This is a genomic window from Streptomyces cavernae (genome assembly GCF_004023625.1).
GTDB lineage: Bacteria > Actinomycetota > Actinomycetes > Streptomycetales > Streptomycetaceae > Streptomyces > Streptomyces cavernae.
Genome location: NZ_RPDJ01000006.1, coordinates 230687 through 288093, shown reverse-complemented (window position 1 = coordinate 288093; position 57407 = coordinate 230687). Strand labels below are relative to the sequence as shown.

The following is a 57407-nucleotide window of genomic DNA, read 5'->3' as shown; positions in this document are numbered from 1 at the left end:
AACCTGTGGCCTCATCCTTATCAGGGATGCGCTCTAACCAACTGAGCTATAGCCCCGCCGCGCTCTGCGGTGTAGTCCCGCGCGCTGACCTCTGAAGATTAGCGCACGACGCGGCCAGTCCCAAAATCGATAGTTCCAGGGCCGCTCGGTTCCCGTTCAGAGGCACCGGCGGCCCTGGTCCTTCGGCCTTGAGGGGCCGTCCCGGCCGTCCCCGAAGCGGTTCGGAGCGGTTCGGGAGGCGCTGCAGAGGTGCTTCAGAGGTGCTCAGACGTGGTCCCGGAGTATCCCGGTGGTTCCGGATAGTCCGGGAGCGCTCTGAAGCCGTTCCACGGGGTCCCAGGAGCGAGTTACCGCAGGACCTCCGCAGGACCCTTTACTCGTCTTCCGCGAGCGTCAGCTCCACGCCGCCCACGAAGCCGGCGGAGAGGTTGTAGATGAAGGCGCCGAGCGTCGCCAGCGCGGTGGCGAGGACGACGTCGATGACCGCGATGATCGAGGTGAAGATGAGCACGCGCGGCAACGACAGGAACGACTGCAGGTCGAAACCGTTGGACTCGTTCGAGCCGGTCGCCTCGGAGATCGTGCCGCCGACGGTCGAGAAGACGCCCATCGCGTCCATGACCATCCACAGCACCGCGGCCGCGACAATCGTGCAGATGCCGAGCGCGATGGAGAGCAGGAAGCTCACCTTCATGACCGACCACGGATCGGCCTTGGCCACACGGAGCCGCGCCTTGCGTGTACGAGGCGTCGTGCTCGCCCCCGTGCGGGGCTTGCGAACCGCTCCGGGGCCCGGGGACGGCTGGTACGCCTGCGGCGGGTGGTACGGCTGTGAGGGCCCCTGCTGAGGCTGTCTCTCACCCGGCAGCGCCGAGCCCGGCGCAGCGGGGGCAGCTGGGGGAGCGGGGGCAGCTGGGGGAGCGGGCGGCGCGCCCGGCGCCGGAGCCGGCCCGGCAGCGTACTGCTGCGCCTGCGGGCTTCTGCTGTCGGTCACGGTTCCCCTCTGGGATTCCTTGGAGTCCGAGGCGTCCCCGTGGGTCGCGTCGGTGGCGGGGCCACGGCCGCCGTCGGTCTCGGTACCGGTACCGCTCGTTCCGGCGCCCGTGGCTCCACTCACGATGACTCACTCCTCGCTACTCGACCGGGGGTCGAGTGCCCTCATCCGTGCCGTCGACCGGTTCGCCGGCGATCGGCTCGTCGACGTCACCGTCGACTTCCTCCGCCTCACGACCGGCCTCGGCGTTACGAGCGATACCGACCACGGCATCGCGCTTGCCCAGGTTGATCAGTTGGACGCCCATGGTGTCACGGCCCGTCTCCCTGACCTCGTTGACCCGCGTACGAATCACGCCGCCGGACAGCGTGATGGCGAGGATCTCGTCGGTCTCCTCCACCACCAACGCGCCGACGAGAGAACCGCGATCCTCCACGATCTTGGCGGCCTTGATACCGAGGCCGCCACGTCCCTGGACGCGGTACTCGTCGACGGCGGTCCGCTTCGCGTACCCGCCGTCCGTGGCAGTGAACACGAACGTACCGGGTCGAACAACATTCATCGAGAGCAGTTGGTCGCCCTCGCGGAAACTCATGCCCTTGACACCCGAGGTGGCACGGCCCATGGGACGCAACGCCTCATCGGTGGCAGTGAACCTGATCGACTGTGCCTTCTTGCTGATCAGCAGCAGATCGTCCTCTGCTGAAACGAGTTCGGCACCGATCAGTTCGTCGTCCGAACCGTCCTCCGTCTCACGGAGGTTGATCGCGATGACACCGCCGGAGCGCGGCGAATCGTAATCCTTCAAAGACGTCTTCTTCACGAGGCCGCCCTTGGTGGCGAGCACCAGGTAGGGCGCGACTTCGTAGTTGCGGATCGCGAGGATCTCGGCGATCGTCTCGTCCGGCTGGAAGGCCAGGAGGTTCGCGACGTGCTGGCCGCGCGCGTCCCGTCCGGCGTCGGGGAGTTCGTACGCCTTCGCGCGGTAGACGCGGCCCTTGTTGGTGAAGAACAGCAGCCAATGGTGCGTCGTCGACACGAAGAAGTGGTCGACGATGTCGTCTTCCTTGAGCTTCGTGCCGCGAACGCCCTTGCCGCCGCGCTTCTGGGCCCGGTAGTCGTCGGTCTTGGTGCGCTTGACGTAGCCGCCGCGGCTGACCGTGACGACGATGTCCTCCTCGGCGATCAGGTCCTCCATGGACATGTCGCCGTCGAAGGGCACCAGCTGGGTGCGCCGGTCGTCGCCGAACTTCTCGACGATCGCGGTGAGTTCCTCGCTGATGATGCCACGCTGGCGGACCGGCGAGGCGAGGATCTCGTTGTACTCGGTGATCTTTGCCTGGAGTTCGTCGTGCTCCTGGACGATCTTCTGGCGCTCCAGGGCGGCGAGCCTGCGCAGCTGCATCTCGAGGATGGCGTTCGCCTGGATCTCGTCGATCGTCAGGAGGCCCATCAGGCCCTCGCGTGCGATCTCCACCGTGTCACTGCGCCGGATGAGGGCGATGACCTCGTCGATGGCGTCCAGGGCCTTCAGCAGACCGCGCAGGATGTGCGCCCGCTCCTCGGCCTTGCGCAGCCGGAAGCGCGTACGGCGGACGATGACCTCGATCTGGTGCGCCACCCAATGGCGGATGAACGCGTCCAGCGACAGCGTGCGCGGCACGCCGTCCACCAGCGCCAGCATGTTGGCGCCGAAGTTCGTCTGCAGGTCTGTGTGCTTGTAGAGGTTGTTCAGGACGACCTTGGCAACCGCGTCCCTCTTGAGCACGATCACGAGCCGCTGGCCGGTGCGGGACGACGTCTCGTCACGGACGTCCGCGATGCCGCCGATCTTGCCGTCCTTGACCAGGTCGGCGATCTTCTGCGCAAGGTTGTCCGGGTTGACCTGGTAGGGGAGTTCGGTGACCACCAGGCACTGGCGGTTCTGGATCTCCTCCACCTCGACGACCGCGCGCATGGTAATCGAGCCGCGGCCGGTGCGGTAGGCCTCCTCGATGCCCTTGCGGCCCACCACCAGGGCGCCGGTCGGGAAGTCGGGGCCCTTGATGCGCTCGATCAGGGCGTCCAGGAGCTCCTCGTGCGAGGCCTCCGGGTTGTCCAGATACCACTGGGCGCCGGCCGCGACCTCGCGGAGGTTGTGCGGCGGGATGTTGGTGGCCATGCCGACCGCGATGCCCGCCGAACCGTTGATCAGCAGGTTCGGGAAGCGGGACGGCAGGACGGTCGGCTCCTGGGAGCGGCCGTCGTAGTTGTCCGTGAAGTCGACGGTCTCCTCGTCGATGTCACGGACCATCTCCATCGACAACGGCGCCATCTTGCACTCGGTGTAGCGCATGGCCGCCGCCGGGTCGTTGCCGGGCGAGCCGAAGTTGCCGTTGGAGTCGACCAGCGGCATCCGCATCGACCACGGCTGCGCGAGGCGGACCAGTGCGTCGTAGATCGAGGAGTCGCCGTGCGGGTGGTAGTTGCCCATGACGTCGCCGACGACACGGGCGCACTTGTAGAAGCCCCGCTCGGGCCGGTAGCCGCCGTCGTACATCGCGTACAGGACGCGACGGTGCACGGGCTTGAGGCCGTCCCGTACGTCGGGCAGCGCGCGCGAGACGATGACGGACATCGCGTAGTCGAGATACGAGCGCTGCATCTCCGTCTCGAGCCCGACGGGCTCGATTCGCAGGGTGTCGCCCTCGTCCGCGGGTGTGGTGGGGGTGTTCTCGTCGGCCATTGCCGGTGGAGATCCTTTCTGCTGCGGTCAGCTGAGGCCGACTCAGATGTCGAGGAAGCGGACGTCCTTGGCGTTGCGCTGGATGAACTGGCGGCGCGCTTCGACGTCCTCGCCCATCAGCACGGAGAACAGGTCGTCCGCCTGCGCGGCGTCGTCGAGCGTGACCTGGCCGAGGACGCGGTGGTCGACGTCCATCGTCGTGATGCGCAGCTCCTCGGCGTTCATCTCGCCGAGACCCTTGAAGCGCTGGACCGAGTCGTCCCTGATCCGCTTGCCGTTCTGCCGGCCGAGCTCGATCAGCGCGTCGCGCTCCCGGTCCGAGTACGCGTACTGGAAGTCGTCCCGACCCCACTTGATCTTGTACAGCGGCGGGCGGGACAGGAAGACGTGCCCGGCCTCGACCAGCGGCCGCAGGAAGCGGAAGAGGAACGTCAGCAGCAGGGTGTTGATGTGCTGACCGTCGACGTCGGCGTCCGCCATCAGAATGATCTTGTGATAGCGGAGCTTCTCGATGTCGAAGTCCTCGTGGACTCCGGTACCGAAGGCCGAGATCAGAGCCTGGATCTCCTGGTTCTGCAGGATCTTGTCGATCCGCGCCTTCTCGACGTTGAGGATCTTGCCCCGGATCGGAAGGATCGCCTGGTACTCCGGGTTGCGGCCGGACTTGGCCGAGCCACCTGCCGAGTCACCCTCGACGATGAAGATCTCGCACTTGGTCGGGTCGTTCGACTGGCAGTCGCTGAGCTTGCCGGGCAGCGACGCTGTCTCCAGCAGGCCCTTGCGGCGGGTGAGGTCGCGCGCCTTGCGGGCCGCCACGCGCGCGGTGGCCGCCTGGATGGACTTGCGGATGATGTCCGCGGCCTCGTTCGGGTTGCGGTCCAGCCAGTCGGTGAGGTGCTCGTGGACGACCTTCTGGACGAAGGTCTTCGCCTCGGTGTTGCCCAGCTTGGTCTTGGTCTGGCCCTCGAACTGGGGCTCGCCCAGCTTGACCGAGATGATCGCGGTCAGACCCTCGCGGATGTCGTCACCGGTGAGGTTGTCGTCCTTGTCGCGCAGCAGCTTCTTGTCCCGCGCGTAGCGGTTGATCAGACCCGTCAGCGCGGCCCGGAAGCCCTCTTCGTGGGTGCCGCCCTCATGCGTGTGGATGGTGTTGGCGAACGAGTAGACGCCCTCGGTGTAGCCGTTGTTCCACTGCATGGCGACTTCGAGGGAGAGGAGCCTGTCCTTGTCCTCGGCATCGATGTCGATCACGGAGGGGTGCACCACGTCTCCCTTGCGGGAGTTGAGGTACTTCACGAAGTCGACGATGCCGCCCTCGTAGTGATATGTGACGGTTTTCACCTCGGCGACGTCGTCCGCGCCGGCCTCGTCCGCACCGGACGTCGCCTTCGCCGACTCACGCTCGTCGGTGAGCTTGATCGTCAGACCCTTGTTGAGGAACGCCATCTCCTGGAAGCGCCGCGAGAGCGTCTCGAAGGAGTAGTCGGTCGTCTCGAAGATGTCCGGGTCGGCCCAGAAGGTGACCGACGTGCCGGAGTCCGTGACGGGCTCGTGCTTGGCGAGCGGGGCCGTCGGGACGCCCACCTTGTAGTCCTGGGTCCAGCGGTAGCCGTCCCTCTTGATCTCCACGGAGACCTTGGTCGACAGGGCGTTCACGACGGAGACGCCGACGCCGTGCAGACCGCCGGAGACCGCGTAGCCGCCGCCGCCGAACTTGCCGCCCGCGTGCAGCACGGTCAGCACGACCTCGACGGCGGGCTTCTTCTCCACGGGGTGCATGTCCACCGGGATGCCACGGCCGTTGTCGACGACGCGTACGCCGCCGTCGGCGAGGATCGTGACGTCGATCGTGTCGGCGTGCCCGGCCAGCGCCTCGTCGACTGAGTTGTCGACCACCTCGTACACGAGGTGGTGCAGTCCGCGCTCACCGGTCGAGCCGATGTACATGCCGGGTCGCTTGCGGACCGCGTCCAGACCCTCGAGGACGGTGATGGCGCTGGCGTCGTACGACGAGGACGGGGCCTCGGCGTTGTCGCCGGCGTCGGTGGACGGGATGTTCTCGTTGGGGTTGCCGGAATCGGCCACGAAGCGCCCTTTCTGGCACAGCACAAGCCAGGCTCCCGGCGGGTGACCGGAGCGGCTGCAGCATGTTGCGTCGGTAAGCCTTGATCAGCGTTGCACAGTGTTTCCGTGACTGGTCCCGCACAGGAGCGGGATTGTCTTCCAGTCTACCGGTAGCGCCGACAGTGGTGGGGGTTTGCCGGTACCTGAGTCCGCATGTGCCGCCCTGAACCGGTCTCGAAGGACTCCCCATATGCGGGGCGGGGCTCCAAGAGGCTCACGGAGGCACTCAGCGCTTCGAGGTGTCAACTCCCGGCAACCGCCCTGGGAGCTCAGCCGTAGGTGTCCCCGGGACCCGTGCTGCCGGGGGCGCGAAGCGGGCCGAAGCGGTGCGAGGGGCCGCCGGGACCCTGGACCTTGATCAGTCGCACCGCTCCGTGCCCGAGGTCCTCGTTCAGGCGTGCGACCAGCCGCGGAGCCAGCAGCCGCAGGTTCGTCGCCCACACCGTGGAGTCGCAGCGCACCGTCAGGACCCGCTCGTCCTCGTCGTAGCGCTCCGGCACGCAGTGCTTGGCCAGGTCGTCACCGACGATCTGCGGCCAGCGGCCCATCACCCCGCCGACGGCCGCCGGCGTCTCCCAGCCGCGCTCCGTGATGAGCCGGTTGATCGCGGCTCCGAGCGCCATCGGGTCCCGTCCGTCGGCACGCGCGCCGGAGCGCAGACCGCCGCGCCGCGCCTGCTTCTTCTGCCGCGTCGCGTCCCCACGCGCGCGTGCCGCCTCCTTGGCCGCCCTCAGTGCCACGCGCGCGAGGTCCACGCCAGAGGGCTCGGGGGTCTTCCCGGCGGGTTTTCCGGCCGGCTTCCCGGAGCGCCCTTCGGATCCGGGCTCTTCGATGGTCATGCGCGCTCCACTGTGCCGTCCGACACGGTGTACCGCGTCCCCGTCAGGACGTGCGGTACGTCGTCGTCCACCGCCGCGGTCACCAGGACCTGCTCACCCGGCGCGACCAGCTCCGCCAGGCGCTCCCTGCGGCGGGTGTCCAGCTCGGCGAAGACGTCGTCGAGGACGAGGACCGGTTCGTTGCACTCGGCCCTCAGCAGGTCGTACGAGGCCAGCCGCAGCGCCAGCGCGTACGACCAGGACTCGCCGTGTGACGCATATCCCTTCGCGGGCAGTTGGCCGAGCTTGAGCAGCAGTTCGTCCCGGTGCGGGCCCACCAGGGTCACGCCGCGCTCGATCTCCTGCTTGCGGGCCTCGGCGAGGGCGGCCATCAGCTGTTCGAAGAGGTCATCACGCATGTGGGCCTCGCCCGGTGCGGAGGGCCGGTACTCCAGCGCGATCGGTCCGCCGCCGGGGGCCAGCTGCTCGTACGCCTTGTCGGCCAGCGGCTGGAGCGTGGCGATCAGGTCGAGGCGCTGGGCGAGCAGTTCGGCGCCCGTGCGGGCGAGGTGCTGGTCCCACACGTCCAGCGTGGACAGGTCCATGGAGCGTCCACCGTGGCGGCGGGCCAGCGCCGCCGATTTGAGGAGCGTGTTGCGCTGTTTGAGAACGCGCTCGTAGTCGGAACGCACACCCGCCATGCGCGGAGCGCGCGCCGTGATCAGCTCGTCCAGGAAGCGCCGGCGCTCTCCGGGGTCACCCTTGACCAGGGCGAGGTCCTCGGGCGCGAACAGCACGCTGCTCACTATGCCCAGCACATCACGCGGTCTGACCTGCGAGGATCGGTTGATCCGGGCACGGTTGGCGCGCCCCGGGTTCAGCTCCAGCTCGACCAGTTGCCGACGCTCGCCCTGCTGGACCTGAGCCCGGATGATCGCGCGCTCGGCGCCCATGCGAACGAGCGGCGCGTCCGAGGAGACCCGGTGGCTGCCGAGGGTGGCGAGGTAGCCGACCGCCTCGACGAGATTGGTCTTGCCCTGCCCGTTGGGACCGACGAAGGCGGTGACGCCCGGGTCGAGCGGAACTTCGACCCGGGCGTACGAGCGGAAGTCGGCCAGCGACAAATGCGTGACGTGCATGGTCGTTCGCCGACCTCCCCCAACGTGATGCTTCGCTTCCCCGGCCTGTCCACGGCCTGTGGAAAACCGGGCCGTTCCCGAGGATGCCAGGGCGTTAACCCCAGGCTGTGGATTACTTCCGCCAGGCCTTCCCGGACTTCCGGGCCTTCCCTGGCTTTCCGTCTATCGCCTGCTCGACCTACTCGGCCTTCTCGACCGCGTGGCCGCCGAACTGGTTGCGCAATGCCGCAATCATCTTCATCTGAGGCGAATCGTCCTGTCGCGACGAGAACCGCGCGAAGAGCGACGCGGTGATCGCGGGCAGCGGGACGGCGTTGTCGATGGCGGCTTCCACGGTCCAGCGGCCTTCGCCGGAGTCCTGTGCGTAGCCGCGCAGCTTCTCCAGGTGCTCGTCCTCGTCGAGGGCGTTGACCGCGAGGTCGAGCAGCCAGGAACGGATCACGGTGCCTTCCTGCCAGGAGCGGAAGACCTCGCGTACGTCGGTGACCGAGTCCACCTTCTCCAGGAGTTCCCAGCCCTCGGCGTAGGCCTGCATCATCGCGTACTCGATGCCGTTGTGGACCATCTTCGCGAAGTGCCCGGCGCCGACCTTGCCGGCGTGCACCGCGCCGCGGTCGCCCTCGGGCTTCAGCGCGTCGAAGATCGGCTGGACCTTGGCGACGTTCTCGGCGTCACCGCCGTACATCAGCGCATAGCCGTTCTGCAGGCCCCAGACGCCGCCTGAGACCCCGCAGTCCACGAAGCCGATGCCCTTGGCCGCGAGTTCCTCGGCGTGCTTCTCGTCGTCCGTCCAGCGGGAGTTGCCGCCGTCCACGACTACGTCGCCGGGCTGGAGGAGCTCGGCCAGTTCGTCGATCGTCGACTGGGTCGGCGCACCGGCCGGGACCATCACCCACACCACGCGCGGACCCTTGAGCTTGCCCACAAGTTCCTCGAGGCTGTGGACATCGGCGAGATCCGGGTTGCGGTCGTATCCGATGACGGTGTGACCAGCGCGGCGTATCCGCTCGCGCATGTTGCCGCCCATCTTGCCGAGGCCGATGAGACCGAGCTCCATCAGTGTGTTCCTTCGCTGACGACGTGGTGTGGAAGCACTTTCGTACCCGCGACCGAGCCTAAACCGGGGGGTACCTCCCACGCCTTTCGGGCAGTGGGGGAGCTTGTGCACACCTGTGGGCATACGCGCTCATACGTATGCCCCGTCGGCGTCTCCCGGGTGCGCCGTGTGCCGGGCTCAGCCCGACAGACGCACCGGCATGATCAGGTACTTGTACGCCTCGTCGGCCTCGGCGTCCACGGCGGGCTTGCCGCTCAGCAGCGCGGGCTTGGTGGACGTCGTGAACGAGAGCTGGGCCACCGGGGAGTCGATGGCGCTCAGGCCGTCGAGCAGGAACGTCGGGTTGAACGCGATCGAGATGTCGTCGCCCTCCAGCTGTGCGTCGACCCTTTCCACAGCCTGTGCGTCGTCGCTGGATCCGGCCTCCAGGGTGAGCACGCCCTGCTCGAAGCTGAGCCGCACCGGGGTGTTGCGCTCGGCCACCAGGGCCACGCGCTTGACGGCCTCCACGAACGGGGCGGTCTCGATGACGGCCACGGAGTTGAATTCCGTCGGGAACAGCGTCCGGTACTTCGGGAGGTCGCCCTCCAGCAGCCGGGTCGTCGTACGGCGGCCGGCGCCCTCGAAGCCGATCAGGCCCTCACCGGCACCCGAGCCGGACAGAGCGAGGATCACGCTGTCGCCGCTGGTGAGTGCCTTGGCGGTGTCCAGGAGCGTCTTGGCGGGGACCAGGGCGACCGCGGACGCCTCCGGATTCTCCGGCTTCCACAGGAACTCGCGGACCGCGAAGCGATACCGGTCGGTGGAGGCCAGCGTGACCGTGTCGCCCTCGATCTCGATGCGCACACCGGTGAGGACGGGCAGGGTGTCGTCGCGGCCCGCGGCGATGGCGACCTGGGCGGCGGCCGCGGCGAAGACCTCGCCGGGGACCGTGCCCGTGGCGTTCGGCATCTGCGGCAGCGCCGGGTACTCCTCCACAGGCAGGGTGTGGAGTGTGAACCGCGAGGAACCGCAGACCACGGTCGCCCGTACACCGTCTGTGGAAATCTCCACCGGCCGGTTGGGGAGGGCACGGGAGATGTCCGCCAGGAGGCGGCCGGAGACGAGGACGGTGCCCTCTTCCTCGATCTCCGCCTCCACCGAGACCCTCGCCGAGACCTCGTAGTCGAAGCTGGACAGGCTCAGCGCGCCGTCCTCCGCCTTCAGCAGAAGGCCGGCGAGCACAGGCGCCGGCGGACGGGCCGGAAGGCTGCGTGCCGCCCAGGCCACTGCCTCCGCGAGTACGTCGCGTTCCACCCGGATCTTCACCGTTGCCGCCTCCGTCTGTTGCCGGCGCTCTCGCCCTACTGGTCTTCCTCGTCTGACTCGGTGTCGCTCGCCCCGGTGGGGGAAGGACGCCGGGGACCAGTCTGACGCACGGCACTGACAGTCGGTGCCCCTCGGGGTCAAGTCGTGCCGAGCGGCAGATGAGCCGCCGAGCGCGAGTTGTGCACAGCCCCCGCTTCCAAACGATTCCCGAGCTTTCTCTAGGTGGGAGTAGTAGTAGGGCCTGTGGATACCGTGGATAACCACGAATGCGCAGGTCAAGCCCCGTTTTTTGTCCACTGGCCCTGTGGGCGGAGACGGTGGACAACCGGGGTCGTCTGTGGAGAAAGAAAAGTTCTGCACACCCGATGCACAGGCTCGGGGCACTTCTCCCCAACTGCGTCCCCAGTTTTACCCACGTTCTGCACAGGCCAATCCGGCGGCTTGATGTGACGCCTTTCACTCGACACGGTGAGAGGCGGTCCAGCCTTGCCGAACAGTGGACAGGGATGTGGAAAGACGCCTGATCGCTGGGGACAACGGGCTTCGGCCTGTGGGATACCGGTGGACAACTTGGTGAACGCCCTGTGGACCGCCGCGTCGTCCACAGTCTGTGGAGAGTGTTCGTCCACGAATCCACAGGCGCTTGACCTGGCTCGATGGACGACGACCGCACAGCCTGTGGACAGTGACTGGGACAACTTTGCGGTCCCCAGGGTGTGGACGTGAAAAAGTCGCCGAATCTGTGGAGAGAGGCCGTAACCAGGGCCTTAATCGAACAGCGCGGGACGCGGTGGTGGACAGGTGTGCCATAGGAACCATGGGCGCCCGCCCGCCCCAAGGTGCTCCGGCGGGCGTTGCGGCACCTCTCATCGTGGGATCCGTGGCCGACGAACCCGCGATTCGGGCATGCCCGTTCGCTACGCCCGCTGCCCCGGCTCTCCCCTGGCGGCGTGGCCTCCGGCTCTCGCCCCGGCTGCCGGCCCTTGCCCCGGCGGCGCGAGATCGCGGCTCTCGCCCCGGAGGCCGGTCACGGACGCATGGGGCAGTCGACGGACGCACGACGCGACAACAAGGGCGCCCCAGGACCTATGTCCCTGGAGCGCCCTGAGGAAGGCGTCGGCGTCAGGCCCGCGCGTCAGACCTTCGCGCCGAGCCTTCGAGTCAGCCGTTCTTGATGCGGTTGGTCAGTTCGGTGACCTGGTTGTAGATGGAGCGGCGCTCGGCCATCAGCGCGCGGATCTTCCGGTCCGCGTGCATCACCGTCGTGTGGTCCCTGCCACCGAACTGCGCACCGATCTTCGGCAGCGAGAGGTCCGTCAGCTCACGGCACAGATACATGGCGATCTGGCGGGCCGTCACCAGCGCGCGCCCGCGCGAGGTTCCGCAAAGATCCTCCACCGTCAGGCCGAAGTAGTCGGCGGTCGCCGCCATGATCGCGGTCGCCGTGATCTCCGGGGCCGCGTCCTCGCCGCCGGGGATGAGGTCCTTGAGGACGATCTCCGTCAGGCCGAGGTCCACGGGCTGGCGATTGAGTGAGGCGAAGGCCGTCACCCGGATCAACGCGCCCTCCAGCTCCCGGATGTTGCGCGAGATTCGGGACGCGATGAACTCCAGCACCTCGGGAGGTGCGTTGAGCTGTTCCTGCACCGCCTTCTTGCGCAGGATCGCGATCCGGGTCTCGAGCTCTGGTGGCTGAACGTCGGTGATCAGGCCCCACTCGAAGCGGTTGCGCAGCCGGTCCTCGAGCGTCACCAGCTGTTTGGGCGGCCGGTCACTGGAAAGCACGATCTGCTTGTTCGCGTTGTGCAATGTGTTGAACGTGTGGAAGAACTCCTCCTGCGTCGACTCCTTGTCCGCCAGGAACTGGATGTCGTCGACGAGAAGAATGTCCATCTCGCGGTACCGCTTGCGGAAACTGTCGCCCTTGCCGTCGCGGATGGAGTTGATGAACTCGTTGGTGAACTCCTCGGAGCTCACGTACCGCACACGCGTGCCCGGGTACAGGCTGCGCGCGTAGTGCCCGATCGCGTGCAGCAGGTGGGTCTTTCCCAACCCCGACTCCCCGTAGATGAACAGGGGGTTGTACGCCTTCGCGGGTGCCTCCGCGACGGCGACCGCCGCGGCGTGTGCGAAGCGGTTGGAGGCGCCGATCACGAAGGTGTCGAAGAGGTACTTCGGGTTGAGGCGCGGGGTCGGCTCGCCCGGGCCGGTGGCCGGCGCGGGCTGTGCGGCCAGTGGTCCGGGCGCGCCGCTGGACACGGGAAGTGCCGAACCGACCGGGCCGCCGCGGTGGACGTGGCCGTTGCCGACGGGCGGCTCGCGGTGGTCTGGTCGCTGGTCGTAGTCTGGTCGCTGGTCATAGTCAGGGCGCTGGTCATAGTCAGGGCGCTGGTCGTAGTCGGACCGCTGGTCGTAATCGGGGCGCGGCTGCTCGTACGGAGAGCGATCCATTGACTGCTGGCGGTAGTCGTGCGGCGGGTGCGTCCCGTAGGGGTCCCGGTCGGGGAAGCCGAGCCGCTGCTGCTGCCAGCCGTAGTCGTCCTGAACCGGGCGGGGCCAGGCGCCCGGCTCGGGGCGCTGATAGTCCGGATACGCGGGGCGGGCGGTCGGGAGCTGGTCCGCCCGGCCATCCGGTGCGGTCCGCGGGGGCGGCAGTTGGTCGCCGTGCCCGCCCGGGGCGCGGTCATCGGCACGGTGGCGCCCGTAACCACCCTCGTACGGCTCACGGCCCGGGCCGTCGTAGAGGTCGGGGCGTTCGGGGGCGGGGCCGGGTGCCTTGTCATAGGGAGCGCGGGACGGCTCGACGTCGTCGTAGCGGTCCTCGTAGCGGTCCTCATAGCGCGACTGCTGCACGGGAGGCGGCGGGGGCTCGCCGGCGGAGTCGTCGACGGTGATCGCGATGCGGATCGGACGGCCGCACTCACGGCTGAGCGTTTCGCTCACGACCGGCGCGAGCCGTCCTTCGAGCACGCCTTTAGCGAATTCGTTCGGAACGGCGAGGAGGGCCGTGTCCGCGACGAGAGCCAGCGGCTGGCACCGCCTGATCCAGTGCTCGTCCTTGACCTCGACGCCCTGACCCCGGCCCTCGCCGAGGAGTTGCTCCAGTACTCGTGGCCACACTGCGGCAAGATCGGCAGGTACGTCAGCCACAGGGCACGCTCTCTCACAGGTCCCACGAACGGGTGGTTCCGGGACGAATCGGGATGTAAATCGAGTGGGACAGGGAGCAGGGAACGACTCGGAGTCCAGTCACGGTAGTCAGGGCGGCCGCTGCGGTTCAAGTTGTTGTCCCCAGGCTGTGGATAGTGTCTCTCGGTGACCGTTGGTTTGACCGGATGGCGTAGCCCCGCGTACCGTAACCAGGTCGAGTTGTCGATGGCTGCTGCCGCCTGCCTCCGATGGGCATAGATCACGTACCAGTGATCGGGAAGCGGTGCACTCGGGCGTAATACGAGCTACTCGTGGGCGCACGGTGACAGCCAGGACGGCACCCCGCAACTACACGATTCTTCTGGAGCCCCCGAGTGAGCAAGCGCACCTTCCAGCCGAACAACCGTCGTCGCGCCAAGACCCACGGCTTCCGGCTGCGGATGCGCACCCGTGCCGGCCGCGCGATCCTCGCGTCCCGCCGCAGCAAGGGTCGCGCCCGCCTGTCCGCCTGATCGCACAGGTCATGACGTCGTGCTGCCCACCGAGAACCGGCTGAGGCGGCGCGAGGACTTCGCGACCGCGGTACGCCGAGGACGCCGGGCCGGACGCCCGCTTCTCGTCGTCCACCTACGCAGCGGTGTCACAGACCCGCACGCGCCCGGGGAGAGCGCTCCCCCGACGCGTGCGGGTTTCGTCGTGAGCAAGGCCGTGGGCGGAGCGGTAGTCCGTAACAAGGTGAAGCGCAGGCTTCGCCATCTGATGCGGGACCGGGTCGCCCTGTTCCCCACCGGTAGCCTGGTAGTCGTACGAGCGCTGCCCGGCGCGGGGGACGCCGACCACGCACAACTGGCCCGAGACCTGGATGCCGCCCTGGAGCGGCTGCTGGGAGGGGGCGCACGATGAAGTACCCGTTGCTCGCGCTGATCAAGCTGTACCAGTGGACCATCAGCCCGCTGCTCGGTCCGGTTTGCAAGTACTACCCGTCGTGCTCCCACTACGGCTACCAGGCCATCGACCGGCACGGTGCGATCAAGGGAACGGCGCTCACCGCCTGGCGGATCCTGCGGTGCAACCCATGGTCGCTCGGCGGTGTGGACCATGTCCCGCCGCGCAAGCGCCCGCGGTGGCACGAGATGCTGCGTGACGCCTGGCGCACACGCAAGGGCGGGCCCTCCGCCGACGGCGCGGCCACCGAGGGGCAGAATCCTGTGAGCCCGGCCGCCGAGACCCCGTCCCATGCCCAAGGAGCATGATTAGTGGACACGATTGCCAGTCTTTTCAGCTTCATCACGACACCCGTCTCGTGGGTCATCGTGCAGTTCCACTCGCTGTACGGTGCGATCTTCGGTCCCGATACGGGCTGGGCCTGGGGCCTGTCCATCGTGTCCCTTGTGATCCTGATCCGCATCTGCCTGATCCCGCTCTTCGTGAAGCAGATCAAGGCGACGCGGGCCATGCAGACGCTCCAGCCCGAGATGAAGAAGATCCAGGAGCGCTACAAGAACGACAAACAGCGTCAGTCCGAAGAGATGATGAAGCTGTACAAGGAGACGGGCACCAACCCGCTCTCCTCGTGCCTTCCCATCCTGGCGCAGTCGCCGTTCTTCTTCGCCCTGTACCACGTGCTCAACAGCATCGCGTCGAACGACACCGTCGGCGTGATCAATGAGCGACTGCTGGAGAGCGCTCAGAAGGCGCATATCTTCGGTGCTCCGCTGGCGGCGAAGTTCACGGACAGCGCCGAGAAGGTCGCTCAGCTCGATGCCTCGGTGACCGATGTCCGGATCGTCACCGCGGTCATGATCATCCTGATGTCGGCGTCGCAGTTCTACACGCAGCGTCAGCTGATGACGAAGAACGTCGACACCACGGTGAAGACGCCCTTCATGCAGCAGCAGAAGATGCTGATGTACATCTTCCCGATCATGTTCGCCGTCTTCGGTATCAACTTCCCGGTCGGTGTCCTCGTCTACTGGCTGACCACCAACGTGTGGACCATGGGCCAGCAGATGTACGTCATCCACAACAACCCCACCCCGGGCAGCAAGGCCCAGGCCGCCTACCTGGAGCGCCTGCAGAAGCACGTCACGAGCCACGGCAAGACCCGCGGCCGCCGCGAGCGCGCCATCGTCAAGACGATCGTCGCCAAGGGCCGGGACCGCAACGAGTTCGAGCGCAAGTTCATCAACGGCCTGGGGAAGGCGGGCCTGGCGGCCCAGAGCGATGGCACCGTGGTGAAGAGCGAGATCACGGAGGTCGCCGAGACCGCGGACGGTACCGCGGCTACCGGTGCGTCCCCCAAGCGACAGCAGCCCAAGCGCCAGACCAAGGCACAGCGTCAGTCCGGTCCCAAGGCCGCCGGTGAGTCGAAGACCTCCCTTGCCAAGGAGGACGAGCCGCAGGATGCCAGGCCCGCCTCCAAGCCGGCCGGCGGTGGCGCCAAGCCCGGCTCCGGTACCCGCAGCAAAGCCCAGTCCGGACAGCGCAAGGGTCCGCAGCGGCCCAAGCACCCGTCCAAGAAGTAAGAAGGAGTCCATCCCGTGACGGAAGGCACCACCTCCGCCGCTGCTGAGGGTGGCGACACCCTGACCCGCCTTGAGCAGGAGGGTGAGATCGCGGCGGACTACCTCGAGGGTCTGCTGGACATCGCCGACCTCGACGGCGACATCGACATGGACGTCGAGGCCGATCGCGCCGCAGTATCGATCGTCAGCGACACGGGCGGCCGCGATCTGCAGAAGCTGGTCGGCCGCGACGGTGAGGTGCTGGAGGCGCTCCAGGAGCTCACCCGGCTCGCCGTGCACCGCGAGACCGGGGACCGCAGTCGGCTGATGCTGGACATCGCGGGCTACCGTGCCAAGAAGCGTGAGGAGCTCTCCGAGCTGGGCGCCAAGGCCGCTGCCGAGGTCAAGGCCTCCGGCGAGCCGGTGAAGATGAAGCCGATGACGCCCTTCGAGCGCAAGGTCGTCCACGACGCGGTCAAGGCCGCAGGCCTGCGTAGCGAGTCCGAGGGCGAGGAGCCTCAGCGCTTCGTCGTCGTGCTGCCCGCCTGATCGGCCTCCGGTTCTCCGCGGCCCCGTCTGTTCGCAGGCGGGGCCGAATTTTGTCAGCCTGGTAGTCCCTGATGACGGCTGATGGCCCCTAATTGGTCCCTGGTGGTCCAGGACGTCAGCGCACGGCGCGCTGATGCGGTACGGAAGGACGGTCCCCCGTGACGGAGGCAGCGGAGCTTCCCCCTGCGCCCGAACAGGCCCGGTCGGTGTTCGGTGATCGCTTCGCGGACGCGGTCCGTTACGCGGAGCTCCTGGCGGAGGCCGGAGTGCAGCGCGGCCTCATCGGTCCGCGCGAAGTGCCCCGCCTGTGGGAGCGGCATCTGTTGAACTGCGCGGTGCTCTCCGAGGTCGTGTCGGAAGGCGTGACGGTGTGCGATGTCGGCTCCGGTGCCGGACTGCCCGGTATCCCGCTGGCCCTCGTCCGCCCGGACCTCAAGATCACGCTCCTGGAACCATTGCTGCGGCGTACGAACTTCCTCTCCGAGGTTGTCGAGCTACTGGGCCTCGACCATGTCACCGTCGTACGTGGGCGTGCCGAGGAGGTTCTCGGCCAGCTGACCCCGGTCCATGTGGTGACGGCGCGAGCCGTGGCGCCCCTGGACCGACTGGCCGCCTGGGGTGTTCCGTTGCTGCGGCCGTATGGGGAGATGCTTGCGCTCAAGGGCGACACCGCGGAGGAAGAGGTCAAGAACGCCGGTGCGGCGCTGAGCAAGCTCGGCGCGGTTGATGTCTCGGTTCTGCATGTCGGCGAGGGCGTTGTAGACCCGCTCTCCACAGTGGTGCGGGTTGAGGTCGGCGAGAGCCCGGGCGGAGTGCGTTTCGCGGCCAAGCGGGCGAAGGCGGCCCGGGCCGGTCGAGCGCGACGTCGTCGTTGAGTGCCCTGTAGTCGGGTCGTACTCCACACAAGCTGTCAAAACTACGCATCTCGGAGTGTCGCGCGGGTGCGGCCGAGGCCCCTAGGCATCGTGTTTCACGTGAAACGTCGCTCACTCCTGCACGGCATCATCAGCCGCGGTCGCGCCGCGGCCGCAACCCGCGACCGTCGTCCTTTCAGGGCCCAGGAAGAGGATCGTCGCCCTCTTCGTTCACTCGAAGAGGGAGCGGAGTTGTCCACAGAGGTGGATTTCTCCACAGAACAACAGGCCTCACTGGTTCGCGACCCCGAAGGCATGGGAGGCTCTGTTCATTGCGAGCCTGAAGTCGAGGAGAGTGAATCCTTGCGGTCCGACGCCAACCTCGCGGGACCGATGACCGATCCGGTCCCCGGTCCCCGTACCGAGTCGATGGGGGACGATGTTTCACGTGAAACACCGCCCCCGATGGACGACACTCCCATCGGTCGTGCTGCCCAATTGGCGGTGGAGGCTTTGGGGCGCGCCGGCGAGGGCCTCCCGCGGCCCGAGCAGACCCGGGTCATGGTCGTCGCCAACCAGAAGGGTGGTGTCGGCAAGACCACGACAACAGTCAACCTTGCCGCCTCGCTCGCCCTGCACGGCGGACGCGTCCTGGTGATCGATCTCGACCCGCAGGGCAACGCATCCACTGCACTGGGCATCGATCACCACGCCGAAGTTCCTTCGATCTACGACGTATTGGTCGAGAGCAAGCCCCTGTCGGAGGTCGTTCAGCCGGTTCCTGATGTCGAGGGCCTCTTCTGTGCCCCGGCCACGATCGATCTCGCCGGCGCTGAGATCGAGCTGGTTTCTCTCGTTGCGCGGGAGAGCCGACTGCAGAGAGCGATTCAGACGTACGAGCAGCCGCTGGACTACATCCTCATCGACTGCCCGCCGTCGCTCGGTCTGCTGACGGTCAATGCTCTGGTGGCTGGTGCCGAGGTCCTGATTCCGATCCAGTGTGAGTACTACGCACTGGAGGGGCTGGGGCAGCTGCTCCGCAATGTCGATCTGGTGCGGGGGCACCTCAACCCCGGCCTCCATGTATCGACCATCCTGCTCACCATGTACGACGGCCGGACTCGTCTTGCGTCCCAGGTCGCCGAAGAGGTGCGCAACCATTTCGGCGAGGAGGTGCTCCGGACCAGCATTCCTCGTTCGGTCCGTATCTCCGAGGCGCCGAGCTACGGGCAGACGGTGCTGACCTACGACCCCGGGTCGAGCGGTGCCCTCTCCTATCTTGAGGCCGCGCGAGAAATCGCTCTGCGCGGTGTAGGTATCCACTACGACGCGCAGCACGCCCATCTGGGCGCACAGAACGATCAGAGCATGGTGGAGGGGATCCAGTGAGTGAGCGACGACGAGGGCTGGGCCGTGGCCTCGGCGCCCTGATCCCCGCGGCGCCGACGGGGGAGAAGGCGGCGCCGCCGACGGCCGGTGGCGCTGCCACTTCGCCGACGGCTGTTCCGGTCCTTACGTCGGAGCGCGGGGTGGCCGCGGCGAGGGTGGCCACACTGCCGCAGGCGAATGTTTCACATGAAACCGAGGATGCGGCCTATGGAGCCGGTGAAGGGCTGCAGAGCCCGGCCGGAGCCCACTTCGCTGAGCTCCCTCTGGATTTCATCAGTCCCAACCCTCGCCAGCCGCGTGAGGTGTTCGATGAGGACGCCCTTGCGGAGTTGGTCACCTCCATCAAGGAAGTGGGCCTTCTTCAGCCCGTCGTCGTGCGGCAGTTGGGCCCCTCCCGCTATGAGCTCATCATGGGCGAGCGGCGGTGGCGGGCCTGCCGTGAGGCGGGGCTCGAGGCGATTCCGGCGATCGTGCGTGCCACCGAGGACGAGAAGCTCCTCTTGGACGCGCTCCTGGAGAACCTGCACCGAGCCCAGCTGAACCCGCTGGAGGAGGCTGCTGCCTATGACCAGCTCCTCAAGGACTTCAACTGCACGCACGACCAGTTGGCGGACCGGATCGGCCGCTCCCGGCCGCAGGTCTCCAATACCCTTCGTCTGCTGAAGCTCTCTCCTGCGGTCCAGCGTCGGGTGGCGGCCGGAGTTCTGTCCGCGGGACATGCCCGGGCGCTGCTCTCCGTCGATGACTCGGAGGAGCAGGACCGGCTGGCCCACCGCATTGTTGCCGAGGGGCTCTCGGTGCGGGCCGTCGAGGAGATCGTGACCCTCATGGGCTCCCGCCCACAGAGCGCGCCGCGCTCCAAGGGGCCGCGTGCTGGCGCTCGGCTCTCCCCGGCGTTGAGTGAGCTGGCGACCCGGCTTTCGGACCGGTTCGAGACCCGGGTGAAGGTCGACCTCGGCCAGAAGAAGGGCAAGATCGTCGTCGAGTTCGCCTCGATGGAAGACCTGGAACGTATTCTCGGCACGCTTGCCCCCGGCGAGGGGCCGGTCCTTCAGAAGGGATCTGCCGAGGAGAACTCCGAGGAGAACTCCGGCGAGAGCGAAGCCTGATCTCGGCCTACCGCCCCGCAGCGGTCCGACGGCCGGCAAAGCGGGTCGTGTCCGGTGTGTACCGGAACACGGCCTGCTCTTTGCTTTCAGTCGGTATCGATGCAATCGCTTGGTGGATACGATGCGTTCGGGTATGGCGCATTCACCTGGCGGCACCTTCTCGGGGAGGCGAAGGCCATGCGAACGGTGAGCCGCAGTGGACTGGTAACCGCCGGTCTGGGCCTCGGGGCGGTCGGCGGATTTGTCGGCAGTCTGCTCAGGGAACGGAGCACTCTGACAGCCGCCCGCCATGCTGCGGGCGAAGGAAGCGAGGAACAGCCTTCATGGGGCGTCGGCTCGTACCGCTCACGCTGGACAACCTTACGGACCTTCCCAAGCGCTGTCGCGCGTGTGTCTTCTGGGAGTTGGACCCAGTCAGCGGAGAAGCCGCGGTAAAGGCAGGCACACCCGACCTGGAGAAGGAGGCGTGGATCTCCGCCGTTCTCCTGGAGTGGGGATCCTGCGGGCGGGTCGTCTATGTCGATGAGGTGCCCGTGGGCTTTGTGCTCTACGCACCCCCCGCTTATGTCCCCCGCTCCACGGCCTTTCCCACGAGCCCCGTGTCGCCGGATGCAGTGCAGCTGATGACCGCCTTCATTCTGCCGGGCTATCAAGGGCAGGGGTTGGGGCGTGTGATGGTGCAGACGGTTGCCAAGGATCTGCTGCGCCGGGGCTTCAAAGCGATCGAGGCCTTCGGGGACGCGCGCTGGAAGGAGCCGGCGTGTCTCCTTCCCGCCGACCATCTGCTGGCGGTGGGATTCAAGACGGTCCGGCCGCACCCCACGCATCCACGACTGAGGCTGGAGTTGCGGACGACGCTGTCATGGAAGGAAGACGTCGAGTTGGCGCTCGACAGATTGCTGGGAGCCGTCCAGAAGGAACCCGCACTGCGACCGCTGTAGGTTCTGCGCTCTATACACGAATGGGCCAGCCCCACCGGGCTGGCCCATTCGTGTTTCACGTGAAACATCGCCGCCGTTGTGCGGCGCACGTGCCGACTAGTCGGCGATGAAGTCCTCAAGGTCCCGGACGATCGCAGCCTTCGGCTTGGCACCGACGATGGTCTTGGCGACCTCGCCATCCTGGTAGACGTTCAGAGTCGGGATGGACATGACGCCGTACTTCGCGGCAATACCGGGGTTTTCGTCGATGTTCAGCTTGACGACCTCGATCTTGTCGCCGTACTCGGCGGCGATCGCCTCGAGGGACGGCGCGATCTGGCGGCACGGTCCGCACCAGGCGGCCCAGAAGTCCACCAGTACGGGCTTCTCGCTCTTGAGGACGTCCTGCTCGAAGGAGTCGTCGGTCACATTCTTCAGAGTGCCGGCCACGGCGGGCTCCTTAATTCGGTCGTGCGATGAGAGAGGGGCGGAAGGGTTCAGACAGTGGTCTTCTCGGGCTCGGCGGCCTCGGTGTCGGCGAGAGCGGCGAGGTAGCGCTCGGCGTCGAGAGCCGCGGAGCAGCCGGTGCCGGCCGCGGTGATCGCCTGGCGGTAGGTGTGGTCGACGACGTCACCGGCACCGAAGACACCGGTCAGGTTCGTCCGTGTCGAGGGCGCCTCCACCCTCAGGTAGCCCTCGTCGTCCAGCTCGAGCTGACCCTTGAAGAGCTCCGTGCGGGGGTCGTGGCCGATCGCGATGAACAGGCCTGTCACCGGCAGCTCGGAGGTCTCGCCCGTCTTCACGTTGCGCAGCTTCAGACCGGAGAGCTTCTGGTCGCCCTGAATCTCGGCGACCTCGCTGTCCCAGATGAACTTGATCTTCGGGTCGGCGAAGGCGCGGTCCTGCATCGCCTTGGAGGCGCGCAGCGTGTCGCGGCGGTGGACGATCGTCACCGACTTGGCGAACCGGGAGAGGAAGGTGGCCTCCTCCATCGCGGTGTCACCGCCGCCGATCACGGCGATGTCCTGCTCCCGGAAGAAGAAGCCGTCACAGGTAGCACACCAGGAGACGCCACGTCCGGAGAGCTTGTCCTCGTTGGGCAGGCCGAGCTTGCGGTGCTGGGAGCCGGTGGTGACGATGACGGCCTTCGCCTGGTGTACCGTGCCCGAGGTGTCCGTGACGGTCTTGATCTCACCGCTGAGGTCCACGGCCACGACGTCGTCCGGAACAAGCTCGGCACCGAAGCGCTCGGCCTGGGCCCGCATGTTGTCCATGAGCTCGGGTCCCATGATGCCGTCCCGGAAGCCGGGGAAGTTCTCCACCTCGGTGGTGTTCATCAGCGCGCCACCCGCGGTGACAGCGCCTTCGAAGACCAGCGGCTTCAGCGACGCGCGCGCAGTGTAGAGCGCCGCCGTATAACCGGCGGGCCCGGAGCCGATGATGATCACGTTACGGACGTCGCTCACGGCTTGTTTCCTCGTCTCTGGAGACTGCTGCCTACTGCTGGTGGGGCCTCGCTCAGTACTCTCACCCCACCCAACGGATCCTAAGGGGCCAGCATTCCCGGTGTGTCCGGGCACACGGCTGTGGGCAACGCATGGAACGTCATGCGTTGCCCACAGTAGGTGGCAGGGGTCAGGGCCGGGCGAAGGTCTTGGTCAGCAGAACCTTGCCGGGGCCTTCTGAGGGCTGCTTCACGCACGTCGCGTCGACGACATAGGCCGAGACCTTGGCGATGTCGGAGGCGTGCGGCAGCACCACGAGGTAGGCGCTCTTCCCGTCGTAGTCGCCCTGCTTGGCGGCGATGGCGTCGTCGTCACTGTCGATGCCCTGCCGGACGCAGGAGGGCACCTTCGGGGTGTTCTTGAACAAGGTCCTGGGGCTTTTCTCTGTCGGCGGAGCTTCTTCCCCGGGTGTGCCGCCGAAGGGACCCTTCTCGCGCGGGCCGACGCTCTCCGCACCCACATTGTTGGAGAGTAGATCCTCCACTTCCTTCTCCAGTTTCTCCTGGGAGAAGGTGACCTTCGAGTTGCTGTTCGCCGCGGGGGTGTCTCCGGAGTCGTCAGTCACCATGCCCTGCACGAACACACCGCCCAGCCCCAGCACGGCGGCTGTGAGGACCGTGCCGAAGACGATGGTCCTGCGGCGGGCCCGGCGACTGCGAGGCTTTCGACCGGGGCCCGTGACCGCACGAGCATGTCCTGCAGGACGTTCCGTGGCGGTTCCGGTGGAGGATGTTTCACGTGAAACACGCTCGCCGTCCCGCTCGGCGGCCACAGAAGAATCGAGGGACTCGGGGTGCGGCCCAGCAGCGTCGCCAGATGCGGGGCTCAGCGGCTCGGCTTCGGACCTCTCAATGGCTACGGACGTCGTGTTCGGCGTATCAGTGCTCTCCACCGTCGCGGCAGCACTCAGCAGGGCTTCCGCGGCCAGTGCGGCGTCGATGCGGCCGGCTACGTCCGCCGGCATACGGGGAGGTCCGGGAAGCGAGCCGAGCAGGCCTCGGATCTCCTCCAGGGAGTCGTAAACGTCGGCGCAGAGCGAGCAGTCGTCCAGGTGCCGCCGCACGTCTGTGTTCCGGGAGGGCGGCAGCAGACCTTCGGTGAGGTCCGAGATCTCCGCAACTTCCGGATGCCCGGCCGTGTCGGTCGTGGATGTCACGCTCGCCCACCTCCGCCCTTCACAGCAGTCGAATCCTTTGGCCCTGCGTCTTTCGGTTCCGCTGCGGGTGGGACGGATGTCCGATGCGGCCGGTTCCTTCCTGCACCCGGATTCTTTCCTTGCTCGCCACCATCAGCCCGGAGATGAGCGAGGAGCGGCAGGAGTCTCGCTCTGCCACGGGCGCAGCGGCTCTTCACGGTGCCGGTGGGCACGTCGAGGATGCGCGCTGCCTCAGCGACCGGATAACCCTGCATGTCCACAAGCACGAGGGCCGCTCGCTGGTCGGCCGGCAGAGTGCCCAGGGCCTCGAGGAGCTGTCGATGGAGATCGTGACGCTCGGCTGGCGCGGAAGCCGACTCATGGGGCTCCAGGAGCTGCTCGAGCCGCTCGGTGTCGTCGACCGGTGAGGTCTTCCGGGAGGCAGCCTTGCGGGCACGGTCGAGACAGGCGTTCACCGTGATCCGGTGCAGCCAGGTCGTGACGGCCGACTGCCCCCGGAAGGTATGGGCCGCCCGGTAGGCGGACAGCAAGGCGTCCTGGACGGCGTCAGCCGCCTCCTCCCGGTCCCCCAGCGTCCGCAGTGCGACGGCCCACAGCCGGTCCCGGTGGCGCTTGACGAGCTCGCTGAAGGCGTGGGCATCGCCATCTACGTGACGAGACAGGAGGTCCTGATCGCTGGCATCGCCGTATTCGGCGTCGTTCACCCTCGGACCCCCTCCCCCTCCTGACGTGTCTAGCCCGCGAACTTGACGTCGGTGATCGCCTGCTTGTAGCCGGCCTCACCGTATCCGTCGTCGTCGGGCGGCGAGTACGGCAATGCGGTCAGCCAGACCAGAACGTACCGGGTCTTCACAGAATTTTTCGCGGAGATCTTCAGTTCCGTGCTCGTGGTGGTCTCCTTGGCGATCTGTTGCATGGAACTGATGGGGACGGATGACGACGGCGAATCGGTGGCGTAGAGGCTCACCGTCGTGTGGTCACCGGTGTACTTCAGCCCTATCGAGGCGGTCGAGACGTCCTGCTCGGATCCAAGGTCGTAGACGATACCCACGCCCGGCTTGAAGGACGGTTTCATATCGGGGCCGTCTTTGAAGCTCAACGTGCGCCAGTACGACGAGCTGTCCGTGTCGTACGTCTTGGCCACGTCTCCCGGCGCCTGGGCCGAGCCCTTGGCGACGTACTCCTCCGCGTTATGGATCTTGATCGGCTCGACCGGCTTGGGCTTCTTGTCGGTGCCCTTGTCGTTGTCGTTCGTCTGCGTCTGATCGGTATCGCTCGACTTGCCGCGTTCCATCAACGCCTCCGCCAGCTGCCAGCTGCCCAGGCCCAGCGCGGCGATCAGCAAGGCCGACACGGCCCATTTGAGCGCCTTGCCGGTGCGGCTCTGGAGCGGGGGCGGTGGTGTGGGCACCGGCTGGGTTACGCCGAGTGCTGCCTGGTGGGCGTAGGTGCCCTGTTGGTACGTCGTGCGCTGGTAGTCGGGCGGTGCCGTGTAGGCCGGCTCCGGAGGACGGATGCGCGGCATCTCACCGACCGCCTTGACCAGTTCCTCCGGAGTGGTGCACGGGGATTCGTGACGGGAGGCGGTCGCGCCGTTATTGGCGAGCGCCCGCATGGCGAGCTCGGAGAGCCCGCGGTGGACGCCGGCGCGGACCTGGTCGGGGGCGATGAGGCCGACTCCCTTGGGCAGGCCGGAGAGGCCGTAGGCGTCGTCCTCGTAGGGCCAGCGCTGGGTGAGCGCCGCGTACAGCAGCGCCCCGATCGCCTCGGTGTCGGTGCGCTGTGGGGTGTCGGAGCTGATGCCCCGCAGCGCCGCGTTCACGGCGAGGCCGCGGATGCGCCACTGGCCGGACGAAGTGCGCAGTACGGCATCGGGGTTGAGACGCAGGTGCGAGAGACCCTCGCGGTGGGCCGCGGCCATGGCCTGGGAGACCTGAGTCACCATCTGATAGGCCTCGTGCACCTGCAGCGGACCGGAGACCAGCAGCGTCGTCAGTTCCGTGGCGTCCGGCAGCCACTCGTGGACGACGTAGACCAGGTCGTTCTCCTCGACCGCGTCGAGGACCTGGACGAACCGCGGGTCACCGAGGAGGGCGGAGGACCGGGCTGCCGCCAGGACGGAGCGCCCCCGTGGATGGTCGGCGGGCAGAATGTGCACACCGACGGCACGGCGGAGCTTTTCGTCCACCGCACGCCAACTGCTGAATCCGTCCAGACGGGTGACGCACTCTTCGAGGCGGTAGCGTCTGGCGAGCTTGTGGCCACTGTGCAACTCGGGCGGTGAGGTCTTTGCTGGGTCGCCGACCGCTCCGCCGCCCCCCTGTTCCGCTTCGCTCTCCGTGTCCCGCTCCCGGTTCTGGGCCACGCCGTCGGCCGTGGACTGGTCCGCCTGCGCGGTCAGCGGCTCGTCACCGCTGTTGTCTGCCACGTCGACGGCAGCCGTGCTCCGTTCCGCCACCGTCGTTCCTGCCTCCCCATCCGTTGCGCGCTGTCCGACGCCAAAGCCAATTGTGCCCACAGTCCGCCGCTATGCACGACACACAGCGGCGGACGATGGTTGTGCGCCTACCCCCGGCTCAGCGGCCCAGCCGTCCGCGAACCATACCGACCATGGAGTTGAGCTCCTCGATGCGCATCTTCCGGGCGGCGACGAAGAAGACGCCGAACAGGACGACACTGCCACCGAGCAGGGCGGCCAGGGAGCCGAAGACACCCTGACCGAAAACTTGGGTGATGCCGTAGCAGGCCGCACCGCCCAGCAGAGCTGCGGGCAGCGACGCGATGCTCAGGCGGGCGTAGGAACGAATGACGCGGGAACCGTCCAGGTCGCCGTCGAGCCGCTTGCGCAGCCGGTTCCAGGCGACTCCGACGCCGATCGCGTACGCGAGACCGTAGGCGGCGGCCATACCGACGACCGCCCATCGGGCCGGGAGCACGAAGTAGCAGAGCCCGGAGGCGCTCGCGTTGACGGCGGCCACGATGACCGTGTTGTAGAAGGGGGTCCGGGTGTCCTCGTAGGCGTAGAAGCCGCGCAGGACGACGTACTGCACGGAGTACGGGATCAGCCCGAGGCCGAAGGCCATCAGCATGTAGCCCATGTTCGTGGCGGCGTCGGTGCCTGAGGCGCCGAAGATCAGGGTGCACATCGGAATGCCGAGCGCGATGAAGCCGAAGGAGAGCGGCACGATCGCGACGGCCGTCGTACGCAGACCCTGGGAGATGTCGTCGCGAACGGCTCCGCCGTCGCCCTCGGCGGCGGAGCGGGAGATCCGCGGCAACAGGGCCGCCATCAGGGAGACGGTGATGATGGCCTGGGGCAGGCCCCAGATGAGCTGGGAGTTGGCGTAGGCGCTGAAGCCGGTGCCGGCCAGTTTCGTGTCCGTGACCGCCGCGGTGGCGAGCTGCGTGACCACGAGGGCGCCCGCCTGATTGGCGAGGACGAACAGGATCGTCCACTTGGCGAGCATCGCGGCCTTGCCGAGGCCGTGGCCCTTCCAGTCGAAGCGCAACCGCAGTTTGAACCCGGTCTCGCGCAGGTACGGGATCATCGCGAGCGCCTGCACGACGAGGCCGAGGAGTACCCCGACACCGAGGAGGCGCTGGCCCTCCGGCGGAATGTTCGTGACCTCCATGCCCGAGGTCTCGCTGGCGCCGTACACCCAGAGGAACATGCCGAGAGTGACGATGATGACGATGTTGTTGAGGACGGGGGTCCACATCATCGCGCCGAACTTGCCGCGGGCGTTGAGGATCTGCCCCATCACCACGTGGATGCCCATGAAGAAGATGGAGGGCAGGAAGTAGCGGGTGAAGGTGATACCGACCTCGTTGGCCGCGGGGTCGCTGGCCACGGGATTCGACAGGGCGCGGACCAGGAGAGGCGCCGCCAACATCGCGAGCACGGTGAGCGTGCCGAGCGCCACCATGACCAGGGTCAGCAGCCGGTTGGCGTAGGCCTCGCCCCCGTCGTCGTCCTCCTTCATGGCGCGCACGAGCTGTGGCACGAAGACGGAGTTGAGCCCGCCGCCCACGGTCAGGATGTAGATCATGGTCGGCAGTTGGTAGGCCACCTGGAAGGTGTCGCCCAGGACGGCGGTGCCCAGCGCCGCGACGATCAGCGCGGAGCGGATGAAACCGGTGAGACGGGAGACCATGGTGCCCGCAGCCATCACGGCACTCGACTTCAGCAGGCCCGCGGCCCGGCCGCCCTTCTTCGTGGGTGCGGGTGCTGGTGCGGCTGAGGGAGGCGTCGGGTCCGCGGCGGGGGCGGCGTCGGCCCCGGACGCGGGTGCTGGTGCCTGCCCGTACCCGGGCGCGGATGCATATCCGGGTGCCGGTCCGTAGCCAGGTGCTGATCCGAACCCCGGTGCCGAGCCGTATCCGGACGCCTGACCGTACGCGGTGGCCGGCGTCGTGGCCGGACCCGGTGCCGGTGCCGGTACGCCGGGCTGGTCGGTCGGCCGACCAGCGGACGGGCCGACCGGATCAACGGTGGGCCGACCGGCCGGCGGGCGCCCGCCAGCCTGCTGCTGGTCACGGAAAAGATGGGCGAAGGCGTCCGGCTCGTGGCGCTCCTCACCGGCCCCGGCCATCAGGCCGTCGTCGCCCACGAACGGGCTCGTGCGGGGGTCGTCGGCGTACGGCTGCTGCCGGGTGGAGGCGTCCGCATCCGGCGCGGGGCTCCGGGCCCACAGGTGCGGGTCGGAGGTGTACTGAGGTGCCGGCGGTTGGGCGTAGAGCTGCTGTTGCGGCGGCGGATACGTGCCGGGCTGGGGAGGAGGCGGCGCGGCACGGTCGTACAGGGCCTCGGCGGACGTGTTCTCGGCGGACGGGGCGTGTGCCTGGTAGGGGTCCTGGCCGTGGGCGTCCTGGTAGTACATGTCGGCGTGCGGCTGCGGCGGCACCTGGCCGGGATCGGGCGCCGGACCCTCGAGGGAGCCCTGGGCGCCCGCGTCCTGGCCGCGGTCACCGTCGTACGGCGCGTTCATGGCTTACCCCACCTCATCGTCCCCTGGCCCACCGGCCACGACATCGCTCAACGGTCCACTCTCTCACCCGCGCCGGACGGGTCGGTGCTTCCCACTGCGGTGTCCGGTGCCGGGTCACTCGGGTGCCCGGGGGCGCCTGCCCCGGACTCCGCGCCGGACTCCTCCTCGGGACCGTCCAGGTGTTCCTCCGCGGCGTCGTCGGCGTTACCGGACTCCTCGGCCTGGCGGGCCGCCGCGCGCTTGCGCTGGGTGTACATACGGAACCCGGCGAGTACCAGGAGCAGTACGCCGCCGCCGATGACCAGCATCACCTCACTGGTGATCTCGGTGACCTTCACATCGAAGCGTACGGGGTTGCCGTACTCCTGGCCGTTCTCCGTGTAGAGCTGGGCCCACACCGTGACCGGGCCGTTGGCGTTGGCTGACGTGGTGAACTTCACGGACTGGCTGTGTCCACCGGAGACCGCGACCGGCTGCTCCTGGTAGGAGTGGTCGCCGACCTTGAGTCGAGTGGGATTCGTCGAGGTCAGGCGCAGTACCAGATGGTCCACTCCCTGTACCAGGTTGTTCTGCACGGTCACAGGGATCGTGGCACTGCGACCGGAGAGCTTCGCCTCGGACTTCTCGATCAGGGTCACCTGGTCGGTGAGCTTCCTCAGGTGCCCCGTGACGTTCTGTCGGAAGACGGCCGCGTCGGTCGTCCGCCCGCGCCAGGAAGTGGAGACGCCCCGGTCCAGGGCCCGGCCGAAGGGGGTGACCACCCGCGCGGAGCGAGTGAGGATCCCCTGGAAGCTGTCCAGGTTGCGCTGGGTGGCCTCCAGCTCCTCGAAGGCCGACCGCGGAAGCTCCTGCTTCTTCAGGGCGGACGGGTACGCCTTCGCGGAGGGCACGCGCGTGGTGGCGGATGGGTCGGGCTTGGCCTTCGCGGCCGCCGCCAGCGTCTGGGTCTGTGACCAGTTCCCCTGCTGGAGTGCCGTCACGGCCTGTTCCATGACCAGGGCCTGGCTGGCGGTCGGCATGCGCTGCGGAGCGATCACGATGCTCCGCTGCTTCTCCGGCTGCTGGAGCGTGAGCATCAGGCTCTGCGCGACGAACTCCTGCACGGCGAGGGTGGAGTTGCCGGCGACGGTCATGTCGCTGCGAAAAGCCGTCGACATCCGGGCGTCGGCGACCACCGCGGTGGTGCCGCCGCCGATGGGCCGCGCGGCGGTGGGCGTGTAGGTCAGGCTGCCGGACTCCTGGAAGCTGTCGCTGCGGGTGATCACCGTATGGGCGCCGGCGGAGGTGGCGACCTTGACGATCGACGGGTCGACCGCGCCTTCCGCGGGCCAGGCGTAGTCGGTGCTCGGTGTCACGTGGAGGATCGTCTCCACGGTGTCTGCGGCGACGTCCGTCGCGTCCTTGAGCCGGCTCAGGGAGCCGGCCACGTCCTTGCCGTTGTGGGCCAGCGACGCCAGATCCGGGTCGGCGAACGGGAGGGCAACCACCTCACTGCCCGTGACGGTCTTCTCGAGCCGGTCGAGCCATTGCTTGGCGACCGCCTGATTCCTGCCCGCGATGGTGGAGTCCCCCGGGCCGTCGACCTGGTAGCTGCGGGTCATCGCGTCCACCGAGGCCAGCAGGTCCGGGTCGAGCACCCAGGTGACGTCGAGGTTCCGGCCGGCGGTCAGCATCTGGTCCAGCCGTCCGCCGGGCGCGATCTCCTTGGCCAGGTCGTCGTTCTTGAATACGGGCGTCTGGAGTTCGTCCGAGCCCGTCTCCGCGGTCAGATGGACCGTGGAGATCAGCGGCCACAGGAACGTGGTCTTCGTCCGGGTTTCCGGTGCCTCCGGCTGCCACGGCAGGAACGTCCGCCGGATGCCGAGCACCTGCGGGATGGGCTGGGTGGCCGTCTGTCCGGTAAGAGTGACCGCCAGCTGATAGACGCCGTCGGGGCCGAGATCCAGCTCTTCGACGGGGACGGAGATGCTGAAGGGCTCCGCGATGCCGGCAGGCAGCCTGGAGAACTTCTCGACGTACTTGGCACCGACCTCGACGCCTTCGACCCGGGCACCGAAGGCGGGGTTCTTGGCTGCTGCGTCGATCGAGCTCCGTCCCTGGAGGCTGGGGCCAATCCGCAGGCCCACCTCGGCGTCGGTGACGGTCCGCTTGCCCTTGTTGGTGACCGTGCCGGTGATGGTGAGGGTGTCCCCCTCCACGGGCGCGACAGGAGAGAGGGAGTCCAGGTTGACGTCGACGGTCCGGGACCCGCTGGCGGCCGTCACGGGGGCCTGGGGCGTCTCAGGGGCCGCCTGAGCGGCTTGAGCGGCGGGCAGCTGCAGCAGCCCGGCCAGCAGGGGCGCCCCGGCGAGCAGTGCTCCCGTGCTCCTCAGCCACCGGCGGGCAGGTGAGGGACTGGTCCCCTGGAAGTCTGCCGCCTCGGCCACGCGCTCGTCCGTCCCTCGTCGTCGTCAGTGGTCGTCGTCATGTGCGTCCACGCATGGTAACGATGCGCGCGGGGGCTGAGTGCCGCGGTCTCCTGAGCAAGATCGGATCGGCGGAGTCCGACGCCTTGGATGCCGTGGGTGGCCGCATATGCGTGTTCCGGCGCTCAAGGCGCGCTCGCCCTGCCTGACGTGCTGCTCCTCTCCCCGAGATTCGTCGAGGGCAGGTCTTCTCCATTCTTCTCCATCGGTCCATGCGTCGGGCGACCTGTTGAAGGCCTCATGCGCTCTGTGGAGATCGGGTGACCTCGGTGCAGCGCGTGACCTCTATATAAGGAGAGCCGTCCGAGAGGCGCTCAGGAGGGTCGCGTCGAAGGGCCGACGGCCCTCGGACGGGATCCAGCGGGCACCGGCCGTGCGAAATGGAGGCGCTCCGGGCCTCCCGGGCCACGTACCCTTTTCTGTTGTGCCGAACGCCAACGAAGACACCCCCAGCGCACTGAGCCAGGTGCAGCGCCGCGCGGTCAGTGAACTGCTGCGCGTCTCCCCGGTCGCCGACGACCTCGCCCGCCGCTTCAAGGAGGCCGGGTTCTCCCTCGCCCTCGTGGGAGGTTCGGTACGCGACGCGCTGCTCGGCCGGCTGGGTAACGATCTGGACTTCACGACGGACGCCCGCCCCGACGACGTACTGAAGATCGTGCGGCCCTGGGCGGACGCAGTGTGGGAGGTCGGTATCGCCTTCGGTACGGTCGGAGCACAGAAGGAAGCCCTGGTCGGTGAGGAACGCCAGTCCTTCCAAATCGAGATCACCACATACCGTTCCGAGGCATACGACAGGACCTCCCGAAAGCCCGAGGTGTCCTACGGCGACTCCATCGAGCAGGATCTCGTACGGCGTGATTTCACCGTGAACGCGATGGCGGTGGCGCTCCCCGAGAAGGAGTTCATCGACCCGCACGACGGTCTGAAGGACCTGGCCGACCGCGTCCTGCGGACTCCGAGCACCCCTGAGGAGTCCTTCTCCGACGACCCGCTACGGATGATGCGTGCCGCACGCTTCGCCGCGCAGCTCGATTTCGAGGTTGCTCCGGACGTGGTCGCCGCGATGACGGAGATGGCCGAGCGCATCGACATCGTCTCCGCGGAGCGAGTGCGTGATGAGCTGAACAAGCTGATCCTCTCGGCGCACCCTCGCAAGGGCCTGACGTTGCTCGTGGAGACCGGTCTCGCGGACCGTGTGCTGCCCGAGCTGCCGGCGCTACGGCTGGAGAGGGACGAGCACCATCGGCACAAGGACGTCTACGACCACACGCTGATCGTCCTGGAGCAGGCGATGGCTCTGGAGGAGGACGGCCCCGATCTGACGCTCCGGCTTGCCGCGCTGCTGCACGACATCGGCAAGCCCAGGACGCGCCGGTTCGAAAAGGACGGCCGGGTTTCCTTCCATCACCATGAGGTCGTCGGCGCCAAGATGACCAAGAAGAGGATGACGGCGCTCAAGTACCCCAATGAGATGATCAAGGACGTCTCGCGTCTCGTCGAGCTGCATCTGCGCTTCCACGGATACGGCACCGGGGAGTGGACGGACTCTGCGGTGCGTCGCTATGTACGGGACGCAGGGCCGCTCCTGGATCGCCTGCACAAGCTGACTCGCTCCGACTGCACGACGCGGAACAAGCGGCGGGCGGCAGCGCTCTCCCGCGCGTACGACGGGCTTGAGGAGCGCATCGCGCAACTTCAGGAGCAGGAAGAGCTGGACGCCATCCGGCCCGACCTGGACGGCAATCAGATCATGGAGGTCCTGGGTGTCGCTCCGGGGCCGATAGTGGGGCAGGCGTACAAGTTCCTTCTGGAACTCCGGCTGGAGAACGGCCCGATGGAGCATGACGCCGCTGTGGCGGCGCTGAAGGAATGGTGGGCCGAGCAGAACTGAGCCGTGAAACGGGGTCATGTTTCACGTGAAACATGACCCCGTTTCACGTTGGAGGCACACACGCCGAGGGGCGATGTTTCACGTGAAACACCGTGAAGCATCGCCCCTCGTGGCGTGAGTGGCCGCTACTTGGCGGAGTACTCCTGCAGGCAGAGGGTGAAGTCATCGCCGCCGCCGGTCTCGGTGTACTCGGCGTACTTGGTGCGGTCGCAGCCGGAGGTGTCGTTCTTCTTCTCTGCGACCTTGTACTTGGCCTTGGAGTTTTTGCAGTCCACGACCTCGAGGCCCGGGTCGGTGACACTGTCCGGGTTGCTGATGCTCATGCAGTCACCGACCTTGGCCGTGTTGGCGTCGTCCCGGCTGGCGACCCAGCCCACGCCGGCGGCTATGAGGGCGCAGATGACGATGCCGATGCGCAGGAAGAACTTGAACCCACGCTTCGGTCGCTGAGGCTGGAGCGGAGCGGTGGGGAATCCAGGCTGGCCCGGGTGAGGCGGGTAGCCCTGCGGCTGCTGGGCGTACGGGTTTCCGGGCTGCGGCTGCTGCTGGGCGTACGGGTTTCCGCCCTGGGGCGGATAGGGCTGCTGCGGATAGGGCTGCTGGCCCTGCGCAAAGGGATTCTGGCCCTGGGGCGGAACGGTCATTGGGTCCCCCTGGAAGATCGGCGCCTGGCGCGAATAAGACGCACGTAAGCTACCGGCCCCAGCGGCGACTCCGTAGCTGTGAGAGGGACTGTGGCTTTGATGTGACACTTACTGGAGCTCAAAGCGGGCCATAAGGGCAGCTACTGCCGCGTAAATAACGGACACGGTGACCACGAGCGCAACTGATCGTCCGTCCGCCGGCAGCATCAGGGCCGCCACACCGGCGGCACCGACGAACGCGACATTGAAGAGCACGTCGTAGACGGAGAAGATCCGGCCACGGAAACCGTCGTCGACGGACGACTGCACTACTGTGTCCGTGGCGATCTTCGCACCCTGGGTGGTCAGCCCCAGGACGAAGGCCGCAATCAGTATCGGCACCGGGGTGAACGGCAGCCCGAGAGCGGGCTCCAGCACCGCGGCCACAGCAGCGCAGACCATAATCCAGCGGCCGGGCCCCAGGCGCCCCGCCGCAGGAGGGGTCACCACGGCCGCGGCGAAGAACCCGGCCCCCGAGACACCCACGGCCAGCCCCAGCAGCGCCAGTCCCTCGTCGGAGTCCGGCTCTCCTGTCGTACCGGACGCCCAGGCGTACCGGCAGAGCATCAGCACCATGACCGTCAGGGCTCCGTAGCAGAAGCGCATCAGGGTCATCGAGGCGAGCGCCCAGGCGGCCTCCCGGCGTGCGGGCTCGGCCAGATGGCGCACACCGGCCGCGAGCCCGCGCGCCGTTCCGGCGAGCGCCGTTCCCAGTCGTGGGTGCATCAACGTCCGGTCGGGGCCGAGTAGGTCGGGAGCGATCCGGAGCGTGGCGACGGCGCCGCACAGGTACAGAGTCGCACCGAGGAGGACCACGGCGGCGTCGGAGTCGGCGACGACCAGCCGCACGACGAATGCCAGGCCTCCACCGGCGGTCGCGGCGAGCGTGCCTGCCGTGGGCGACAGGGAGTTGGCCATCACAAGGCGCTCAGCGTCGACGACGCGCGGCAGCGCGGCCGAGAGGCCTGCCAGGACGAACCGGTTGACGGCGGTGACGCACAGCGCGGACACGTAGAAGAGCCAGTCGGGAACCGGGCTCACCATCAGAACGGCCGTAGCGCAGGCCAGCACCGCCCGCACCAGATTCCCGTAGAGGAAGACCTGCCGGCGCCGCCAGCGGTCCAGCAGGACGCCCGCGAAGGGGCCGACGAGCGAGTACGGCAGGAGCAGCACCGCCATCGCCGAAGCGATCGCGGCGGGCGAGGTCTGTTTCTCGGGCGAGAAGACGACGTACGTGGCGAGCGCGACCTGGTAGACACCGTCTGCGCCCTGGGAGAGCAGCCGCACGGTGAGTAGATGCCGGAAGCCCCGGAAGCGCAGGAGTACGCGCAGATCACGGACGACAGCCATGCTGCACAGCCTCACATAGGGCAGGGGCCCTCGGGCAGACGACCCGAGGACCCTCGCAAGCCCTTGGAAACAGGCTGTCGGGCAAAAGCCGGCTAGCGCTCGACCTCGCCCTTGATGAACTTCTCGACGTTCTCCCGAGCCTGGTCGTCGAAGTACTGGACCGGAGGGGACTTCATGAAGTAGCTCGACGCCGACAGGATCGGACCGCCGATGCCGCGATCCTTGGCGATCTTCGCCGCGCGGAGCGCGTCGATGATGACACCCGCGGAGTTCGGGGAGTCCCAGACCTCCAGCTTGTACTCCAGGTTCAGCGGCACGTCGCCGAAGGCACGGCCTTCGAGGCGCACGTACGCCCACTTCCGGTCGTCGAGCCAGGCGACGTAGTCGGACGGGCCGATGTGGACGTTCTTCTCGCCGAGGTCCCGGTCGGGGATCTGCGAGGTGACGGCCTGGGTCTTGGAGATCTTCTTGGACTCCAGGCGGTCGCGCTCCAGCATGTTCTTGAAGTCCATGTTGCCGCCGACGTTCAGCTGCATCGTGCGGTCCAGGACTACGCCCCGGTCCTCGAACAGCTTCGCCATGACGCGGTGCGTGATGGTGGCACCGACCTGCGACTTGATGTCGTCACCGACGATCGGGACTCCCGCCTCGGTGAACTTGTCCGCCCATTCCTTGGTACCGGCGATGAAGACCGGAAGGGCGTTGACGAAGGCGACCCGCGCGTCGATGGCGCACTGGGCGTAGAACTTCGCCGCGTCCTCGGAGCCGACGGGCAGGTAGCAAACGAGGACGTCGACCTGCTTGTCCTTGAGGACCTGGACGACGTCGACCGGCTCCTCGGCGGACTCCTCGATGGTGGCGCGGTAGTACTTGCCGAGCCCGTCCAGGGTGTGGCCGCGCTGGACCGTCACACCGGTGGTCGGCACGTCGCAGATCTTGATGGTGTTGTTCTCGGAGGCGCCGATGGCGTCCGCCAGGTCGAGGCCGACCTTCTTGGCGTCCACGTCGAACGCGGCGACGAACTCCACGTCGCCCACGTGGTAGTCGCCGAACTGGACATGCATCAGACCCGGGACCTTGGACGCCGCGTCGGCGTCCTTGTAGTACTCGACTCCCTGCACCAGCGACGCGGCGCAGTTGCCCACGCCGACGATCGCTACGCGAACCGAACCCATTCCGGTTGCTCCCTGTGTGTACGAGGTGAAGTCCGGACCGGACCTCACATGGTGGTGTCGTCGGACGGATCCGGCCGGGTGGCGTCCCGGTGCCGGGGCAGGCCGCCCGACTCTCCAGATGTGCCGTTGTGCTGAGCGGGGTCTTCGGAGGAGGGCCTTTTGAGGTCCCGTCCGGCCCGCTCGCTCTCGATGAGCTCGTTCAGCCAGCGCACTTCGCGCTCCACGGACTCCATCCCGTGGCGCTGGAGCTCGAGGGTGTAGTCGTCGAGGCGCTCCCGGGTGCGGGCGAAGGAGGCGCGCATCTTCTCCAGGCGCTCCTCCAGCCGGCTGCGACGGCCCTCCAGGACGCGCATGCGCACATCCCGGGAGGTCTGCCCGAAGAAGGCGAAGCGAGCCGCGAAGTGCTCGTCCTCGTACGCGTCGGGACCCGTCTGGGAGAGCAACTCCTCGAAGTGCTCCTTACCTTCCGCCGTCAACCGATAGACGATCTTGGCGCGCCGCCCCGCGAGCGGTGCGGCTAGGGCGTCCTCGGTCGTGTTCCCCGATTCCTCGATCAACCAGCCGTTGGCGACGAGCGTCTTGAGGCAGGGGTACAGCGTTCCGTAGCTGAAGGCGCGGAATATCCCCAGTGAGGTATTGAGTCGTTTGCGCAGCTCATAGCCGTGCATCGGAGATTCACGGAGCAGACCGAGGACCGCGAACTCGAGGATCCCGGAACGCCGGCTCATCGTCGCCTCCTCCTGCCGTCACCTCGTCCGCACGACATCTATGCCGCACCGATGTATCGACTCGATACATCTCGACGATAGAACCACCCTACGGATGGGACAAGGGAGAGCATGGTGAGCGGGATCACATCACCGATTCGTAGGAAGAAATTTGCCCGAGTTCGTGCGGAGTCCGGCTCTGCAGGGGTTTCGGTGATGCGTAGTCTGTGCGCCATGCAGTGGACCCACGGGAACCGTGTGACGTATGGGGACGTCTTGGTCCTGGATGCAGTGCGGATGAGTGCCCAACCGGCCGCGTCCGTATTTCGGGGGGACCGGAAACCAGCCGCCGCTTCCAGGCGCGCAGGGGTGCGCCTGCCCGAGGAGTAGTCGTTCGATGAGCGAGCACCGTCGCAAACCGCCGCAGCCGCAGGGCGGTGGACGTGCCGGGGGCCGACGCGGTCCATCCGGCTCGTCCTCCGGCCGCCGCGCTGCACCGCGAGGCGCAACTGGATCTTCCTCCGACGCTTACGGGCTCTCCCGCCCAGTGGGTGAAGAGCGTCCGTACGGTGGCCGCGCCGATGCCCGGCGCGCGGCCCAGCGCAGTACCGGTGCCGGTGGCCGCCGCAGAGCACCGGACCCCGGGCGCGGCAGAGGCCGGGCCGCCGCGTCCGACAAGAGGCGCATCATCGACTATCCGCGTGCCGGCAGGTACGGGGCCGCGCGCTGGGTGCCCTCGTGGCGTCTGGTGACGGGGCTGTTCGTCGGCTTCTTCGGGAGCCTGATGGTCGCGGCCGGTGTCGGGTATGCCCTGGTAGACGAGCCGGTCGAGGCCAAGGCGGCCAAGGCGCAGAACAACGTCTACTACTGGAAAGACGGCACTCCGATGGTCGCGACCGGTGGTGAGATCAACCGGCAGATCATCGGCTACGACCAGATCCCCGAGTCAATGCGGTACGCCGTGATCTCGGCCGAGAACAAGACGTTCGAGAAAGACCGTGGTGTCGACCCCATGGGCATCGGGCGGGCCCTGTTCAACATGGCCACGGGCGGCCAGACCCAGGGTGGTTCCACCATCACCCAGCAGTACGTGAAGAACGCCATGCTCGAGGACCAGTCGCAGACGCTGTCGCGCAAGCTCAAGGAGCTGTTCGTCTCCATAAAGGTCGGAGCGAACATGAAAAAAGAAGAAATCATGGCCGGCTACCTGAACACCGCCTACTACGGGCGGCGGGCGTACGGTCTTCAGGCGGCGGCGCGTGCTTACTTCAACAAGGACGCAGTCAAGCTCGACCCGAGTGAGTGTGCCTTCCTCGCAGCCGTCCTGAAGGGCGCCACGTACTACGACCCGGCGGGCGCGGTCTCGATCGACCCGGTGAACGCCACTCCACAGAAGAACACCAAGCGGGTTGTGGAACGTTGGCAGTGGATCCTCGACGAAGAGGTGAAGGACGGACACCTGTCCGCCGCGAAACGGGCCACGTACACCAAGTTCCCCAAGATCGAGAACCCCCGCTCGAACGACAAGCTGAGCGGCCAGGTCGGCTATCTCGTGGACCTTGCCCAGGCCTACCTCATCAACAACAGCGAAAAGACGGGCATCACCGAAAGGGACCTCCAGGAGGGTGGCTACTCGATCTACACGACCTTCGACAAGACGAAGGTCAACCAGCTCGAGGCCGCGGTGAAGAAGGTCCAGAAAGCCAAGATCAAGCCCAAGCTGCGTCCGGACAAGGACACCTTCGTCCAGTTCGGCGGCGCCTCGGTGAACCCCAAGACGGGTGCGATCGAGGCCATCTACGGCGGCGAGGACGCGACCAAGCACTTCACCAACAACGCCGACCAGACCGGTGCCCAGGTGGGCTCCACCTTCAAGCCGTTCGTGCTCGCGGCGGCCATGAGCTGGGGTACGCGCGACCCGGACGGGGAACGCGACCAGGCACAGGACGAGCGCACCAAGGTCTCCCCGAAGAGCCTCTTCAGCTCCAAGAACCTGCTCAAGATCAAGGAGTACAACGGAGAGGTCTGGAAGAACGAGGAGGACAAGGAGTGGCTGCAGCGCAACGACGGAGACGAGTCGTACGGCACGCCGCCGCAGTACCTCATCGATCTTCGTGAGGCGATGCGGGTCTCTGCGAACTCCCCGTACGTCCAACTCGGTATGGACGTCGGCCTGGACAAGGTGAAGCAGTCCGCGATCGACGCAGGCCTCAAGGAGAGCAGCCTCGCCAGCGCCACCGTGCCCTCGTTCTCGATCGGTACCTCCGACCCCAGTGCGATCCGCATGGCCGGGGCGTACGCCACGTTCGCCGCCAGCGGCAAGCAGCGTGACCCCTTCTCCGTCACCAAGGTGACGAGCAAGGAGGGAACGGTCTTCGACCACAACAAGATCGCCGTCGAAAAGCAGGCGTTCACCTCTGAGGTCGCCGACAACGTCACCGACGTCCTGCGGACGGTCGTCGAGGAGGGCACCGGCACCTCGGCCAAGCTTGACGATCGCCAGGTGGCCGGCAAGACCGGTACCACGGACGGCAACAAGTCGGCCTGGTTCGTGGGATACACACCGCAGTTGTCGACGGCGATCTCCATGTACCGCCTCGACGACAGGGAGTCGAGCAAGAAGCGCGAGTTCCTGGAGATGTTCGGCACGGGCGGCGAGGAGAAGATCCACGGCGCCTCGTTCCCGGCCCAGATCTGGCACGACTACATGGAGAAGGCCCTCAAGAACCAGAAGCCGCTTCCGTTCCCGGAGCCGGAGGACATCGGCGTGGTCGTCGGAGAGACCCCGAGCCCGACGCCGACGCCGACGCAGTCGGAGGAGCAGTCGACCCCGAGCTCCACTCCGAGCCCGACGGCCAGTCAGGCCGAGCCGTCCCCCACCAATTCGGCACCCGAGATCTGCAACCCGGTCAACCCGCAGTGCAACAACGACGGCGGTACGTCGCAGGGCGGCGACTCCAGTGGCTCCAGCGGAGGTGTGACCAACTCGCCCACGGCAAGCGAGAGCACCGGGACAGGGAATACCAGAGGAAACGGAAACGGAGGCATTTTCGGCGGTCAGGAAGACCAATAGCCGTCGGTGTTTCACGTGAAACGAGGGCCGCCGCACCCAGGGGGTGCGGCGGCCCTCGCCGTACTACGGGCCGTTACGCCCTGCCGCTGTAGTAGTCGGAGCATGATGAGTTGAGGCCCTTGCTCGCACAGGCCCTCAGCTTGACCGTGGTCCCTTCGGCCAGGTTTCCGGTCTTGTAGGGGCTGATGTAGGGCGCGGTGTGGCCCGAGGTCGACACCGTGCGGTCGACGGGCATCAGGATTGCCTCGATGCTCCACCCGTCCTTCAAGGAGTCGACGGCCTGGAGTGCGTCGCCGGGGATGTTCTGATCGGCGATCGGGTTGGCCTGCCAGTAGGCCATGCCCGCGTAGCGCCCCTTGTTATACACGACGACTCCGAAGCTTTTCTTCGGATCCCGCTGGACCTTGAAGGTGAAGTCGTCCACGCCGGCGGCGCCGGCTGTGCCCGCGCCGGAGACTAGCGTGGCACCTGCGAGCAGTGTGGCCGTCGCGAACAGCGTCGCAACCCGGCTCCTGCTTCCCATATGTGTTCCCCCTGAGGAGTGGTCTGTTCAGGAAGTGATCATTGTTTCTTGTGGGGCAGAAAGTGACAACTCTGATTCCGGTTACTTAGGTGTTCGGTGCCCGACGCCCTGTGTGCGAAGGCTCCCGCCCGTTCCTCAGGGTTGTACGGCAGGATGTGGCCATGCCCAGTGCAGAAACGACGCGCGCAGGCGTGCACGAGCCCGATCCGGTACGGCCGACCAAGGAGGACGAGGTCGCCGCGAAAGGCAGTGAGCTGATCGGCGGTCCCTTGGGGCGACGTGCGCTGCTCGGCACGTCGTGGTGGACCCCTGTGCGCGTCGTCGCCCTCGTGGCCATCGGGATGTTCGCCCTCGGAATGGTCCAGAAGCTGCCCTGTTACGACGGCGGCTGGTTTTTCGGGGCCAGTACCCAGTACACGCACGCGTGCTACTCGGACATTCCGCACCTCTACCAGGGTCGCGGTTTCGCCGACGGGCTCGTGCCCTACTTCGACCGGCTGAGCGGCGACATGGAGTACCTCGAGTACCCGGTGCTCACCGGGGTGTTCATGGAGGTCGCCTCCTGGCTGACCCCGGGCAGCGGCACCATCCAGACCCAGGAGCAGGTCTACTGGATGGTCAACGCCGGGATGCTCATGGTGTGCGCGGCCGTCATCGCCGTCTGCGTCGCCCGCACGCATCGGCGCCGCCCGTGGGACGGCCTGCTGGTCGCTCTCGCCCCCGCCTTCGCGCTGACCGCCACCATCAACTGGGACCTGCTGGCCGTCGCCCTGACGGCCGCCGCCATGCTCATGTGGTCCCGTGGCCGCAGCCTCGCCTTCGGTGTCCTGCTGGGGCTCGCCACGGCCGCGAAGTTCTATCCGTTCCTGCTCCTGGGGCCGTTGCTGGTGCTGTGCTGGCGCGCGGGCAAGTGGCGCGAGTTCGGAACCGCCCTGCTGGGTGCGATGGGCTCGTGGCTGGTCGTGAATCTTCCCGTGATGCTCCTCGCACCGGAAGGCTGGGCGAAGTTCTACTCCTTCAGCAGGGAGCGCGGCGTCGACTTCGGCTCGATCTGGCTCCTCTACACGCAGCGCGCGAACACCCAGATCACCGGGGAACAGGCGAACACCTACGCCATGATCCTCATGCTGCTCGTGTGCGCCGGCATCGTGGCGATCACCCTGACCGCCCCTCGTCGGCCGCGCTTCGCCCAGCTCGCCTTCCTGATCATCGCGGCCTTCATCCTGACCAACAAGGTCTACTCACCGCAGTACGTGCTGTGGCTGGTCCCGCTCGCCGCGCTGGCCCGGCCCCGCTGGAGGGACTTCCTGATCTGGCAGGCCTGCGAGGTCGGGTACTTCCTGGGCATCTGGATGTACCTCGCGTACACCACCAGTGGTGAGGCTCACAAGGGACTGCCCACCGAGGGCTACCAACTCGCGATCGTGGCCCATCTGCTGGGAACGCTCTACCTGTGTGCGGTCGTCGTCAGGGACATCTTCATGCCGGAGCGGGACGTGGTGCGCCGCTCCGGGGACGACGATCCGTCAGGCGGGGTGCTGGACGGAGTCCCGGACGTGTTCGCCCTCGGTACCGCGGCTCGCCCTGCGGGGCCCGCTGCGCAGCTCCAGGGTCCTCTGGTGAAGTGGGGCACCGGGACGGCCAAGCCGGGCCCTGTGGCGGGTGACGGGCCGTCCTGAGCGGGCCAGGCAGGAGTGCCGTCTGCGCGTTCGCTGTCAGCGAACGGGGTCGAGGGCGGTCATACGAAAGGCCGTACGCGGTGGTTGCGTACGGCCTTTCGCTGCTTCTCGGGGTCGTTCAGCGATCCACTATCCGGTCGAACTGCGTGGTGGTGTGCCGCAGATGGGCCACCAGCTCCTCGCCGACCTTCGGCTCCGGGGCGTCGGCCGGCACGAAGAGGATCGACACCTGCATGTGCGGGGGTTCCGCGAACCAGCGCTGCTTGCCGCCCCAGACGAACGGAGAAAGGTTCCGGTTGACCGTCGCGAGACCGGCGCGAGCAACCCCCTTCGCACGCGGCATCACGCCGTGCAGCGCCTTGGGGGCCTCCAGGCCCACGCCGTGGGACGTACCGCCCGCGACGACGACCAGCCAGCCGTCGGAGGCGGCCTTCTGCTGGCGGTACCCGAAGCGGTCGCCCTTGACGACGGGGGTGACGTCCAGGACTGCGCCGCGGTACTCCGTCGCCTCGTGGTCGCCCAGCCACAGGCGGGTGCCGATGCGGGCGCGGAATCGGGTCTGCGGGAACTGCTGCTGCAGTCGGACGAGGTCGTCGGCCTTGAGGTGACTGACGAACATGGTGTGCAGCGGCAGCCGGGCGGCGCGCAGCCGGTCCATCCAGCCGATGACCTCCTCGACGGCGTCCGAGCCGTCGGTGCGGTCCAGCGGCAGGTGGATGGCGAAGCCCTCCAGCCGTACGTCCTCGATCGCGGCGTGCAGATGCGGCAGCTCGTGCTCGCTCACCCCGTGCCGCTTCATGGAGGACATGACCTCGATGACGACACGGGCGCCCACCAGGCCGTGTACGCCGTCCACGGACGAGACGGAGCGGATGACCCGGTCGGGCAGCGGCACGGGCTCCTCGCCGCGTCTGAACGGCGTCAGCACCAGCAGGTCACCGCCGAACCAGTCCTTGATCCGGGCGGCCTCGTACGTCGTGCCGACGGCAAGGATGTCCGAGCCGAGTCGCGTGGCCTCGTCCGCCAGTCGTTCGTGGCCGAAGCCGTAGCCGTTGCCCTTGCAGACGGGCACGAGCCCGGGGAACTGCTCGGAGACGTGGCTCTGGTGAGCCCGCCAGCGCGCGGTGTCGACGTAGAGCGTGAGCGCCATGGCCGGTCCCGGAACCTTTCTCGTCGTTGCGGTGTATCAGAGGTGTGAAGGCACATTGTGGAGCATCCGCCGCAGCGGCGGGACGGGCTGCGCGGCAGCGATGGCGCCGCGCGACGGCACGGCACGGTCAGCGGCGCGACATGTAGATGTCGAGGGCCTTGTGCAGCAGCTTGTTCAGCGGGAAGTCCCACTCGCCGAGGTACTCGGCCGCCTGCCCGCCGGTGCCGACCTTGAACTGGATCAGACCGAAGAGGTGGTCCGTCTCGTCCAGGGAGTCGGAGATGCCACGCAGGTCGTAGACGGTCGCACCGAGAGCGTAGGCGTCGCGCAGCATCCGCCACTGCATCGCGTTCGACGGCCGGAACTCGCGGCCGATGTTGTCGGAGGCGCCGTAGGAGTACCAGACGTGCCCGCCGACGATCAGCATGGTCGCCGCGGAGAGGTTCACGCCGTTGTGGCGGGCGAAGTAGAGACGCATGCGGTTGGGGTCCTCTGTGTTGAGGGCCGTCCACATGCGCTGGAAGTACGACAGCGGGCGGGGCCGGAAGTGGTCGCGGACCGCCGTGATCTCGTACAGGCGCTGCCATTCCTCGAGGTCGTGGTAGCCGCCCTGGACGACCTCGACGCCGGCCTTCTCGGCCTTCTTGATGTTGCGGCGCCACAGCTGGTTGAAGTTCTTGTGCACGTCTTCCAGCGAGCGGCCCGCGAGCGGCACCTGGAACACGTAGCGGGGCTGGACGTCTCCGAATCCGGCGCCGCCGTCCTCGCCCTGCTGCCAGCCCATGCGGCGCAGCTTGTCCGCAACTTCGAAGGCGCGCGGCTCGATGAAGTCCGCCTCGATGTCGCGCAGCCGCTTCACATCCGGGTCCTGGATGCCCTTCTTGATGGAGGCGGCCTCCCAACGCCGGATGATCACCGGCGGGCCCATCTTCACCGAGAAGGCGCCCTGCTGCTTGAGGTGCGCGAGCATCGGATCCAGCCACTCGGTCAAATTCGGCGAGAACCAGTTGATGACCGGGCCCTCGGGCAAGTACGCGAGATAGCGCTTGATCTTGGGCAGTTGGCGGTACAGGACGAGGCCCGCCCCCACCATCCCGCCGGTCTTGTTGTCGAACCACCCGAGGCTCTCCGAGCGCCACTCCGCCTTGACATCTGCCCAGGCCGGGACCTGCATGTGGCTCGCCGCGGGCAGGCTCTGGATGTAGGCCAGATGCTGCTCTCGACTGATGGTCCTCAGGGTCAGGCTCATACGGGGCGCTCCTCGGGCTGGGGTGTCCCCCCTTTCTACGGGGGCTCCGGCTCTCGCGCGAAGCCTACTGCGCCCCGCGAGCGGGTCGTCTGGCCGTACGGCACCTGCGCCCCGGCCTGCGGGCGGGCCGGGGCGCCGAGTGGTGTGGGTGGGAGGGAAGCGATGGGTCAGCCGATGACACCGCCGAAGAGGCCGCCGTGGGCCATGCCGAGGAAGAAGCCCACGGCCGAGGCACCGAGACCCAGGATCAGGCCGAAGCGTTCGCGGGTCGTCTCGGAGATGAACTGCCCGGACGCACCGGTGATGATCCCGACCAGCCCTGTCCAGGAACTGAGCAGGTGCAGGTGGTCGAACATCGCCGTGATGAAAGAGATCGCTCCGAGGACGAGGGTCACGGCGAGCAGCGCGTCCTGGAGAAGATGGGGCTTGCCGTCAGTGGCGAACAGGGAGCCGGCGGTGTTGGGTCGCATTGTCTGTGCCATGGGGCACCTCCAGCGGAAGGCGGCGCATCGTAGCGCCATACACACCCGATGTGTACAGATTGGCGGTCCTCGAGGGCTGATTTCAACCGCAAGCACGGGTGCAGGTAGTGTGTACCCTCTGCACCGGTCTCTGCCCGGGCCACGACCTGGGACTCCCCACTCGGACTTTCCGACGGCGGGACCCGATTGTCAGTGGCGGCCGATACCGTTGCGTACGCATCACAACCCTCCTGCCACGGAACGACCGTGGCCGCTGAGTCCAAAGGAGGTGGGTTCCACATGCGTCACTACGAGGTGATGGTCATCCTCGACCCCGATCTCGAGGAGCGTGCTGTCTCCCCGCTGATCGAGAACTTCCTCTCCGTCGTCCGCGAGGGCAACGGAAAGGTCGAGAAGGTCGACACCTGGGGCCGTCGTCGTCTCGCGTACGAGATCAAGAAGAAGCCCGAGGGGATCTACTCGGTCATCGACCTGCAGGCCGAGCCTGCGGTCGTCAAGGAGCTCGACCGCCAGATGAACCTGAACGAGTCGGTCCTCCGGACCAAGGTCCTCCGCCCCGAGACCCACTGAGCCTACGTAGCTCAGCGGTTCTCGGATCCGAGTAGCAGCAAGCAGCCAGAGCAAACCCGCCGAGAGGTTCCCCATGGCAGGCGAGACCGTCATCACGGTCGTCGGCAATCTTGTCGACGACCCCGAGCTGCGCTTCACCCCGTCCGGTGCAGCGGTCGCGAAGTTCCGCGTCGCGTCCACCCCCCGCACCTTCGACCGTCAGACCAATGAGTGGAAGGACGGCGAAAGCCTCTTCCTGACCTGCTCGGTCTGGCGCCAGGCGGCGGAGAACGTCGCCGAGTCGCTCCAGCGAGGCATGCGCGTCATCGTGCAGGGCCGGCTGAAGCAGCGGTCCTACGAGGACCGTGAGGGCGTCAAGCGCACGGTCTACGAGCTCGACGTCGACGAGGTCGGCGCGAGCCTGCGCAACGCCACGGCGAAGGTCACCAAGACCGCCGGCCGAGGCGGCCAGGGCGGTTACGGCGGCGGTGGCGGTGGCGGCCAGCAGGGCGGTGGCTGGGGCGGCGGCCCCGGTGGCGGCCAGCAGGGCGGCGGCGCTCCCGCTGACGACCCGTGGGCGACCGGCGCTCCCGCCGGTGGCGGCCAGGGCGGTGGCGGCCAGGGCGGTGGCGGCGGCTGGGGCGGAGGCTCCGGCGGTGGCGGCGGCTATTCGGACGAGCCCCCCTTCTAGGCCTCCGGGCCGAGGGCGGGTCGTACCCAAACTTCTTGATCACACAGGAGAAACACCATGGCGAAGCCGCCTGTGCGCAAGCCTAAGAAGAAGGTCTGCGCGTTCTGCAAGGACAAGGTCACGTACGTGGACTACAAGGACACGAACATGCTGCGGAAGTTCATTTCCGACCGTGGCAAGATCCGTGCCCGCCGCGTGACCGGCAACTGCACGCAGCACCAGCGTGATGTCGCCACGGCCGTCAAGAACAGCCGTGAGATGGCGCTGCTGCCCTACACCTCCACCGCGCGATAAGGGAAGGGTGACTGACAGATGAAGATCATCCTCACCCACGAGGTCTCCGGCCTCGGCGCCGCGGGCGATGTCGTCGACGTCAAGGACGGCTACGCGCGCAACTACCTGATCCCGCGGAAGTTCGCGATCCGCTGGACCAAGGGTGGCGAGAAGGACGTCGAGCAGATCCGTCGTGCTCGCAAGATCCACGAGATCCAGACCATCGAGCAGGCCAACCAGATCAAGGCCCAGCTCGAGGGTGTGAAGGTCCGTCTGGCCGTCCGTTCGGGCAACGCCGGTCGTCTCTTCGGTTCCGTCACCCCAGCCGACGTCGCCTCTGCGATCAAGGCTTCCGGTGGCCCCGAGGTCGACAAGCGTCGCATCGAGCTGGGCACGCCGATCAAGACGCTGGGCGCCCACGAGACGTCCGTGCGTCTGCACCCCGAGGTGGCCGCCAAGGTCAGCATCGAGGTCGTCGCGGCCTAAGCGCTGCGCTCGCGTGAGCAGTATGTGGGGCCGCACCTCTCAGGGTGCGGCCCCACACTGCTTGGTGGTCATGCGATGTTTCACGTGAAACAAGAGGTGTTGGAGTGGCGTTTCACGTGAAACGTGCTTTCGGGCAGCCGGGCTCAACGCGTCGCGCCCGTCACCAGCCAGCGGCCCGAACGAGTGCGCAGCCAGAGGGTCAGCATCCGTACGGCCATCATCAGCGTCATTGCCACCCAGAGGGCTGTCAGACCGCCTCCGAGTGTGGGGACGAGCAGAGCCAGGGGCGCGAAGACCGCCAGAGTCAACAGCATGGCGCGGGCCAGATAAGGACCATCTCCTGCGCCCATCAGTACTCCGTCGAGCACGAATACAACACCGTTGATGGGCTGGCTGAGGGCTACTACGACGAGCGCGGGCAGGGCGGCGTCACGCACGGTCTGGTCACTGGTGAAGACCGGCAGGAAGAGGGGGCGCGCAATGATCACCAGGAGTCCGAACACCACACCGGCGGCGATTCCCCACTGCACCATGCGACGGCAGACGTCGCGAGCGCCTTGGGTATCGCCGGCTCCGAGGTAGCGTCCGATGATGGCCTGTCCGGCGATGGCGATGGCGTCGAGCGCGAAGGCGAGCAGACTCCAGAGCGTCAGGATGATCTGGTGCGCGGCGATGTCCTCGTCGCCGAGGCGGGCGGCCACTGCGGTGGCGATCATCAGGATCGCCCTCAGGGAGAGTGTGCGCACGAGCAAGGGCGCACCGGCCTGGGCGCAGGCCCGTATTCCGGCCGAGTCCGGCCGCAGCGATGCGCCGTGCCGACGAGCTCCGCGGACGACGACGAAGAGATAGGCGGCGGCCATGCCGCATTGCGCGAGGGCGGTGCCCCAGGCGGAGCCGGCGATCCCGAAATCGGCACCGTAGACGAGGATCGCGTTGAGTGCCGCGTTGGCGACGAAGCCGGCTATCGCGACGTAGAGAGGGGTTTTGGTGTCCTGGAGCCCGCGCAGTACTCCTGTGGCGGCAAGCACGACGAGCATGGCCGGAATACCCAGAGCGGAGATCCGCAGATAGGTGATCGCGTAGGGGGCGGCGGTGTCCGAGGCGCCGAAGAGCTCCACGAGGTATGGAGCTGTGGGCAGCACGACGACGACGACGGCGGCGCCGAGCAGGAGCGCCAGCCATATGCCGTCCATGCCTTGTCGGATGGCGGCCGGTAGATCGCCGGCACCGACGCGGCGGGCGACAGCGGCCGTAGTGGCGTAGGCGAGGAAGACGAAGACGCTGACTGCGGTGGTGAGGAGTGCCGTCGCGACGCCGAAGCCGGCGAGCTGGGCGGTGCCGAGGTGGCCGACGATGGCGCTGTCGACCATCACGAAGAGAGGCTCGGCGACGAGTGCGCCGAAAGCAGGGACGGCCAGCGCGACGATCTCTCGATCGTGCCGACGCCGGACAGCTTGGGGCGCTGCTGGAGCCTGTGTCATGTGCACCAATCTAATCGTCCACAGGTAAGAGATGCAATGTGCCTGCGTCTATTACATGGCTTCTTGTTCGGTGGGTCGTCGTACACGGCTTGCGGTGATCTTGATCCGACCGGGAAAGTTTTTCTTCTACACAGCCAGTGGAAGGTGAACACGCAAGTCAGGGAGGTTCTTATTGGATGGGGTGAAGCTTGTTCACAGCCCTGTCCACCGGGTCGTGCACAGGTTTCGCGGAGTTCTCCACAGCATCGGGGCCGTCGTCCACATGGCCTGTGGATAACCAGATTGGCTGACGGTGCCTGCGGGCCTAACGTAGACCGGCGTCCGTCCCTCCTCCGCCCTCGGAAACCTCGCAAAACCGACGCGCAAGAACCGGAGTCGGGCGTCTTATTTGTCAGTGTCGTGCCGTAGGAATGAGGGGCACGGCGAAGTCCGCACGGCGGACGGGAGGAGGTGGTCCGGTGAGCATTTCCGAGCCCTTGGACGATCCGTGGGCCGACAGCGGACCCGGCGATCGTCTGCCCCCCTCCCGCCGGCACCGTGACGGTGGCCGGGGCCGGGACGAGCAGCACGAACGGGGCCGGGACACCGACTCGTGGGACGGTGGCGGTCCCTCCTTCGAGCGCGTACCGCCCCAGGACCTCGACGCCGAGCAGTCAGTCCTCGGCGGAATGCTGCTTTCCAAGGACGCGATCGCCGATGTCGTCGAGGTCATCAAGGGCCACGACTTCTATCGTCCGGCCCACGAGACCATCTTCACGGCGATCCTGGACCTCTACGCCAAGGGCGAGCCCGCCGATCCGATCACGGTCGCGGCGGAGCTGACCAAGCGTGGTGAGATCACCAAGGTCGGTGGCGCCTCGTATCTGCACACTCTGGTCCAGACGGTCCCCACCGCCGCCAACGCCGAGTACTACGCGGAGATCGTCCACGAGCGCGCTGTTCTGCGCCGGCTGGTGGAGGCCGGTACGCGCATCACACAGATGGGATACGCGGCCGACGGAGACGTGGACGAGATCGTCAACAGCGCCCAGGCCGAGATCTACGCCGTCACCGAGCAGCGCACCAGCGAGGACTACCTCCCGCTCGGCGACATCATGGAGGGCGCACTCGACGAAATCGAGGCGATCGGTTCGCGCAGCGGCGAGATGACCGGTGTCCCCACGGGCTTCACCGACTTCGACTCGCTCACCAACGGTCTGCACCCCGGACAGATGATCGTGATCGCGGCCCGCCCCGCCATGGGCAAGTCCACGCTTGCGCTGGACTTCGCGCGAGCAGCTTCGATCAAGAACAATCTGCCGAGCGTCATCTTCTCGCTGGAGATGGGGCGCAACGAGATCGCCATGCGTCTGTTGTCGGCCGAGGCCCGGGTGGCCCTGCACCACATGCGGTCGGGCACGATGACCGATGACGACTGGACGCGGCTGGCCCGTCGTATGCCGGACGTATCGGCGGCCCCGCTCTACATCGACGACTCCCCGAACCTGTCGATGATGGAGATCCGCGCCAAGTGCCGTCGGCTGAAGCAGCGCAACGACCTCAAGCTGGTCGTCATCGACTACCTCCAGCTGATGCAGTCCGGCGGCTCCAAGCGTGCCGAAAGCCGTCAGCAGGAGGTTTCGGACATGTCGCGAAACCTCAAGCTGCTGGCCAAGGAGCTGGAGATCCCCGTGATCGCGCTCTCCCAGCTCAACCGTGGCCCCGAACAGCGCACGGACAAGAAGCCCATGGTCTCCGACCTGCGTGAGTCCGGCTCCATCGAGCAGGACGCCGACATGGTCATCCTGTTGCACCGCGAGGACGCCTACGAGAAGGAGTCGCCCCGTGCGGGCGAGGCCGACCTGATTGTGGCAAAGCACCGTAATGGACCGACGGCCACGATCACGGTCGCCTTCCAGGGCCACTACTCCAGGTTCGTGGACATGGCGCAGACCTGAGCGCCTCAGGTGTTGAGTCTCAAGTTCGCGGCACACTCTCAGACTCGATGGCACATCGGTGGCACTTCTGCCGCCTTCGTGAGGGTGGGACGGCTGCCTCGCTGGTCCGGCATGCGTGACGAGCTGCTATTCGCTACCTGAGCCGGTTTCAGCGCAGGTCTCTTCCGGCTGGACTATGCGCACGAGGAGACCCATGAGCTGGGTCCGCTCGGCAGGCGTCAAAGCAGCGGTCAGCTCATCGTTCGCCTCACGGCCCAGTCTCTCGGTCTGAATCAGGCGACGTTTCCCGCTCGGCGAAAGGGCGACGGCGTTCTTGCGGCGGTCCTTGGCATCCGGCGCGCGGGTCACGAGGCCGTCGTTCTGGAGGTCGTTGAGGATCGCGACCATGTCCTTGGGATCGATGCTCAGGCGGCGGCCCAGCTCGGCCTGCGATACGGGTCCCACTTCGGCGACGGCCGACAGGACGGCATGGTGCATCATCCGCATGCCCACCTGAGCGAGGGCTTCGGCGACGAGTCGGTGCCCCCGAGCTGCGGCACGGCCCAGGAGCCAGCTGGGGAGGGAGCGAATACGGGCGGGAGCGCGGGTGGTCTCGGACATGGGGCCAGACTAACCAGAAAATCATTGGGGCTCCCTACGATCTTTTCTTTATCGTTGGGCATCCCAATGATCTGGAGGTGTGCATGCGGCGGGTTCGTTTCTATGAGTACGGCGGTCCGGAAGTGCTTCGCGTCGAAGACGCGGAGGCCCCCAAGCCCGGCCCGGGGGAACTACTGGTCCGCACGGAAGCCATCGGCGTGACCCTCCCCTCCGTGCGCAAGGTTCGCGGCGAAGACGGCACGACGCCGCTACTGGGAGTCCTTGGGGGTGAGGCCGCCGGAACGGTGATCGCACTCGGTTCGGACGTGACGGGTTTCGAGGTCGGCGACCGCATCACGTCGCTCACTTTCCGCTGCGGCTCGTATTCCGAACTGGCAATCGCCCCCGGCTTAGGGGTCCTTTCACTATGCCCGCCCGGGTCGCGTGGTCTGGCACCGCGCCTCGCCGCGTTGCCAAAAGGCCCTGGTAGCTCCGCTACGAGGACCTTCCGGCGCCTTGCGATGCACGGCACCAGACCACGCGACCTGATCGGACGCTCATAGTGAAAGGACCCCTTAATGGCGAGCCGCATACCGGACGGAGCGAGCGCCATCCAGGCCGTGGCGCTCGTGCGCAGTGGACACGTCGCCCTCGTCGCCCTCGCCACGGCCCGCCCCTTTGTGAGCGAGTCGGTCCTCATCACGGGCGCCGCGAGCGGAGTGGGGCATCTCGCGGTCCAACTGGCCAAGCTTCAGGGCATTGAACGGGTCGTCGCGGCCGTGAGCTCGCACACCAAGGCGGAGTTCCTCCGCGGTCTCGGCGCCGACGAGATTGTGACCTACGACAGCAAGCACTGGGGGGCGCCGGTCGAGGTCGTCCTGGACGGGGTCGGCGGAGATCTACTCCCACGCGCCGTCTCCGCTCTTGCGCCCGGCGGGGGCGACTCGTCTTCTTCAACTCGTTCAACTCGGGCGGCGGTACCGTTCCCGCCTTCGACCTCCTGGCAGGATCGAAAACCATCACCGGGCTCACCATGGCGAGGTTTGCCAACACTCAGCGTGAGCTCTATGACCAGCATGGCGAGGAACTGTGGAAGCTGACCCTGTCCGGGCAGTTGCAGCCGGCTGTTCACGCCCGAATTCCGCTGGCTGATGCAGCACGAGCGCACGAGATCATCGAAGCCCGTGCCAACCTCGGCAAGGTCGTCCTGCTGCCCTGACGGTGAAGCTGACCCGCGGCGGGAAACGCGTCGCCGCAGTCGCCCAGGCGGCGAGTGCCGAGACGCGGCCCTTCTGCAGGGCCGATGACCGATGGGTGGAGACCGCGCTGGAGGTCATGATCGCGGTGGCTGGACGACCGGTTTCCTGGTCGTATTTGGTTACCTTCAGCCAGGTTGGAAGAACGCGAGCATTTTCTGGGCGGCGTCCGGCGACGTCAGCAATTCCTGCATGTCCGCGGACATCCGGGCGGCAGCGCTGGTGCGTTCGAACATCTCGCGTTCGTATTCTTTGACGGCGGTGGGAAAGTCGTCCGGGTCCGCGGCCAGCGCGAGACCGAGCAGGGCGCCGTCGAGCAGCGCCATGTTGGCGCCCTCTCCCACCGGCGGCATCAGGTGCGCGGCATCCCCGAGCAGCGTGACGCCTGGCGTCGACGGCCAGGTCAGGCCGACCGGCAGAGTGGTGATCGACCGCGGGACGACCGTGTCGTCGCAGGCCGCGATCAGCGCGGTGAACCGTGAGTCCCAGCCGGGGAGCAGTTCGATCAGCCGCGCCCGGGCGGCGGCCGGGTCGTCGAACGGGATCCCGCTGGTAGCGAACCAGTCCTCGGCGGTGTTGTAGAAGCTGAGGCCGATGCGAACGCGGCCGTCGCCGTTGCGCTGCGCCGCCAGGGACAGTCCGTTGCCGAGCACCCAGTAGTTGCCGCGCCCGACCATCTCCGCGAGGTGGGGGTGCGTGCGGTCGATGTCGGGAATGCCGACCTCGACGACGTTCTGGCCGATATGCGCTGGGCGGGCGTCGGTGAGAAGCGCGCGGACGCGGGAGTGCGCGCCGTCCGCGCCGACCAGCAGGTCATACGTCGCACTGCTGCCGTCGGCGAAGCGCAGGAGGCCATTGTCGGCGGATTCGAACGCGCGCCCCCAGCGCACAATGTCTTCGGGGAGGGAGTCCAGCAGCAGGTTGCGTAGATCGGCGCGGTCGACCTCGGGTCGCTCGAGCGGGGCGTCGTCGGGCGTGTCCTCGTGGAGCAGCAGGGTGCCATCCGGCTCGAGAAGACGCATGTCCTGGCCTTCACCACGGGCAATCGCAAAGAACTGGTCGATGAGACCGGCCTCGCGCAGCGCCCGCTGGCCGGAGTGGATGTCGAGCATGCCGCCCTGACCGCGCGCGCCACGTGACGATTCACGTTCATACACGACGGCGTCGATGCCCTTCACGTGCAGCACCCGGGCAAGGGCCAAGCCACCCAAGCCGGCTCCGACGATGGCGATGGTCATTAGTTGCCTCTCCTTCGATACGCCGTACTGGTCGATACACTGTATCGGAACGATGTGATGTATCGACCGATGCGTTGTACCGTTAGCGGCATGTTGGTGTGGGAGAGGCCGGAGCCACTGAATCGACCCGTGCCGGCCCCGTTGAGCCGGGAACGGATCGTGCGAGCGGCGATCCAGCTCGCCGACGCGGATGGCCTGGATGCGGTGTCGCTGCGCAAGGTCGCCACCGTGCTGGACGTCCGTCCGATGCGGCTGTACGGCTACATCGCCAGCAAGGAGGAGTTGCTCGACCTCATGGTCGACGCCGCCCACGCCGAGATCCGGCCGGTCGGAAACAGCTGGCGGGAGGTACTCCGGTCTCTTGCCGAAGCCACTCGGCACGCCGCTCACGAGCACGAATGGCTCGCCGATCTACTGGGTGGCCGACCCCAGCTCGGGCCGCACGCGCTGGCCAGTGGGGAGACCGTGGTGGCCGCACTGGGCGACGTCGACCTGGACGCCATCATGCCGATGGTCGCCGCAGTCAACGCGTACGTGATCGGCGCGGTGCGTCGGGAGATCGCCGAGCGGCGTGCCGAGCGGGCCACCGGGATGGACGAGAAGCGTTGGCAGGCCTCACTCGGGCCCTATCTGGAGCGAACCTTCGCCACCGGCCGATTTCCCGCCCTGGCCACGGTGGTGCGCGATGCCGCTCACCTGGACGCCGACCACACCTTCCGGATCGGCCTCGACTTCCTGCTCGACGGCATCGAAGCCCGCATCTCAAGGTGACGCGCCGGCCGAATGACCGGACCGGCCATAGCGCAAGGTCGGCGCTGACGCGTTGAGATGACGCAACTTCACCGAGGTGCGTGAGCCAACCCGGGGATCCACACCGGAAGCAGATGCGGCGAGGCCATGTCACGCGACAGCGGTCCCCTCAAGCTCGACCATCTGGCCTGGGATCGCCAGCCGCGTCACCCCGAGCACCGTGGTGGTCGGTGCCACCCCGGCGGCCCCCAACCGCGCCGCCAGCACGCCGTAGTGCTGGAAAAGCAGATCGACGTCGGTTGTGTAGACGTTGAGTCGGACTAGGTTCGCGAGAGACATGCCGGCCTCGCCGAGCACGGCCTCCAGGTTGTCGATGCTCAGCGCTAACTGCGCCGCCATGTCACCGTCATGCTGGGGCTTGCCATCCCCGCTCATCGCGGTCTGCCCCGAGATGTACAGGGTCCGGGTGTGCCCGGAGACGACCTCACCCTGGTTGAATCCCATCTCCACAGACCACGTCACCGGGTTGACCGCCGTTCGTTCCATTGCCACGTCAGCTCCATTCGGTATTGGGAGTACGCACGTCCGTCGGCTCGGTAGCCGTCAACTCGACGCCCTCGAAGTGGTGTTGACGAGCCTCGCAAAGAATCACGACATCCTTAGTCATGTATTTCGATAAGATTCTCGTATGCGCGCCGACCGGCTGGTTTCGCTGGTGCTGCTGCTGCGTCAGCGTGGTCGGCTGACTGCGGACACGCTCGCCCGCGAGCTGGAGGTGTCCACCCGCACCGTGCTGCGCGACATCGAGGCGCTGTCCTCGGCCGGCGTCCCGGTCTACGCCGAACGCGGCCGACACGGCGGTTTCGCGTTGTCGCCCGGTTTCCGGACCGAGCTCACCGGTCTGAACCACGACGAGGCCCTCGCCTTGCTGACCGCCGGATCGGGGCGCGGCGAGCAGGTATTCGGCCTCGGCTCGGCGCTCGCTTCGGCCATGCGGAAGGTGGTCGACGCGCTGCCCGAAAGTCACCGGGCCACCGCGAGCGACGCGGCCCAGCGATTTCTCGTCGACCCGGAGACCGACCTGCTCTCACGTCGGCTGGTCACCGAGGAGGTGCCCGGCACCACAATGATCGAGGTCCGGCGCGCCGTGCTCGCCGGACACAAGCTGCGCATCCACTACGCGGCCACAGGCCAGACACCAAGGTGGCGCACGGTCGACCCGATCGGCCTGGTCACCGTCCGCGACCGGGGCTACTTGCTGGCCACGAGATCTGGCGCGGACCGCACCTACCGGCTGTCGCGGGTGTTGGCCGCCGAGGAACTCCCCGAAACGGCACAGCGACCGAACCAGGTCGATCTGGACCGGATCTGGCGGGAACGCTCCGCGCAGTTTCTCTCCGACGGCGACCACATCACCGTGCTGGTACGGGTGAACCCGGCGCGGCGGGAGGACCTGCTGGACACCGCGCTGGCCGTCCGCGCAGAAGTACCCGACGCAGACGGCTGGCTGCGGCTGGAGGTGACCTTCCAAGATTCACGACACGCCGAATGGGCGCTGTGGCAGCTCAGCACGGACGCGGAAGCCCTGGCCCCGCAGTCGTTGCGCGCCTCCCTACGCAACCGCGCCGCCGCGATGGCCACCCGCTACGGAGACTCATCCTGAGAGTGAGAAGCCATGGGCTCGACGTGGGCCTTCCCGCCGGGTGGACTAGGCCCATGACGACACCTCATCAAGAGCTGCTCCCCACCACGCGCCGTGCCTTGCTGCACCGGATCGCCACCGCTCAGGCCGAGGGCCGGGCGCCGTCGCTGGTCGCCGCCGTGGTGCGGGGCGGGAAAACGGTGTGGACCGGGGCGCGCAGTTCGGTGGACGGACACGCCCCGGACGAGAACGTGCAGTACCGGATCGGGTCGATCACCAAGACCTTCACCGCCGTCCTGGTGCTGCGGCTGCGTGATGAGGGCGCACTGGACCTCGGTGACCCCCTGGAGAAACATCTGCCGGGAACAGGTGCGGGGGAGGCCACCGTCGCCGAACTGCTGGCCCATACAAGCGGGTTGGCGGCCGAGGCGCCCTCGCCCTGGTGGGAACGCACACCCGGATCACTTCGCCCCGAGCTCGCCGATGTGCTGGGCCGGCAACCCTTCCGGCATCCTCTCGGACGCCGGCACCACTACTCGAACCCCGGTTACACCCTGCTCGGTGCGCTCGTCGAGGAGGTGCGTGGCTCCGCGTGGGAGGAAGTGCTCAGACGCGAGGTGCTGGAACCGCTGGAACTACACCGTACGAGCGCGCGACCGATGATGCCGCACGCGGGGGGATGGGCCGTCCATCCGTGGGCGGACGTGATGATGCCGGAGCCCACCGAGCACTTGGGGCGCATGGCGCCGGCGGGGCAACTGTGGTCCACCACCGCTGACTTGGCACGCTTCGCCACCTTCCTGGCTGAGGGGGACGAGCGGGTGCTGAGCGAGGAGTCCGTTCGGGAGATGCGTACGCCTGCGGCGCCGTCCGTAGCGGCAGGGGAGTCTTACGGACTCGGGCTGCAGATTCTTGAGCGGGAAGGCCGCTCGCTGGTCGGCCACTCCGGTTCTCTGCCGGGCTATGTCGCGGGTCTGGTGATCGGTGTCGCGGATGATGTGGCAGCTGTCGTCCTGGCCAACTGCACCTCTGGCCCACCGGTCTTCTCGGTGGCCGCCGATCTCGTACGGATCGTGGCGGAGGCCGAGCCACGGATCCCGGAGCCGTGGCAACCGCTGCCCGAAATCGATCACCAGGTCCTGGAGTTGACGGGGCCCTGGTATTGGGGGACTCAGCCCCTGGCCCTACGGCTGATCGCCGACGAGGGTGTCTCCCTCGAGCCGTTGTCGGGAATCGGACGTCGCTCGCGGTTCCGGGCGAACCAGGACGGGACCTGGACCGGACTCGACGGTTACTACGCGGGCGAGCTTCTGCGGGCCGTACGGCGCCCCGACGGTTCGGTGAGCCACCTGGACCTCGGGTCGTTCGTCTTCACGCGCCAGCCGTACGAGGAGGCGGCTCCGGTGCCGGGCGGGGTGGACCCGGAGGGCTGGCGCGGTCTTCGCTGAGAGGCAGCATGGGCTGGCCCTGTTTCACGTGAAACAGGGCCAGCCAGCGGGTGCAACATGTGCTCAAAGTTGCAGTTTGAAGCCCACATGCGAGGCCACGAATCCGAGACGCTCGTAGAAACGATGGGCGTCGGTCCGGGTGGCGTCGGAAGTCAACTGCACGAGTTGGCAACCCTGACGCCGGGACTCGTCAATCGCCCATTCGATGAAGAGAGTGCCGAGTCCGCTGCCCCTTTCATCCGCGTGGACACGAACTCCCTCGATGATCGAGCGTGTGGCGCCGCGGCGGGAGAGTCCTGGGATGATCGTGAGCTGCAGTGTGCCCACCACTCGCCCTTCGCGGACGGCGACAACCAGGTGC

General features: G+C 67.3%; 48 protein-coding genes, 1 tRNA gene and 2 pseudogenes (2 of these 51 running past the window's edge). 22 read left to right on the top strand and 29 right to left on the bottom strand.

What is annotated here, in order from left to right:
* From EF387_RS17820 to dnaA, 9 genes are all read right to left on the bottom strand, one after another.
* Positions 1–56, bottom strand: a tRNA-Ile gene (locus EF387_RS17820) (it extends 21 nt beyond the left edge of the window).
* A gap of 317 nt (positions 57–373) precedes the next feature.
* Positions 374–1117: a DUF3566 domain-containing protein gene (locus EF387_RS17815; RefSeq protein ID WP_128377537.1), complete on the bottom strand. Its 744-nt coding sequence runs from the start codon at positions 1115–1117 to the stop codon at positions 374–376.
* Positions 1118–1133: 16 nt separating this feature from the next.
* Positions 1134–3719, bottom strand: coding sequence for a DNA gyrase subunit A (gyrA, locus tag EF387_RS17810; RefSeq protein WP_128377536.1), 2586 nt, complete (start codon positions 3717–3719; stop codon positions 1134–1136).
* 42 nt (positions 3720–3761) lie between these two features.
* On the bottom strand, positions 3762–5828 hold the full coding sequence (gyrB, locus tag EF387_RS17805) for a DNA topoisomerase (ATP-hydrolyzing) subunit B (RefSeq protein WP_128377535.1): 2067 nt from the start codon (positions 5826–5828) through the stop codon (positions 3762–3764).
* A 284-nt stretch (positions 5829–6112) separates the two neighbouring features.
* On the bottom strand, positions 6113–6682 hold the full coding sequence (locus tag EF387_RS17800) for a DciA family protein (RefSeq protein WP_128377534.1): 570 nt from the start codon (positions 6680–6682) through the stop codon (positions 6113–6115).
* Positions 6679–7800, bottom strand: a complete 1122-nt coding sequence (gene recF, locus EF387_RS17795; RefSeq protein WP_128377533.1) for a DNA replication/repair protein RecF — start codon at positions 7798–7800, stop codon at positions 6679–6681. Before recF ends, EF387_RS17800 begins: the two co-directional genes overlap by 4 nt.
* 178 nt (positions 7801–7978) lie before the next feature.
* Positions 7979–8980 carry a phosphogluconate dehydrogenase (NAD(+)-dependent, decarboxylating) gene (gene gnd / locus EF387_RS17790; RefSeq protein WP_420802588.1) on the bottom strand — a complete coding sequence of 334 codons (1002 nt, stop codon included), beginning with the start codon at positions 8978–8980 and terminating at the stop codon, positions 7979–7981.
* Positions 8981–9034: 54 nt separating this feature from the next.
* The gene (gene dnaN / locus EF387_RS17785) at positions 9035–10165 is read right to left on the bottom strand and encodes a DNA polymerase III subunit beta (protein ID WP_128377531.1); all 1131 of its coding nucleotides are present in this window, start codon (positions 10163–10165) and stop codon (positions 9035–9037) included.
* A 1161-nt stretch (positions 10166–11326) separates the two neighbouring features.
* Entirely contained in the window at positions 11327–13315 is a 1989-nt protein-coding gene (gene dnaA, locus EF387_RS17775) for a chromosomal replication initiator protein DnaA (RefSeq protein WP_128377529.1), read from the bottom strand.
* Between the two features lie 374 nt (positions 13316–13689).
* Here dnaA and rpmH point away from each other — a divergent pair, with 374 nt between their 5' ends.
* The 9 genes from rpmH to EF387_RS17730 all read left to right on the top strand — a co-directional run bounded on the left by rpmH (position 13690) and on the right by EF387_RS17730 (position 20661).
* Positions 13690–13827 (top strand): 50S ribosomal protein L34, encoded by a 138-nt coding sequence (gene rpmH, locus EF387_RS17770; RefSeq protein WP_003956500.1) that lies wholly within the window; start codon positions 13690–13692, stop codon positions 13825–13827.
* 19 nt (positions 13828–13846) lie between these two features.
* Complete coding sequence (rnpA, locus tag EF387_RS17765; protein WP_128377528.1) at positions 13847–14218, top strand: ribonuclease P protein component; 372 nt, start codon at positions 13847–13849, stop codon at positions 14216–14218.
* The gene (gene yidD / locus EF387_RS17760) at positions 14215–14568 is read left to right on the top strand and encodes a membrane protein insertion efficiency factor YidD (RefSeq protein WP_128377527.1); all 354 of its coding nucleotides are present in this window, start codon (positions 14215–14217) and stop codon (positions 14566–14568) included. Before rnpA ends, yidD begins: the two co-directional genes overlap by 4 nt.
* 3 nt (positions 14569–14571) lie before the next feature.
* Positions 14572–15840 carry a membrane protein insertase YidC gene (gene yidC, locus EF387_RS17755; protein WP_128377526.1) on the top strand — a complete coding sequence of 423 codons (1269 nt, stop codon included), beginning with the start codon at positions 14572–14574 and terminating at the stop codon, positions 15838–15840.
* Positions 15841–15855: 15 nt separating this feature from the next.
* On the top strand, positions 15856–16368 hold the full coding sequence (locus EF387_RS17750) for a Jag family protein (RefSeq protein ID WP_128377525.1): 513 nt from the start codon (positions 15856–15858) through the stop codon (positions 16366–16368).
* 158 nt (positions 16369–16526) lie between these two features.
* Complete coding sequence (gene rsmG / locus EF387_RS17745; RefSeq protein WP_128377524.1) at positions 16527–17243, top strand: 16S rRNA (guanine(527)-N(7))-methyltransferase RsmG; 717 nt, start codon at positions 16527–16529, stop codon at positions 17241–17243.
* A 294-nt stretch (positions 17244–17537) separates the two neighbouring features.
* Positions 17538–18611 carry a ParA family protein gene (locus tag EF387_RS17740; RefSeq protein WP_128377658.1) on the top strand — a complete coding sequence of 358 codons (1074 nt, stop codon included), beginning with the start codon at positions 17538–17540 and terminating at the stop codon, positions 18609–18611.
* Positions 18608–19720, top strand: a complete 1113-nt coding sequence (locus EF387_RS17735; protein ID WP_128377523.1) for a ParB/RepB/Spo0J family partition protein — start codon at positions 18608–18610, stop codon at positions 19718–19720. The genes EF387_RS17740 and EF387_RS17735 overlap by 4 nt, the downstream gene beginning before the upstream one ends.
* 323 nt (positions 19721–20043) lie before the next feature.
* Positions 20044–20661, top strand: coding sequence for a GNAT family N-acetyltransferase (locus EF387_RS17730; RefSeq protein WP_128377522.1), 618 nt, complete (start codon positions 20044–20046; stop codon positions 20659–20661).
* Between the two features lie 96 nt (positions 20662–20757).
* Here EF387_RS17730 and trxA read toward each other — a convergent pair whose 3' ends face one another.
* The 7 genes from trxA to EF387_RS17695 all read right to left on the bottom strand — a co-directional run bounded on the left by trxA (position 20758) and on the right by EF387_RS17695 (position 30715).
* Positions 20758–21090: a thioredoxin gene (gene trxA, locus EF387_RS17725; protein WP_128377521.1), complete on the bottom strand. Its 333-nt coding sequence runs from the start codon at positions 21088–21090 to the stop codon at positions 20758–20760.
* Positions 21091–21137: 47 nt separating this feature from the next.
* On the bottom strand, positions 21138–22106 hold the full coding sequence (gene trxB / locus EF387_RS17720) for a thioredoxin-disulfide reductase (RefSeq protein ID WP_128377520.1): 969 nt from the start codon (positions 22104–22106) through the stop codon (positions 21138–21140).
* Positions 22107–22275: 169 nt separating this feature from the next.
* A complete protein-coding gene (locus EF387_RS17715) occupies positions 22276–23301 on the bottom strand; it encodes a hypothetical protein (protein ID WP_128377519.1) in 1026 nt (341 codons plus the stop codon).
* Entirely contained in the window at positions 23298–24005 is a 708-nt protein-coding gene (sigM, locus tag EF387_RS17710; protein WP_128377518.1) for an RNA polymerase sigma factor SigM, read from the bottom strand. The genes EF387_RS17715 and sigM overlap by 4 nt, the downstream gene beginning before the upstream one ends.
* A gap of 29 nt (positions 24006–24034) precedes the next feature.
* The gene (locus EF387_RS17705; RefSeq protein WP_128377517.1) at positions 24035–25759 is read right to left on the bottom strand and encodes a protein kinase family protein; all 1725 of its coding nucleotides are present in this window, start codon (positions 25757–25759) and stop codon (positions 24035–24037) included.
* Between the two features lie 118 nt (positions 25760–25877).
* Complete coding sequence (gene murJ, locus EF387_RS17700; protein ID WP_128377516.1) at positions 25878–28289, bottom strand: murein biosynthesis integral membrane protein MurJ; 2412 nt, start codon at positions 28287–28289, stop codon at positions 25878–25880.
* A 47-nt stretch (positions 28290–28336) separates the two neighbouring features.
* A complete protein-coding gene (locus EF387_RS17695) occupies positions 28337–30715 on the bottom strand; it encodes a DUF6049 family protein (RefSeq protein ID WP_128377515.1) in 2379 nt (792 codons plus the stop codon).
* 463 nt (positions 30716–31178) lie between these two features.
* Between EF387_RS17695 and EF387_RS17690 the strand changes: the two genes are divergently transcribed.
* Positions 31179–32645, top strand: a complete 1467-nt coding sequence (locus EF387_RS17690; protein WP_128377514.1) for a CCA tRNA nucleotidyltransferase — start codon at positions 31179–31181, stop codon at positions 32643–32645.
* A gap of 125 nt (positions 32646–32770) precedes the next feature.
* Here the strand turns inward: EF387_RS17690 and EF387_RS17685 are convergent, their stop codons facing one another.
* The 4 genes from EF387_RS17685 to EF387_RS17670 form a co-directional block, all read right to left on the bottom strand.
* Positions 32771–33289, bottom strand: a complete 519-nt coding sequence (locus tag EF387_RS17685; RefSeq protein WP_128377513.1) for an LppU/SCO3897 family protein — start codon at positions 33287–33289, stop codon at positions 32771–32773.
* A 108-nt stretch (positions 33290–33397) separates the two neighbouring features.
* On the bottom strand, positions 33398–34678 hold the full coding sequence (locus EF387_RS17680; protein ID WP_128377512.1) for an MFS transporter: 1281 nt from the start codon (positions 34676–34678) through the stop codon (positions 33398–33400).
* Positions 34679–34770: 92 nt separating this feature from the next.
* Positions 34771–35853, bottom strand: a complete 1083-nt coding sequence (locus EF387_RS17675) for an inositol-3-phosphate synthase (protein WP_128377511.1) — start codon at positions 35851–35853, stop codon at positions 34771–34773.
* 44 nt (positions 35854–35897) lie between these two features.
* Positions 35898–36581 carry a PadR family transcriptional regulator gene (locus EF387_RS17670; protein WP_128377510.1) on the bottom strand — a complete coding sequence of 228 codons (684 nt, stop codon included), beginning with the start codon at positions 36579–36581 and terminating at the stop codon, positions 35898–35900.
* A 376-nt stretch (positions 36582–36957) separates the two neighbouring features.
* On the opposite strand from EF387_RS17670, the gene EF387_RS17665 reads away from it, so the two are divergent.
* Positions 36958–39633 (top strand): transglycosylase domain-containing protein, encoded by a 2676-nt coding sequence (locus EF387_RS17665; RefSeq protein WP_128377509.1) that lies wholly within the window; start codon positions 36958–36960, stop codon positions 39631–39633.
* A 73-nt stretch (positions 39634–39706) separates the two neighbouring features.
* Here EF387_RS17665 and EF387_RS17660 read toward each other — a convergent pair whose 3' ends face one another.
* Positions 39707–40156 (bottom strand): hypothetical protein, encoded by a 450-nt coding sequence (locus EF387_RS17660; RefSeq protein WP_128377508.1) that lies wholly within the window; start codon positions 40154–40156, stop codon positions 39707–39709.
* 161 nt (positions 40157–40317) lie between these two features.
* On the opposite strand from EF387_RS17660, the gene EF387_RS17655 reads away from it, so the two are divergent.
* Positions 40318–41835 (top strand): glycosyltransferase family 87 protein, encoded by a 1518-nt coding sequence (locus tag EF387_RS17655; protein ID WP_128377507.1) that lies wholly within the window; start codon positions 40318–40320, stop codon positions 41833–41835.
* A gap of 118 nt (positions 41836–41953) precedes the next feature.
* Here EF387_RS17655 and EF387_RS17650 read toward each other — a convergent pair whose 3' ends face one another.
* The 3 genes from EF387_RS17650 to EF387_RS17640 all read right to left on the bottom strand — a co-directional run bounded on the left by EF387_RS17650 (position 41954) and on the right by EF387_RS17640 (position 44716).
* The gene (locus EF387_RS17650) at positions 41954–42985 is read right to left on the bottom strand and encodes an alanine racemase (RefSeq protein ID WP_128377506.1); all 1032 of its coding nucleotides are present in this window, start codon (positions 42983–42985) and stop codon (positions 41954–41956) included.
* A 127-nt stretch (positions 42986–43112) separates the two neighbouring features.
* Complete coding sequence (gene femX, locus EF387_RS17645; RefSeq protein ID WP_128377505.1) at positions 43113–44234, bottom strand: peptidoglycan bridge formation glycyltransferase FemX; 1122 nt, start codon at positions 44232–44234, stop codon at positions 43113–43115.
* Positions 44235–44401: 167 nt separating this feature from the next.
* Positions 44402–44716, bottom strand: coding sequence for a hypothetical protein (locus EF387_RS17640; protein WP_128377504.1), 315 nt, complete (start codon positions 44714–44716; stop codon positions 44402–44404).
* A 279-nt stretch (positions 44717–44995) separates the two neighbouring features.
* On the opposite strand from EF387_RS17640, the gene rpsF reads away from it, so the two are divergent.
* From rpsF to rplI, 4 genes are all read left to right on the top strand, one after another.
* A complete protein-coding gene (gene rpsF, locus EF387_RS17635) occupies positions 44996–45286 on the top strand; it encodes a 30S ribosomal protein S6 (RefSeq protein ID WP_004950685.1) in 291 nt (96 codons plus the stop codon).
* 73 nt (positions 45287–45359) lie between these two features.
* Entirely contained in the window at positions 45360–45956 is a 597-nt protein-coding gene (locus EF387_RS17630) for a single-stranded DNA-binding protein (RefSeq protein WP_128377503.1), read from the top strand.
* A 57-nt stretch (positions 45957–46013) separates the two neighbouring features.
* Positions 46014–46250, top strand: a complete 237-nt coding sequence (gene rpsR, locus EF387_RS17625) for a 30S ribosomal protein S18 (RefSeq protein ID WP_003949403.1) — start codon at positions 46014–46016, stop codon at positions 46248–46250.
* Between the two features lie 18 nt (positions 46251–46268).
* Positions 46269–46715 carry a 50S ribosomal protein L9 gene (rplI, locus tag EF387_RS17620; protein WP_128377502.1) on the top strand — a complete coding sequence of 149 codons (447 nt, stop codon included), beginning with the start codon at positions 46269–46271 and terminating at the stop codon, positions 46713–46715.
* 143 nt (positions 46716–46858) lie between these two features.
* On the opposite strand, the gene EF387_RS17615 is transcribed toward rplI, so the two are convergent.
* Positions 46859–48196, bottom strand: a complete 1338-nt coding sequence (locus EF387_RS17615) for an MATE family efflux transporter (RefSeq protein WP_128377501.1) — start codon at positions 48194–48196, stop codon at positions 46859–46861.
* Positions 48197–48654: 458 nt separating this feature from the next.
* Here EF387_RS17615 and dnaB point away from each other — a divergent pair, with 458 nt between their 5' ends.
* Positions 48655–50133: a replicative DNA helicase gene (dnaB, locus tag EF387_RS17610; RefSeq protein ID WP_128377500.1), complete on the top strand. Its 1479-nt coding sequence runs from the start codon at positions 48655–48657 to the stop codon at positions 50131–50133.
* 126 nt (positions 50134–50259) lie between these two features.
* Here dnaB and EF387_RS17605 read toward each other — a convergent pair whose 3' ends face one another.
* The gene (locus EF387_RS17605) at positions 50260–50733 is read right to left on the bottom strand and encodes a MarR family winged helix-turn-helix transcriptional regulator (RefSeq protein WP_128377499.1); all 474 of its coding nucleotides are present in this window, start codon (positions 50731–50733) and stop codon (positions 50260–50262) included.
* Between the two features lie 83 nt (positions 50734–50816).
* On the opposite strand from EF387_RS17605, the pseudogene EF387_RS17600 reads away from it, so the two are divergent.
* Positions 50817–51116: pseudogene (locus EF387_RS17600) on the top strand (alcohol dehydrogenase catalytic domain-containing protein); the annotation flags it as partial.
* 174 nt (positions 51117–51290) lie between these two features.
* Positions 51291–51931: pseudogene (locus EF387_RS17595) on the top strand (quinone oxidoreductase family protein); the annotation flags it as partial.
* A 165-nt stretch (positions 51932–52096) separates the two neighbouring features.
* On the opposite strand, the gene EF387_RS17590 reads toward EF387_RS17595, so the two are convergent.
* The gene (locus tag EF387_RS17590; RefSeq protein ID WP_128377498.1) at positions 52097–53206 is read right to left on the bottom strand and encodes an FAD-dependent oxidoreductase; all 1110 of its coding nucleotides are present in this window, start codon (positions 53204–53206) and stop codon (positions 52097–52099) included.
* Between the two features lie 90 nt (positions 53207–53296).
* Between EF387_RS17590 and EF387_RS17585 the strand changes: the two genes are divergently transcribed.
* On the top strand, positions 53297–53977 hold the full coding sequence (locus EF387_RS17585; RefSeq protein WP_128377497.1) for a TetR/AcrR family transcriptional regulator: 681 nt from the start codon (positions 53297–53299) through the stop codon (positions 53975–53977).
* 129 nt (positions 53978–54106) lie between these two features.
* Here the strand turns inward: EF387_RS17585 and EF387_RS17580 are convergent, their stop codons facing one another.
* The gene (locus tag EF387_RS17580; RefSeq protein ID WP_128377657.1) at positions 54107–54502 is read right to left on the bottom strand and encodes a RidA family protein; all 396 of its coding nucleotides are present in this window, start codon (positions 54500–54502) and stop codon (positions 54107–54109) included.
* A 142-nt stretch (positions 54503–54644) separates the two neighbouring features.
* Here EF387_RS17580 and EF387_RS17575 point away from each other — a divergent pair, with 142 nt between their 5' ends.
* Complete coding sequence (locus EF387_RS17575; RefSeq protein ID WP_128377496.1) at positions 54645–55619, top strand: helix-turn-helix transcriptional regulator; 975 nt, start codon at positions 54645–54647, stop codon at positions 55617–55619.
* A 53-nt stretch (positions 55620–55672) separates the two neighbouring features.
* Positions 55673–57046 carry a serine hydrolase domain-containing protein gene (locus tag EF387_RS17570; RefSeq protein WP_128377495.1) on the top strand — a complete coding sequence of 458 codons (1374 nt, stop codon included), beginning with the start codon at positions 55673–55675 and terminating at the stop codon, positions 57044–57046.
* 63 nt (positions 57047–57109) lie between these two features.
* On the opposite strand, the gene EF387_RS17565 is transcribed toward EF387_RS17570, so the two are convergent.
* Positions 57110–57407: the 3' portion of a GNAT family N-acetyltransferase gene (locus EF387_RS17565; protein WP_128377494.1), read on the bottom strand. 155 nt of this gene lie beyond the right edge of the window; 298 of the gene's 453 nt are visible here — the last part of the coding sequence; its start codon lies beyond the right edge, outside the window; it ends in the stop codon at positions 57110–57112.

What these genes read in the sequence shown, in the direction of transcription:
- gyrA (WP_128377536.1), bottom strand. Translation starts at nt 3,719, where the DNA reads ATGGCCGACGAGAACACCCCCACCACACCCGCGGACGAGGGCGACACC.
- EF387_RS17800 (WP_128377534.1), bottom strand. Translation starts at nt 6,682, where the DNA reads ATGACCATCGAAGAGCCCGGATCCGAAGGGCGCTCCGGGAAGCCGGCC.
- recF (WP_128377533.1), bottom strand. Translation starts at nt 7,800, where the DNA reads ATGCACGTCACGCATTTGTCGCTGGCCGACTTCCGCTCGTACGCCCGG.
- gnd (WP_420802588.1), bottom strand. Translation starts at nt 8,980, where the DNA reads ATGCCCACAGGTGTGCACAAGCTCCCCCACTGCCCGAAAGGCGTGGGA.
- yidD (WP_128377527.1), top strand. Translation starts at nt 14,215, where the DNA reads ATGAAGTACCCGTTGCTCGCGCTGATCAAGCTGTACCAGTGGACCATC.
- EF387_RS17740 (WP_128377658.1), top strand. Translation starts at nt 17,538, where the DNA reads ATGGGAGGCTCTGTTCATTGCGAGCCTGAAGTCGAGGAGAGTGAATCC.
- EF387_RS17730 (WP_128377522.1), top strand. Translation starts at nt 20,044, where the DNA reads ATGGGGCGTCGGCTCGTACCGCTCACGCTGGACAACCTTACGGACCTT.
- murJ (WP_128377516.1), bottom strand. Translation starts at nt 28,289, where the DNA reads ATGAACGCGCCGTACGACGGTGACCGCGGCCAGGACGCGGGCGCCCAG.
- EF387_RS17685 (WP_128377513.1), bottom strand. Translation starts at nt 33,289, where the DNA reads ATGACCGTTCCGCCCCAGGGCCAGAATCCCTTTGCGCAGGGCCAGCAG.
- EF387_RS17680 (WP_128377512.1), bottom strand. Translation starts at nt 34,678, where the DNA reads ATGGCTGTCGTCCGTGATCTGCGCGTACTCCTGCGCTTCCGGGGCTTC.
- EF387_RS17675 (WP_128377511.1), bottom strand. Translation starts at nt 35,853, where the DNA reads ATGGGTTCGGTTCGCGTAGCGATCGTCGGCGTGGGCAACTGCGCCGCG.
- EF387_RS17670 (WP_128377510.1), bottom strand. Translation starts at nt 36,581, where the DNA reads ATGAGCCGGCGTTCCGGGATCCTCGAGTTCGCGGTCCTCGGTCTGCTC.
- EF387_RS17665 (WP_128377509.1), top strand. Translation starts at nt 36,958, where the DNA reads ATGAGCGAGCACCGTCGCAAACCGCCGCAGCCGCAGGGCGGTGGACGT.
- EF387_RS17660 (WP_128377508.1), bottom strand. Translation starts at nt 40,156, where the DNA reads ATGGGAAGCAGGAGCCGGGTTGCGACGCTGTTCGCGACGGCCACACTG.
- EF387_RS17655 (WP_128377507.1), top strand. Translation starts at nt 40,318, where the DNA reads ATGCCCAGTGCAGAAACGACGCGCGCAGGCGTGCACGAGCCCGATCCG.
- EF387_RS17650 (WP_128377506.1), bottom strand. Translation starts at nt 42,985, where the DNA reads ATGGCGCTCACGCTCTACGTCGACACCGCGCGCTGGCGGGCTCACCAG.
- femX (WP_128377505.1), bottom strand. Translation starts at nt 44,234, where the DNA reads ATGAGCCTGACCCTGAGGACCATCAGTCGAGAGCAGCATCTGGCCTAC.
- EF387_RS17640 (WP_128377504.1), bottom strand. Translation starts at nt 44,716, where the DNA reads ATGGCACAGACAATGCGACCCAACACCGCCGGCTCCCTGTTCGCCACT.
- rpsF (WP_004950685.1), top strand. Translation starts at nt 44,996, where the DNA reads ATGCGTCACTACGAGGTGATGGTCATCCTCGACCCCGATCTCGAGGAG.
- EF387_RS17630 (WP_128377503.1), top strand. Translation starts at nt 45,360, where the DNA reads ATGGCAGGCGAGACCGTCATCACGGTCGTCGGCAATCTTGTCGACGAC.
- rpsR (WP_003949403.1), top strand. Translation starts at nt 46,014, where the DNA reads ATGGCGAAGCCGCCTGTGCGCAAGCCTAAGAAGAAGGTCTGCGCGTTC.
- rplI (WP_128377502.1), top strand. Translation starts at nt 46,269, where the DNA reads ATGAAGATCATCCTCACCCACGAGGTCTCCGGCCTCGGCGCCGCGGGC.
- EF387_RS17615 (WP_128377501.1), bottom strand. Translation starts at nt 48,196, where the DNA reads ATGACACAGGCTCCAGCAGCGCCCCAAGCTGTCCGGCGTCGGCACGAT.
- EF387_RS17605 (WP_128377499.1), bottom strand. Translation starts at nt 50,733, where the DNA reads ATGTCCGAGACCACCCGCGCTCCCGCCCGTATTCGCTCCCTCCCCAGC.
- EF387_RS17590 (WP_128377498.1), bottom strand. Translation starts at nt 53,206, where the DNA reads ATGACCATCGCCATCGTCGGAGCCGGCTTGGGTGGCTTGGCCCTTGCC.
- EF387_RS17585 (WP_128377497.1), top strand. Translation starts at nt 53,297, where the DNA reads ATGTTGGTGTGGGAGAGGCCGGAGCCACTGAATCGACCCGTGCCGGCC.
- EF387_RS17580 (WP_128377657.1), bottom strand. Translation starts at nt 54,502, where the DNA reads ATGGAACGAACGGCGGTCAACCCGGTGACGTGGTCTGTGGAGATGGGA.
- EF387_RS17575 (WP_128377496.1), top strand. Translation starts at nt 54,645, where the DNA reads ATGCGCGCCGACCGGCTGGTTTCGCTGGTGCTGCTGCTGCGTCAGCGT.
- EF387_RS17570 (WP_128377495.1), top strand. Translation starts at nt 55,673, where the DNA reads ATGACGACACCTCATCAAGAGCTGCTCCCCACCACGCGCCGTGCCTTG.